This window comes from Thiomonas sp. SCN 64-16, from assembly GCF_001725585.1.
Classification (GTDB): Bacteria; Pseudomonadota; Gammaproteobacteria; order Burkholderiales; family Burkholderiaceae_C; genus Thiomonas; species Thiomonas arsenitoxydans.
In genome coordinates, this window is the sequence record NZ_MEGQ01000013.1 from 1 (window position 1) to 54250 (window position 54250).

Annotated in this window: 50 protein-coding genes, 1 tRNA gene, 1 pseudogene and 1 riboswitch; of the genes and pseudogenes, 34 read left to right on the forward strand and 18 right to left on the reverse strand. The window is 63.9% G+C overall.

All coding sequences use genetic code 11. From position 1 onward, the window contains the following. Positions 1-109 precede the first annotated feature (109 nt). Positions 110-1747, reverse strand: coding sequence for an APC family permease (locus ABT24_RS05260; protein WP_276705920.1), 1638 nt, complete (start codon positions 1745-1747; stop codon positions 110-112). A 156-nt stretch (positions 1748-1903) separates the two neighbouring features. Between ABT24_RS05260 and ABT24_RS05265 the strand changes: the two genes are divergently transcribed. From ABT24_RS05265 to recQ, 3 genes are read left to right on the forward strand one after another with little or no spacing between them, the layout of a single operon-like run. After that, positions 1904-2872, forward strand: a complete 969-nt coding sequence (locus tag ABT24_RS05265; protein ID WP_276727126.1) for an LOG family protein — start codon at positions 1904-1906, stop codon at positions 2870-2872. After that, positions 2869-3789: an arginase gene (rocF, locus tag ABT24_RS05270; protein ID WP_276727124.1), complete on the forward strand. Its 921-nt coding sequence runs from the start codon at positions 2869-2871 to the stop codon at positions 3787-3789. The genes ABT24_RS05265 and rocF overlap by 4 nt, the downstream gene beginning before the upstream one ends. 28 nt (positions 3790-3817) lie before the next feature. After that, entirely contained in the window at positions 3818-5671 is a 1854-nt protein-coding gene (gene recQ, locus ABT24_RS05275; protein ID WP_276727122.1) for a DNA helicase RecQ, read from the forward strand. Between the two features lie 63 nt (positions 5672-5734). On the opposite strand, the gene ABT24_RS05280 is transcribed toward recQ, so the two are convergent. The 3 genes from ABT24_RS05280 to ABT24_RS05290 form a co-directional block, all read right to left on the reverse strand. Beyond that, positions 5735-6718 (reverse strand): TerC family protein, encoded by a 984-nt coding sequence (locus tag ABT24_RS05280; protein WP_276727120.1) that lies wholly within the window; start codon positions 6716-6718, stop codon positions 5735-5737. Between the two features lie 84 nt (positions 6719-6802). Then, positions 6803-7117 (reverse strand): TFIIB-type zinc ribbon-containing protein, encoded by a 315-nt coding sequence (locus tag ABT24_RS05285; RefSeq protein WP_276727118.1) that lies wholly within the window; start codon positions 7115-7117, stop codon positions 6803-6805. Between the two features lie 11 nt (positions 7118-7128). Then, the gene (locus ABT24_RS05290) at positions 7129-7830 is read right to left on the reverse strand and encodes a Bax inhibitor-1/YccA family protein (RefSeq protein ID WP_276727116.1); all 702 of its coding nucleotides are present in this window, start codon (positions 7828-7830) and stop codon (positions 7129-7131) included. Between the two features lie 118 nt (positions 7831-7948). On the opposite strand from ABT24_RS05290, the gene nhaR reads away from it, so the two are divergent. Beyond that, positions 7949-8842 carry a transcriptional activator NhaR gene (nhaR, locus tag ABT24_RS05295; protein ID WP_276727114.1) on the forward strand — a complete coding sequence of 298 codons (894 nt, stop codon included), beginning with the start codon at positions 7949-7951 and terminating at the stop codon, positions 8840-8842. Positions 8843-8854: 12 nt separating this feature from the next. On the opposite strand, the gene ABT24_RS05300 is transcribed toward nhaR, so the two are convergent. Continuing rightward, the gene (locus ABT24_RS05300; protein ID WP_276727112.1) at positions 8855-9364 is read right to left on the reverse strand and encodes a DUF1269 domain-containing protein; all 510 of its coding nucleotides are present in this window, start codon (positions 9362-9364) and stop codon (positions 8855-8857) included. Between the two features lie 242 nt (positions 9365-9606). Between ABT24_RS05300 and icmF the strand changes: the two genes are divergently transcribed. From icmF to ABT24_RS05315, 3 genes are all read left to right on the forward strand, one after another. Then, positions 9607-12888, forward strand: a complete 3282-nt coding sequence (icmF, locus tag ABT24_RS05305) for a fused isobutyryl-CoA mutase/GTPase IcmF (RefSeq protein ID WP_276727110.1) — start codon at positions 9607-9609, stop codon at positions 12886-12888. A gap of 86 nt (positions 12889-12974) precedes the next feature. Further along, entirely contained in the window at positions 12975-13919 is a 945-nt protein-coding gene (locus ABT24_RS05310) for a DMT family transporter (protein WP_276727108.1), read from the forward strand. Next, positions 13916-14818: a pseudouridine synthase gene (locus tag ABT24_RS05315; protein WP_338123576.1), complete on the forward strand. Its 903-nt coding sequence runs from the start codon at positions 13916-13918 to the stop codon at positions 14816-14818. The genes ABT24_RS05310 and ABT24_RS05315 overlap by 4 nt, the downstream gene beginning before the upstream one ends. A 19-nt stretch (positions 14819-14837) precedes the next feature. Here the strand turns inward: ABT24_RS05315 and ABT24_RS05320 are convergent, their stop codons facing one another. Further along, positions 14838-15200 carry a carboxymuconolactone decarboxylase family protein gene (locus ABT24_RS05320; protein ID WP_276727106.1) on the reverse strand — a complete coding sequence of 121 codons (363 nt, stop codon included), beginning with the start codon at positions 15198-15200 and terminating at the stop codon, positions 14838-14840. Between the two features lie 110 nt (positions 15201-15310). On the opposite strand from ABT24_RS05320, the gene ABT24_RS05325 reads away from it, so the two are divergent. The 15 genes from ABT24_RS05325 (at position 15311) to ABT24_RS05395 (ending at position 29117) form a co-directional block, all read left to right on the forward strand. Next, positions 15311-17173: a pyruvate kinase gene (locus ABT24_RS05325; protein WP_276727104.1), complete on the forward strand. Its 1863-nt coding sequence runs from the start codon at positions 15311-15313 to the stop codon at positions 17171-17173. A gap of 197 nt (positions 17174-17370) precedes the next feature. Further along, positions 17371-17952, forward strand: a complete 582-nt coding sequence (petA, locus tag ABT24_RS05330) for a ubiquinol-cytochrome c reductase iron-sulfur subunit (RefSeq protein WP_276727103.1) — start codon at positions 17371-17373, stop codon at positions 17950-17952. Between the two features lie 68 nt (positions 17953-18020). Continuing rightward, on the forward strand, positions 18021-19424 hold the full coding sequence (locus ABT24_RS05335; protein WP_013106445.1) for a cytochrome b: 1404 nt from the start codon (positions 18021-18023) through the stop codon (positions 19422-19424). Continuing rightward, entirely contained in the window at positions 19424-20230 is an 807-nt protein-coding gene (locus ABT24_RS05340) for a cytochrome c1 (RefSeq protein WP_276727101.1), read from the forward strand. The genes ABT24_RS05335 and ABT24_RS05340 overlap by 1 nt, the downstream gene beginning before the upstream one ends. 93 nt (positions 20231-20323) lie before the next feature. Further along, entirely contained in the window at positions 20324-20935 is a 612-nt protein-coding gene (locus ABT24_RS05345; RefSeq protein ID WP_013106447.1) for a glutathione S-transferase N-terminal domain-containing protein, read from the forward strand. An 18-nt stretch (positions 20936-20953) separates the two neighbouring features. Next, on the forward strand, positions 20954-21475 hold the full coding sequence (locus ABT24_RS05350; RefSeq protein ID WP_013106448.1) for a ClpXP protease specificity-enhancing factor: 522 nt from the start codon (positions 20954-20956) through the stop codon (positions 21473-21475). A gap of 62 nt (positions 21476-21537) precedes the next feature. Beyond that, positions 21538-21613 (forward strand) — tRNA-Thr (locus ABT24_RS05355). Positions 21614-21941: 328 nt separating this feature from the next. Then, positions 21942-22361: a gamma-butyrobetaine hydroxylase family protein gene (locus ABT24_RS05360; protein ID WP_013106458.1), complete on the forward strand. Its 420-nt coding sequence runs from the start codon at positions 21942-21944 to the stop codon at positions 22359-22361. Positions 22362-22390: 29 nt separating this feature from the next. Next, positions 22391-23140 (forward strand): bifunctional demethylmenaquinone methyltransferase/2-methoxy-6-polyprenyl-1,4-benzoquinol methylase UbiE, encoded by a 750-nt coding sequence (ubiE, locus tag ABT24_RS05365; protein ID WP_276727099.1) that lies wholly within the window; start codon positions 22391-22393, stop codon positions 23138-23140. An 86-nt stretch (positions 23141-23226) separates the two neighbouring features. Continuing rightward, positions 23227-24141: a Tim44 domain-containing protein gene (locus ABT24_RS05370; protein ID WP_276727097.1), complete on the forward strand. Its 915-nt coding sequence runs from the start codon at positions 23227-23229 to the stop codon at positions 24139-24141. A gap of 139 nt (positions 24142-24280) precedes the next feature. Next, entirely contained in the window at positions 24281-24940 is a 660-nt protein-coding gene (locus ABT24_RS05375) for a ubiquinone biosynthesis accessory factor UbiJ (RefSeq protein WP_276727095.1), read from the forward strand. A gap of 7 nt (positions 24941-24947) precedes the next feature. Next, on the forward strand, positions 24948-26519 hold the full coding sequence (gene ubiB / locus ABT24_RS05380; RefSeq protein WP_013106462.1) for a ubiquinone biosynthesis regulatory protein kinase UbiB: 1572 nt from the start codon (positions 24948-24950) through the stop codon (positions 26517-26519). A gap of 12 nt (positions 26520-26531) precedes the next feature. Next, positions 26532-27392, forward strand: a complete 861-nt coding sequence (locus tag ABT24_RS05385; protein WP_276727093.1) for an aldo/keto reductase — start codon at positions 26532-26534, stop codon at positions 27390-27392. 79 nt (positions 27393-27471) lie between these two features. Continuing rightward, complete coding sequence (locus ABT24_RS05390) at positions 27472-27747, forward strand: DUF4404 family protein (protein ID WP_013123769.1); 276 nt, start codon at positions 27472-27474, stop codon at positions 27745-27747. 137 nt (positions 27748-27884) lie between these two features. Further along, positions 27885-29117, forward strand: coding sequence for an MFS transporter (locus tag ABT24_RS05395; RefSeq protein WP_276727091.1), 1233 nt, complete (start codon positions 27885-27887; stop codon positions 29115-29117). 11 nt (positions 29118-29128) lie between these two features. Here the strand turns inward: ABT24_RS05395 and metF are convergent, their stop codons facing one another. From metF to ppnP, 7 genes are all read right to left on the reverse strand, one after another. Continuing rightward, positions 29129-29980, reverse strand: a complete 852-nt coding sequence (gene metF / locus ABT24_RS05400) for a methylenetetrahydrofolate reductase [NAD(P)H] (protein ID WP_423837790.1) — start codon at positions 29978-29980, stop codon at positions 29129-29131. Positions 29981-29985: 5 nt separating this feature from the next. Further along, positions 29986-31404, reverse strand: a complete 1419-nt coding sequence (gene ahcY, locus ABT24_RS05405) for an adenosylhomocysteinase (RefSeq protein WP_276727087.1) — start codon at positions 31402-31404, stop codon at positions 29986-29988. 59 nt (positions 31405-31463) lie between these two features. Continuing rightward, positions 31464-31583: riboswitch (S-adenosyl-L-homocysteine riboswitch) on the reverse strand. Between the two features lie 125 nt (positions 31584-31708). Continuing rightward, complete coding sequence (locus ABT24_RS05410) at positions 31709-32338, reverse strand: LysE family translocator (protein WP_276727085.1); 630 nt, start codon at positions 32336-32338, stop codon at positions 31709-31711. 62 nt (positions 32339-32400) lie between these two features. After that, complete coding sequence (corA, locus tag ABT24_RS05415) at positions 32401-33402, reverse strand: magnesium/cobalt transporter CorA (protein ID WP_276727083.1); 1002 nt, start codon at positions 33400-33402, stop codon at positions 32401-32403. A 257-nt stretch (positions 33403-33659) separates the two neighbouring features. Continuing rightward, positions 33660-34208 (reverse strand): hypothetical protein, encoded by a 549-nt coding sequence (locus tag ABT24_RS05420; protein WP_276727081.1) that lies wholly within the window; start codon positions 34206-34208, stop codon positions 33660-33662. A 115-nt stretch (positions 34209-34323) separates the two neighbouring features. Beyond that, positions 34324-35664 carry an argininosuccinate synthase gene (gene argG / locus ABT24_RS05425; protein WP_276727079.1) on the reverse strand — a complete coding sequence of 447 codons (1341 nt, stop codon included), beginning with the start codon at positions 35662-35664 and terminating at the stop codon, positions 34324-34326. 16 nt (positions 35665-35680) lie between these two features. Then, positions 35681-36007 carry a pyrimidine/purine nucleoside phosphorylase gene (gene ppnP / locus ABT24_RS05430; RefSeq protein ID WP_156054718.1) on the reverse strand — a complete coding sequence of 109 codons (327 nt, stop codon included), beginning with the start codon at positions 36005-36007 and terminating at the stop codon, positions 35681-35683. A 48-nt stretch (positions 36008-36055) separates the two neighbouring features. Between ppnP and pip the strand changes: the two genes are divergently transcribed. Then, positions 36056-37006, forward strand: coding sequence for a prolyl aminopeptidase (gene pip / locus ABT24_RS05435; protein ID WP_276727077.1), 951 nt, complete (start codon positions 36056-36058; stop codon positions 37004-37006). A 34-nt stretch (positions 37007-37040) separates the two neighbouring features. Here the strand turns inward: pip and metK are convergent, their stop codons facing one another. Next, positions 37041-38234, reverse strand: coding sequence for a methionine adenosyltransferase (gene metK, locus ABT24_RS05440; RefSeq protein WP_013123779.1), 1194 nt, complete (start codon positions 38232-38234; stop codon positions 37041-37043). A 219-nt stretch (positions 38235-38453) separates the two neighbouring features. Between metK and ABT24_RS05445 the strand changes: the two genes are divergently transcribed. From ABT24_RS05445 to hslU, 11 genes are all read left to right on the forward strand, one after another. After that, positions 38454-39329, forward strand: a complete 876-nt coding sequence (locus tag ABT24_RS05445) for a lysophospholipid acyltransferase family protein (RefSeq protein WP_276727075.1) — start codon at positions 38454-38456, stop codon at positions 39327-39329. Continuing rightward, positions 39326-40231: an LpxL/LpxP family acyltransferase gene (locus ABT24_RS05450; protein ID WP_156054714.1), complete on the forward strand. Its 906-nt coding sequence runs from the start codon at positions 39326-39328 to the stop codon at positions 40229-40231. The genes ABT24_RS05445 and ABT24_RS05450 overlap by 4 nt, the downstream gene beginning before the upstream one ends. A 3-nt stretch (positions 40232-40234) precedes the next feature. Next, positions 40235-41098 (forward strand): diaminopimelate epimerase, encoded by an 864-nt coding sequence (gene dapF / locus ABT24_RS05455; RefSeq protein WP_276727073.1) that lies wholly within the window; start codon positions 40235-40237, stop codon positions 41096-41098. Between the two features lie 13 nt (positions 41099-41111). Beyond that, entirely contained in the window at positions 41112-41783 is a 672-nt protein-coding gene (locus ABT24_RS05460) for a DUF484 family protein (RefSeq protein ID WP_276705964.1), read from the forward strand. Positions 41784-41832: 49 nt separating this feature from the next. Next, entirely contained in the window at positions 41833-42843 is a 1011-nt protein-coding gene (locus tag ABT24_RS05465) for a tyrosine recombinase XerC (RefSeq protein ID WP_276727071.1), read from the forward strand. Positions 42844-42852: 9 nt separating this feature from the next. Beyond that, positions 42853-44034, forward strand: a complete 1182-nt coding sequence (locus ABT24_RS05470) for a class I SAM-dependent rRNA methyltransferase (protein WP_276727069.1) — start codon at positions 42853-42855, stop codon at positions 44032-44034. A gap of 68 nt (positions 44035-44102) precedes the next feature. Further along, the gene (locus tag ABT24_RS05475; RefSeq protein WP_156054709.1) at positions 44103-45164 is read left to right on the forward strand and encodes a CobW family GTP-binding protein; all 1062 of its coding nucleotides are present in this window, start codon (positions 44103-44105) and stop codon (positions 45162-45164) included. A 729-nt stretch (positions 45165-45893) separates the two neighbouring features. Then, positions 45894-46382 (forward strand): RNA polymerase-binding protein DksA, encoded by a 489-nt coding sequence (dksA, locus tag ABT24_RS05480; RefSeq protein WP_013106486.1) that lies wholly within the window; start codon positions 45894-45896, stop codon positions 46380-46382. 52 nt (positions 46383-46434) lie between these two features. After that, on the forward strand, positions 46435-48399 hold the full coding sequence (locus tag ABT24_RS05485) for an STAS domain-containing protein (RefSeq protein WP_276727066.1): 1965 nt from the start codon (positions 46435-46437) through the stop codon (positions 48397-48399). A gap of 103 nt (positions 48400-48502) precedes the next feature. Further along, entirely contained in the window at positions 48503-49042 is a 540-nt protein-coding gene (hslV, locus tag ABT24_RS05490) for an ATP-dependent protease subunit HslV (protein WP_013106488.1), read from the forward strand. A gap of 4 nt (positions 49043-49046) precedes the next feature. Next, positions 49047-50375, forward strand: a complete 1329-nt coding sequence (gene hslU / locus ABT24_RS05495) for an ATP-dependent protease ATPase subunit HslU (RefSeq protein ID WP_276727064.1) — start codon at positions 49047-49049, stop codon at positions 50373-50375. Here hslU and ABT24_RS05500 read toward each other — a convergent pair. The 4 genes and pseudogenes from ABT24_RS05500 to ABT24_RS05515 form a co-directional block, all read right to left on the reverse strand. Beyond that, positions 50363-51130 carry a type III pantothenate kinase gene (locus ABT24_RS05500; protein WP_276727062.1) on the reverse strand — a complete coding sequence of 256 codons (768 nt, stop codon included), beginning with the start codon at positions 51128-51130 and terminating at the stop codon, positions 50363-50365. The two genes, hslU and ABT24_RS05500, sit on opposite strands and share 13 nt — an antisense overlap. An 82-nt stretch (positions 51131-51212) precedes the next feature. Further along, positions 51213-52661, reverse strand: a complete 1449-nt coding sequence (locus tag ABT24_RS05505) for a nucleobase:cation symporter-2 family protein (protein ID WP_276705971.1) — start codon at positions 52659-52661, stop codon at positions 51213-51215. 51 nt (positions 52662-52712) lie between these two features. Further along, positions 52713-53918 (reverse strand): urate hydroxylase PuuD, encoded by a 1206-nt coding sequence (locus ABT24_RS05510; protein ID WP_423837789.1) that lies wholly within the window; start codon positions 53916-53918, stop codon positions 52713-52715. A 125-nt stretch (positions 53919-54043) separates the two neighbouring features. Further along, positions 54044-54250: pseudogene (locus tag ABT24_RS05515) on the reverse strand (hypothetical protein); the annotation flags it as partial.

Below are 54250 nucleotides of genomic sequence, written 5' to 3' on the forward strand. Positions count from 1 at the left end.
CCAAGCCGGGGGACGGCCGAATTAAAAACGGCTGCGATTGATCGCAGCCGTTTTTACGTCAACACCCGGCCGCGGGCCGAGAAGCAGAACTAGTGTTCACGCTATGCAATCAGCCGCGCGTCCTGCCAGTCATCGCGATCAGTTCGCGCGCCTCTTCCGGCTCGGGCAGGCCGCTGGCTACGGCGATGGCCATGATGGCGATGCTGATGATGACCACGACGACCATGCCCTGATAGAAGGTCAGCAATCCCGTGCCGCCGATGAGATCCTTCGGACCGAGATAGGTCACCAGCCACATGGCGAAGAAATACGGCGCCAGCCACCACGCGCCCTTCCATTGCAGATGGCTGAGTTTGCCGCCGTGGGTAATGGCCTGACCGATCACGAACAGCACGAAGATGATGGCCAGGCCGCCGAACAGGAAGTTGTCCGTGCTCGCGCCCGACCAGTAGATGATCAAGTTGGCCACGATGAAGGCCAGCGGCGCCCACAGGCTTGCGCCTTTCAAGGTGAAGGGGCGCGGATAAGTGCCCAGCGGCATGCTGCGGCGCAGGGTCATCAGCGCCACCGGGCCGATGCCATAACCCAGCACGGTGGCCGAGGAGATGAAGGTGACGATTTTCTGCCACGACGGAAACGGCAGGAAGAACAGAATGCCCACGATCCAGGTGATCCACAGCCCGGTGGACGGCGCGCCGTTTTTGTTCAGCTTGGCGAACCAGGGCGTGGACAGACCGTCGCGCCCGGTAGCGTAAACCACGCGCGCTGTAGTGCCGCCATACACCAGGCCGGTGCCCGCAGGCGAGACCACAGCGTCGATGTAGAGCAGGATGGCCAGCCAGCTCATGCCCAGAATCACGGCCAGACCGGCGAACGGGCCTGACACCCCGGTGAAGTGAAGCTTGGCCCAGCCCTGCGCGATGTCGGAAGGATTGACCGCGCCGATGAGGGCCACTTCCAGCATGACAAAAATCGCCCCGGCGATCAGCACCGAGCCGATGATGGCAATGGGCACGTCACGCTGCGGGTTGGTCGCCTCGCCCGACAGTTCGATGGCCTGGCGAAAGCCCAGATAGCTGAACACGATGCCCGAGGTGGCGATGGCCGCGATCGTGCCTTTGGCGCCAAACGGGGCGAAGCCCTGCGCGGTGAAATTACCCACATGAAACGAGGCGAGCATCAGCGCCACGATGGTCAGAATGGGAATGATGAGCTTCCAGATCATCAAGGTATTGCCCAGCCGCAGCAGGGCGCGCACGCCCCAGGCGTTGATGAGGATGAAAGCGCCGAGCAGCAAGATGCTGACGATCATGCCGGTGTCGGTCAGCAGCGAAGTTTTCGCATCGACCATGCCCGGCAGATAGTTGTTGGCGTAAGTCACCACCGCCAGCACCTCCGCCGGAGCGACGGTCACGTAACCGAGAAACACCACCCAGCTCACCACCGCCGCAGCCAGGTGGCCGTGGCTCAACTTGGGAAAGGTGATGACCGCGCCCATGCCCGGAAACGAGCTGGTGAGTTCGGCATTCACAAAAGCCAGCACCAGAATGGCCGCGCCGCCGATGGCCCACGAAAGAATGCTGGCCGGCCCGGCCTGCGTGGCCGCCGTAAGCGGCGCGAACAGCCAACCCGAGCCGATGATGGCCGTCAGGCTGGCGAACAACAGGCTCCAGATGCCAGCAGCCTTGCGGATGTTGCGCCCCGGCGTGCCAGCCGCCGCGGGGGTATCGAGGTGAATGCTTGCCATGATGTGCTCCTCATCGTTTTTTGATGTGAGGGTTTTAGGCGCATTTGCGACGCAATGCCGTTTGAAAACGTAACGGCTGCGGCGCTGCGAAACATCTCGCGAAACATGTCGCGAAACATCCCTTTCCCGTTCAAACTGATTCGCTATGCTTGCCGCATGAACAAACAACGCCTTTTGCGCCACAAGCGCAGCCACCTCAGCGACCGCAACTTTCCCAGCGCAGGCGAAGATGCGGCCATCGTCGCCGTCGAGCCCTCGCCCTACGACCAGCCGGGCAGCAGCTACAAACTGGCGTTCACCGACACCGAGTTCATCCTGCGTGAAGAAATGCGCGCGGTGCGCATGCAGCTCGAGCTGCTCAAGCCCGAACTGATCCAGACCGAGCACGGCATCGAGTCCACCCTGGTGATCTTCGGCAGTGCGCGCATCCTGCCGCGCGACGTGGCGCAACAGCGCCTAGCCGAAGCCATTGCCAAAGGCAACGCCCAGGCCGTCGCGCGGGCGCGCATGCAGCTCGAGATGTCGCGCTACTACGAGGAGGCGCGGCGCTTCGCCACCCTCGTCACCCGCGCCACCTGCGATGCCGACGAGCCGCTGGTAGTCGTCACCGGCGGCGGCCCCGGCATCATGGAGGCGGGCAACCGCGGCGCGTTCGAAGCCCAGGGCAAAAGCATCGGCCTGAACATCGTGCTGCAGCACGAACAGCGGCCCAACCCCTACATCACGCCGGAGCTGTGCTTTCAGTTCCACTACTTTGCGCTGCGCAAGATGCACTTTCTCATGCGCTCGGTCGCGCTGGTGTGCTTCCCCGGCGGCTTCGGCACGCTCGACGAGTTGTTCGAGGTGCTCACCCTCACGCAGGCGCGCAAGGTGCGGCAGCGCCCCATCGTGCTGTTCGGCGAGAGTTTCTGGCGCAAGCTGATCAACTTCGACTATCTGGTCGAAACCGGCATGATCGCCGCCGAAGACCTGGATCTGTTTCACTTCGTCGAAACCGCCGAGCAGGCGTGGGACGTGTTGGCGCGGGCCTTCGAGCTGAACGGTGCGCAGGGCGGTGCGGATGTCGGTGCAGATGTCGGCGCAGAGGGCGACACAGAGGCTGAATCCGAGCCTGTTGCCCCATGAGCGCCAGCCCCGTCATTCATCTCATCGGCGCGCCCACCGACATCGGCGCTGCAGACCGCGGCGCCTCGATGGGGCCGGAAGCGCTGCGCGTGGCCGGCATCGACCGCGCCCTGCGCGCTCAGGGCCTGACGGTGCTCGATACCGGCAATCTCATCGGCCCGCACAACCCTTGGCAACCACCGGCCTGCGGCTATCGCCATCTGCCCGAAGTCATCTCCTGGAACACCGCGGTACATCAGGCCGTGGGCGATGCCTTGCGGGCTCAAGCCCTGCCCATCCTGCTGGGGGGCGATCATTGCCTGGCCATCGGCTCGCTCAGCGCGGTGGCGCAGCATTGCCGCGCACAGGGTCGCAAGCTGCGCGTGCTGTGGCTCGACGCCCATGCCGACTTCAACACCCACACCGTCACGCCCACCGGCAACATCCACGGCATGCCGGTGGCCTGCCTGTGCGGCAACGGCCCGCAAGCGCTCACCACCCTGGGTGGCCCGGCGCCGCAACTGCAACCCTCTTGCATCCGGCAGATCGGCATCCGCAGCGTGGACGCAGAGGAAAAACGGCTGGTGCATCAGGCCGGGCTCGACGTGTTCGACATGCGTTACATCGACGAATACGGCATGCGCGACGCCATGCGCCGGGCGCTCGAAGGCGTGGACAACGACACTCATCTGCATGTGAGTTTCGACGTCGATTTCCTCGACCCCGACATCGCCCCCGGCGTGGGCACCACCGTGCCCGGCGGCCCCACCTACCGCGAGGCGCAGCTTTGCATGGAAATGATCGCCGACACCGGCCTGCTGGCCTCGCTCGACGTGGTGGAACTCAACCCCGCCTTCGACGAACGCAACCGTACCGCCGAGGTGGCGGTCGATCTCATCGAGAGCCTGTTCGGCAAGTCCACGCTGATGCGCAGGTGAGGCTGTCGACGCAGCGACAATAGCGTCCATGCCCAAGAAGTTTCCCTCTGCCCTGGACGCTCTGCAACACGTCTGGGGCTACCCCGCGTACCGCAGTTTGCAAGCCCAGGCCATCGACCATGTGGTCGCGGGCCGCGACGCCCTGGTGCTCATGCCAACGGGTGGCGGCAAGTCGCTGTGCTTCCAGATTCCGGCCCTGCTGCGCGAGGGCGTGGGCATCGTGGTGTCGCCGCTGATCGCGCTGATGCAGGACCAGGTGGCTGCGCTGCGCGAGCTGGGGCTACGCGCCGCCTTTCTCAACTCCACCCTTGACGCCACAGAGGCCAGAGCGGTGCAGCGCGCGGCGCGCCAGGGCGAGCTGGACCTGCTCTACATGGCGCCCGAACGCCTGCTGAGCGAATCCGGCCAGGCCCTGCTCGACGATTTGCGCATCGCCCTGTTCGCCATCGACGAGGCGCATTGCGTGTCGCAATGGGGGCACGACTTCCGCCCGGAATACGGCCAGCTCTCGATCCTGCGCGAGCGCTGGCCCGAGGCGCCGCGCGTGGCGCTGACCGCCACCGCCGACGAGCCCACGCGGCACGAAATCGTGCAGCGCCTGCTGCGCGACGGCGCCGAGTTCGTCTCCAGTTTCGACCGCCCCAACATCCGCTATCGCGTGGTGGAAAAACGCGACGGCCGCGCGCAACTGCTGCAATTCATCCGCAGCGAACATCCGCATGACTGCGGCGTGGTGTACGCCCTGTCGCGCAACACCGTGGAAGAAGTGGCCGAGATGCTCGCGGGCCACGGCCTGCGCGCCCTGCCCTACCACGCCGGCCTGCCGGCGGCCATACGCGCGGCGCACCTGCGGCGTTTTCTCGATGAAGACGGCATCGTCATGGTGGCGACCATCGCCTTCGGCATGGGCATCGACAAGCCCGATGTGCGCTTCGTCGCTCACCTCGACATGCCCAAGTCCATCGAGGGTTACTTTCAGGAGACCGGCCGCGCCGGGCGCGACGGCCTGCCCGCCACCGCGTGGATGGCCTACGGCCTGGCCGACGTGGTGCAGCAGCGTCGGCTCATCGACCTGTCCGACGCCGACGACGCCTACAAGCGCCTGTCCACCGCCAAGCTCGACGCCATGCTGGCCCTGGCCGAAGCCGCCGACTGCCGCCGCGTGCGCCTGCTGGGCTACTTCGGCGAAGCCAGCCAGCCCTGCGGCAACTGCGACAACTGCCTGAACCCGCCGCAACTCATCGACGCCACCGAGGCCGCGCAAAAGCTGCTGTCCACCATCTACCGCTGCCGCCAGGCCAGCGGCACCAGCTTCGCCGCCAGCCATCTCATCGACGTGCTGCGCGGCAAGCGCACCGAAAAAACCGAACGCCACGGCCACCACGCCCTGTCCACCTTCGGCATCGGCGCCGATCTGAGCGAGACCGACTGGCGCTTGCTGCTGCGCCAGCTCGTCGCGCAACGACTGGTCGAAGTGGACGCCGCGCATTTCAACGTGCTGCACCTCACCGACGCCAGTCGCGCGGTGCTCAAGGGCGCGCAGCGCATCCACCTCAAGCATCGCGAGCCTGGCGGGCAGCGCCGTCGCCGCAGCACCAACGGCAGCACCACGTCGACCGGCACGCGACTGACCATGCAGGCCATGTCGAGCGCCGATGCCGAGCTGTTCGCCCACTTGCGCATCTGGCGCGCAGCCACCGCCAAAGAGCACGGCGTGCCCGCCTTTGTGGTGTTTCCCGACGCCACGCTGCAGGCCATCGCCCTGGCCCGGCCGGATAGCCTGGATGCGCTACGCGGCATTTCCGGCGTGGGCGACAAAAAGCGCGACACCTACGGCGCCGCGCTGCTCGAAGTCATTGCACAGGCGAGCGAGATGGGCTGATTCAGCTGGCGCCGCAGACCCGGCCGCATCAGCCAACTTGGCTTGCGACACGTTTGCTGATCGTCAACCCCCAGCGGGCCTGCCTTCGCTTGCTGCTCCACGTGTTTTCCACAACGAGAACAGCACGCCCGCGGCCAGCAGGCCAAAAGTCACGCTCAGGCTGATGGCCGAGGGAATCTTGCCGACCAACTCGGCCGCGATGATCTTGCCGCCAATGAACACCAGCACCAGCGCCAGCGCGTATTTCAGGTAGGCGAAGCGGTGCAGAATGGCTGCCAGCGCGAAGTACAGCGCCCGCAGGCCCAGAATGGCGAAGATATTGCTCGTATAGACCACGAACGGATCGGCCGTGACCGCGAACACGGCGGGCACGCTGTCCACCGCAAACACCAGATCGGCCAGTTCCACCGTGACCAAGGCCATGAACAGCGGGGTGGCGATGCGCCGCACCCGCCCGCTGGCGTCAGGCTGCTTCACCCAGAAGGCCTTGCCGTGCAACTGCTCCGTCACCGGCACCACGCGGCGAATGAGGCGCAGTACCGGGTTGTGCATCGGGTCGGGCGCATGGTCGGCGGCCCACAGCATTTTGATGCCGGTGTAGATCAGGAAAGCGGCGAACAGGTAGAGCACCCAGTGGAATTCCTGCACCAGCGTGGCGCCCGCGCCGATGAGCAGGGCGCGCAGCGCGATCACCCCCAGAATGCCCCAGAACAGCACGCGGTGCTGCAAAGCGCGCGGCACGGCGAAGGCGGTGAACACCAGCGAGATCACGAACACGTTATCGAGCGACAGACTTTTTTCCACCGCATAGGCGGTGAAGTAATCCATGCCCTGCTGCGCTCCCACCTGCCACCACAGCCAGCCGCCAAAAGCCACCGCCACGGCGATATAGCCCGCCGACAGCCACAGGCTTTCCGTCACGCTGATTTCACCGCCCTCGCGGTGCAACACCCCGAGGTCAAGCGCCAGCAGGGTGACAACCACGCCGCCAAACACCAGCCAGAGCCACAGCGCATAACCCAGAAACGAAGCGTGCAGAAATTCCATGATCGAGTCAAAAAAGCGTAAAGGAAGGCACAAAAAAGGGGGGCCGCAGCCCCCCAAGAAATGACACGGTTGGAGCGCAGTGTGTCAATCGAAATCAAACAGATCGGACAGCAGCGACTTGCGCTTTTTGTAGGGCTGCTGGCCAAAGCGCGGATCGTGGGAACGCTGGCGAAAATTGCTGTCCTCGAAATTCGGCTGGCGGGCCGACTGGGGTACCACGGGCTGGGGCGAGGTCGCTCGCGGGGCCGCCGCCTGTTCCACCGCCGCGGCGCGCTCGATGATTTTGTCGAGCTCCCCGCGATCGAGCCACACGCCACGGCACTTCGGGCAGTAATCGATCTCGATGCCGTGGCGCTCGGCCATCACCAGCGTGGTTTCTGCGCAGTGCGGGCAGTTCATCGCGTGCTCCTTCAATCGTCGCTGTTCATGAAGCCGAGCAACTGCAGCAGGCTGGTGAACAGGTTGAAAATGCTGACGAACAGGCTCACCGTGGCCAGGATGTAGTTAGTCTCGCCACCGTTCACGATGCGGCTGGTCTCGAACAGAATCATGCCCGACATCAGCAGCACCACCGCGGCCGAAACCGCGAGCGACAAGGCGGGCATCTGGAAGAACACGGCCGCCAATCCGGCCAGCAGCGCCACGATCATGCCGGCAAACAGAAAGCCGCCCATGAAGCTGAAATCGCGCTTGCTGGTGAGCACCCAGGCCGACAGCCCGAAGAAAATCAGCGCCGTGCCGCCGAAGGCCATCGCCACGACCTCACCACCGCCGGCAATCGCCAGGTAATGATTGATGATGGGCCCCAGCGTATAGCCCATGAAGCCCGTCAGCGCGAACACCGCGCCCAGACCCCACACGCTGTTGCTCAGCTTGTAGGTGGCAAACAGCAGGCCAAAATAGCCCACCAAGGTGAGAAGGATGCCGGGATGCGGCAGCCTGAGCGCGGCACTCACCGCCGCCACCGCCGCGCTGAATGTCAGGGTCAGCGCCAGCAAGGCATAGGTATTGCGCAGCACGCGGTGCGCCGGTATAGAGGCGGAATCAGGAGCGGCAGCCGTGCCGGTGGAATACACCACGGCACTCTTGCCCCAGGCATTGCTCTCGTTCATGTTGAACTCCATAAAAGAACCAAGACAGCACGAACTCTAGAGATGTTTTAATTTCGAGTAAATTCGTATTTTAGACTTTTTCATTTCGACTTATTCGAAGTGATTGGGGATCACACAAATGAATTTCAAGCACTTGCACTACTTCTGGGTCACAGCCAAGACGGGCGGCATCGTGCGGGCGGGCAAGCAACTGCACCTCACGCCGCAAACGCTCAGCGGGCAGATCAAACTGCTGGAGGAATCCTTCAACAAACGGCTGTTGCGCAAAAGTGGCCGCAATCTGGAACTGACCGAGGCCGGCCAACTGGTGTTGCGTTATGCGGAGGAAATCTTCACCCTGGGCGCAGAACTGGAGGCCGCACTGCAACACGATCAGCCCGCGCGCCCCACCGCGCCGCTGCGCATCGGCGTGACCGATGCCGTGCCGAAAGCCATTGCCTACCGCCTCATCGAACCCGCCCTGCAAGGCGGCGAGTCACCCCGGCTGGTGTGCGAAGAAGGCGAAATGGACGATCTGCTGGCCGATCTGGCGGTGCACCGGCTCGATCTGGTGATCGCCGACGCCCCGCTGCCCGCGCACGTGAATGTGCGGGCGTTCAACCACCGGCTGGGCCGAACCACCTTGAGTTTCTATGCCAGCGCCTCGCTGCTGGAGCGCGTCACGCAGCCTTTTCCGCAGTGTCTGTTAGAGCTGCCGCTGCTGCTGCCCGCCACGTCGTCGGCGGTGCGCGCGCAGATCGATCAATGGCTGGGCCAGAACAAAATCGCCGCCCACATCGCCGGTGAATTCGAGGACGGCGCGCTGATGACCGCCTTCGGCCGCGAGGGCCGGGGCGCATTTGCCGCCCCCAGCGTGCTGCAAGCCGACATCGCGCGCGAACTTGGCGTGACGCTGCTCGGTCACTGCGCCGACATGCACCAGGAGTTCTACGCCATCTCGGTCGAGCGGCGCATCACTCACCCCGGCGTGGCGAGAATCACCCGCGTGGCCAAGGATCTGCTGGGCGACTGAAAACCCAGCGGCTTACGGAAAAGCGGGAATGTCGTTGTCCATCCCCTCCGAGGCCACGTTCGGGCAGCACTCTTTCGTGCGATCCATGATGTGCTGCACCTGCTCGTGCGCCACATCGGCCATCACCAGCACCTGACCCGACGCGATCGCCTCCTTGAAGCGTTCAAGCCGGGTGCTGCTCACGCTCACCCCCACCAGGCTGCTGGCCCAGCTGCCCACCAGCGCTCCTGCCGCGGCCAGCGCAATGACCAGCCCGCCACCGGGAATGATGGCCATGCCCGGGATCGCCACGGCCACCAACCCGGCCACCAGGCCGGTGGCGCCGCCCGCCGCCGCACCGCGCTCGATGGCGGGAATCAGGTCAGATCGCTGAGCCACGCCCGCCTCGGGCAAGTCGCCCATCGGCGTTCCCTCCCGCGCCAACACGTGAATATGCTTGTCTGGAATACGGGCCAGCAGCAGGCTGTCGACCAAAGCGTGCGCGCTGGGCACATCCGGCGCGAGAAAAAAGAGTCTGCGCATAAGTGTCTCCTAATCAATTGCCCGCCTGCACCAAAGACGCCCCTGTCTCTGTTTGGCTGAACTGACCACAAGCGTAAGGGGGAAATATGAAAACAGACTTAGGGTTTTGTCGTAGTTGGCGATAGTGCGCCGCAAACCAGATAGAGCCTCAGTGCGGTCGCAGATCGGCTACAGTTCTAATTGACGTAAACGTCAATCAATCATGCCGCTGCGCCATGCACGCTGCGTCGAAGGAGACCGCGATGACCGACTTGTCCGAGGCCACAGTGCTGGCCGCCTATTCGCCGCAGCAGCGGCTGCGTTTCGTGACAGCCGCCTCGCTGTTCGACGGCCACGATGCCGCTATCAACATCATGCGGCGCATCCTCATCAGCATGGGGGCCGAGGTCATTCACCTGGGCCACAACCGCTCGGTGGACGAGATCGTCACCGCGGCGATACAGGAGGACGCGCACGCCATCGCCATTTCCAGCTATCAGGGCGGGCATGTGGAATTTTTCCGCTACATGATCGACCGGCTGCGCGAACAGGGCGCGGGGCATATTCAGGTGTTTGGCGGCGGCGGCGGTGTGATTGTGGCCGACGAAATCGAGGCGCTGCAGCAGTATGGGGTGGCCCGGATCTACAGCCCGGAAGATGGTCAGCGGCTGGGTCTGCAAGGCATGACCGGCGACATGCTGCAGCGCGCCGACCGTCCCCTGCCCGCGCTGGACGCAAAACAGGCGATTGCCGCGCTGCCGACTTCGCCATCCTCGCTCGCACGCCTGATCACGCAGATTGAAAACGGCACTGCCGACGCGACGCTGATGCACAGCCTTCGCCAGCAGGCTGAAGGCGCGCACGGCGTGGTGCTCGGGGTGACAGGCACCGGCGGCGCGGGCAAGAGCAGTCTGGTGGACGAGCTGATCCGCCGCGCCCGGCTCGATCAGGACGACGCGCTGCGCATTGCCGTCATCAGCATCGACCCTTCCCGCCGCAAAAGCGGCGGTGCGCTGCTGGGCGACCGCATCCGCATGAACGCCATCGGGCCGTGGCGCAACGGTAATGAAGTCTTTATGCGCAGTCTCGCCACCCGGCAATCGGGCGGGGAGCTCAGCGCCGCCCTGCCCGAAGTCATCGCCGCGTGCAAGGCGGCGGGCTTCGATCTCATCATCGTCGAAACCTCGGGCATCGGCCAGGGCGATGCGGCCATCGTGCCGCACGCCGACGCCAGCCTGTACGTCATGACACCGGAATTCGGCGCGGCCAGCCAGTTGGAGAAAATCGACATGCTCGACTTCGCCGACTTCGTCGCCATCAACAAATTCGACCGCAAAGGCGCGATGGACGCGCTGCGCGACGTGGCCAAGCAACTGCAGCGCAACCGCGAAGCCTGGACGACCAAGCCCGAAGACCTGCCCGTGTTCGGCACCATGGCCGCGCGCTTCAACGACGACGGCGTGACGGCGCTGTACCAGGCCATCAAACCCCGGCTGGCAGAGCATGGGCTCAAGCTTTCCGAAGGACGACTGCCCCCGGTCACCACACGCCACAGCACCCACCAGACCCCGATCGTGCCGGCTGCGCGCAGCCGCTACCTGGCGGAAATCGCCGACGCGGTGCGTGGCTATCACCGCAATGTCGAGACGCAATCGACCCTGGCGCGCGAGGCGCAGCAGTTGCGCGAAAGCGGCCGCATGCTGCACGCGGCCAACCCGCACAAAATCTCCGCAGTGCAAGCCGTGACCGATCTGGCCGAACAGCGCGAAGCCCGCATGCAGCCCGCCGCGCGCAAACTGCTGGCGATGTGGCCCGACATGCAGCGCGCCTACGCCGGTGACGAATATGTGGTGAAAATTCGCGACCGCGAAATCCGCACTCGCCTCACCCACACCACGCTGTCGGGCACCACGCTGCGCAAGGTGGTGCTGCCGCGCTATGCCGACCACGGCGAGGTGCTGCGCTGGCTAATGCGCGACAACGTGCCGGGCAGCTTTCCGTACACCGCGGGCACTTTTGCCTTCAAGCGGGAGAATGAAGATCCCACCCGCATGTTCGCCGGCGAGGGCGATGCCTTTCGCACCAACCGGCGCTTCAAGATGCTGAGCGAGGGCATGCCGGCCAAGCGCCTGTCCACCGCGTTCGATTCGGTGACGCTTTACGGCGCCGACCCCGACCGCCGCCCGGACATCTACGGCAAGGTGGGCAACTCGGGCGTGAGCATCGCCACCCTCGACGACCTGAAGGTGCTGTACGGCGGCTTCGACCTTTGCGACCCCGCCACCAGTGTGAGCATGACCATCAACGGCCCGGCGCCCACGATTCTGGCGATGTTCCTCAACGCCGCCATCGACCAGCAGATGGACAAATTCGAGGCCGACAACCACCGCCAGCCCACCGATGACGAGGCTCAGAAAATCTGCGAATGGGTGCTGGAAAACGTGCGTGGCACGGTGCAGGCCGACATCTTGAAAGAAGACCAGGGACAGAACACCTGCATCTTTTCCACCGAGTTTTCGCTCAAGGTCATGGGCGACATTCAGCAGTATTTTGTGCAGCACCGAGTGCGCAATTTCTACTCGGTGAGCATCTCCGGCTATCACATCGCCGAGGCCGGGGCCAACCCCATCAGCCAGCTTGCCTTCACCCTGAGCAACGGCTTCACTTTTGTGGAGGCCTATCTGGCCCGCGGCATGCACATCGACGATTTCGCGCCCAACCTGAGCTTTTTTTTCAGCAACGGCATGGACCCGGAATACAGCGTGCTCGGCCGCGTGGCGCGGCGCATCTGGGCGGTGGCCATGCGCGACAAATACGGCGCCAACGAACGCAGCCAGAAGCTCAAGTACCACGTGCAGACCAGCGGCCGCAGCTTGCACGCGCAGGAAATTGCGTTCAACGACATCCGCACCACGCTGCAGGCGCTGATCGCCATTTACGACAACTGCAACAGCCTGCACACCAACGCTTATGACGAAGCCATCACCACGCCCACCGAGGAAAGCGTGCGCCGGGCGATGGCGATTCAGCTCATTATCAACCGCGAGTGGGGGCTGGCGAAGTGCGAAAACCCGAATCAGGGCGCATTCGTCATCGAAGAACTGACCGATCTGGTCGAAGAGGCGGTGCTCAAGGAATTCGAAGCCATTGCCGAGCGCGGCGGGGTGCTGGGCGCGATGGAAACCGGTTACCAGCGCAGCAAAATCCAGGAGGAAAGCCTGCACTATGAAATGCTCAAGCACACCGGCGAGTTGCCCATCATCGGGGTGAACACTTTCCGCAATCCGCACGGCGACGCCGCTCCAGCGCATCTCGAACTGGCGCGCTCCACCGAGGCGGAAAAAGAGTCGCAACTGCAGCGTCTGGCCGACTTTCACCACCGCCACGCGGCCGAGGCGCCCGCCCTGCTGCACCGGCTGCAGCAGGCCGTCATTCATAACGAAAATGTGTTTGCCGTGCTGATGGACGCGGTGCGGGTGTGCAGCCTGGGGCAGATCACCGCCGCGCTGTTCGAGGTGGGCGGCCAATACCGGCGCAGCATGTAAGACTTATCATTTCGCCACTCCGCTGCGCAGCGAGTCGTTGCCAATTTCGGTTTCCTGTTCTGCGCGGCGGTTTTTTATTTTCTGTCATGTCCACCTCCCCCGCCTCGCTCCGCGCCAGCGCCCTGATGCTGCTGGCTTCGCTCATCTGGGGCACGGCCTTCGTCGCCCAGACCGCGAGCATCGGCACGGTGGGGCCGTTCTTCTACACCGGTCTGCGTTTCATGCTGGGCGCTGCCGTGGTGCTGGCGGTGATGGCCTTGCGCCGTCGTCCCGATCCGGCCGCACATCCTGCCTCAAATCTGCGCAGCCTGCTGCGCGACGGCGGCCTGCTCGGCGGGGTGGTGGCCATCTCCATTTCCCTGCAGCAAATCGGGCTGGAATCGACCACGGTGGCCAACGCCGGTTTCATCAGCTCGCTCTACGTCGTGCTGGTGCCGCTGCTGGGCCTGCTGTGGGGGCGGCGCGTCGGCGCCGGAGTCTGGCTGGGCGCTTTACTGGCCGCAAGCGGCATGTACTTTCTCAGTGTGCGCCAGGGCTATAGCGTGCGGCATGGCGACTGGCTGGAGTTGGGCGGTGCGCTGTTCATCACCGTGCAGTTGCTGCTGCTGGGCCGCATGGCGCCGCGCCACGACCCGCTGCAACTCGCCGTGGTGCAATTCGTCGTCTGCGGTTTGCTATGCCTGGGCGCCGGGGTGCTGGTGGAATCAATCAGTCTGGAAGCGCTGCAGCGCGCGGCCTGGACCATTTTCTACGGCGGCGCGCTGTCGGTGGGCGTGGCCTACACCCTGCAAGTGGTCGCGCAGCGGCACGCCGTGCCCGCGCATGCCGCGGTGATTTTCAGCATGGAAGGCGTGTTCGCCGCGCTCGCGGCGTGGCTGGTGCTGCATCAGTCGCTCGACGCACGCGCCCTGTTCGGTTGCGCGCTGGTGTTCAGCGGCCTGCTGGTCTCGCAACTGCCGCTGCGCGCGCTGGCGAGCGGCTTGTTCACGCTGATGCGGCGCGTCCAGCCGGTTCAACCCATCGACCCATGACGACCAAACCGCGCCCCGCTTCCGTCTGGCCGGGACGGCCGCGCTCTCCCGAACCCGCGCCTCGGCGCAGCGCACCCGCCAAAACGATGGCCGCGCCCGCACCGCAGGGCGATCCCGCCGCCGAAGTGCGCCTGTCCAAGCGCATGTCCGAACTCGGCCTGGCCTCGCGGCGCGAAGCAGACGACTGGATCGAGCGCGGCTGGGTGCTGCTCGACGGCGCACCCGCGGTGCTCGGCACCAAGGTAGCGGGCAATCTGCCCGCCTCGCGCATTGTCATCCGCAAGGCGGCGCAGCACCGGCAGGCGGCGCAGGTCACCATCTTGCTGCACAAGCCGGTGGGCTATGTCAGCGCGCAGGCCGAGCACGGTTACACCCCGGCGGTCGCGCTCATCAAGGCCGAAAACCGCTGGGCCGAATGCGAAGCGCCGCAGCCGTTTTCACCCGCGCATTTGCGGCATCTAGCCGTGGCGGGTCGGCTCGACATCGACTCCACCGGCCTGCTGGTACTCACGCAGGACGGCCGCATCGCCCGTCAACTCATCGGCGAAGACAGCGCGGTGGAGAAGGAATATCTGGTGCGGGTCAGCCTGACCGATGCGCCAGCCCGCAACGGCGCCGAAGAAGACGTGCAGGCCACCTTTCCCGAGAGCCGCCTCGCCCTGCTGCGCCACGGTCTGAAGCTCGACGATCAGCCGCTGCGGCCGGCGCAGGTGGAATGGATCAACCCGCAGCAATTGCGCTTTGTGCTGCGCGAAGGCAAGAAGCGCCAGATTCGCCGCATGTGCGAGCTCGTCGGCCTGCGAGTTACCGGTCTCAAGCGCGTGCGCATCGGCGGCTTGCGCCTCGGTGCACTGCCGCTGGGGCAATGGCGTTATCTGCGCGAGGACGAAGGGTTTTAAGGCGCGAGCAGGGAAGCGCTCAAGCGCGATCCTGCTCGAACAAATCGAGCGCCTTCTTGACTTCGGCGATATAGGTCATCGCCGGGCCGCCGCCCATGACGATGGCCACCTTGCAGACCTCGACGATTTCGGCGTGGCTCACGCCCGCACGCAACGACTTCTCGACATGGATGCCGATGCAATAGACGCAGCGCGCGGTAATCGCCATGCCCAGGGCGATGAGTTCCTTGGTCTTGGCGTCGAGCACGCCATCGCCCAGCGCCTCGCCCATGAAGGCAGCAAACGCCTTCATCGTGCTGGCGGCCTCGCGGTTCATCATGCCCATGCCCATCTTGAAATCGCGCATGGACACGTCCATGCCGTTGTGCACTGAATCGTTCATCTCGTTTTTCTCCCGGATTGATGCCTTCACTGTGAATGGGCGATGTGACGCTCTGATGTCACCACTTGGATTGACACAGGGCCGACACTTGCGCGTGGTAACAAGCGCACATGTCTGCCGTACCCACGCCCTCTCCTCCCCGCCTGCTGTACGACGCGGTCTCCGAATTACGCCGCGCCGCGCTTGCGTATGAGCAAGCCCACCAAGACCGCATCGACGCGCTGCCGCCGCAACGCCGCGCCAGCGCCCGCAATCTGCTGCACTACATCGCCGTGCGCCAGGCCGATCTGCGGCCGTTGCAGACCCAGTTGGCTCAGATCGGCCTGTCTTCGCTGGGCATGCTGGAAACCCATGTGCTCGCCGCGCTCGACGCGGTGCTCGACCGGCTCGAAGACTTGCTCGGCCATGCCCGCAGCCAGCGCCCCGCGCCCCCCTGCACGTTCGTCGAGGGCCTGCAACTGCTGCAGCACAACACCACCGCCCTGCTCAACCCGCCGCGACCGCAGCGCGAGGTGCGCATCATGGTGACGCTGGCTACTGAAGCCGCGCAGGACGCTGCAGGGCTACGCGCCCTAGTTGAGGCCGGCATGGACATCGCCCGCATCAACTGCGCGCATGACGATGCCGCCGTCTGGCAGCGCATGGCCGAGCTTGTTCATGGCACCGACGCTTCGCCGCAGCGCCGTCCGCTGGTGCAGATCGATCTGGCGGGGCCCAAGTCGCGCACGGGCGAGTTGCTGCCGCAGGGCCGCATCCTGCATCTGCGGCCCCGGCACGATGTGCGCGGGCAGATCATCGCCCCCGCGCTGCTGGCGCTGTGGTGCGGTGAGGGCCCGCCACCGCAAGCTCCCGAGGGACAAATCCTGCTGCACGCCGGAGCGCTGCATCCGCCCCTGCCCGCGCAGTTGCCGCCGTCCGCCCGGCTGCAGGTCACCGATCTGCGCTCGCGCGCGCGGCAAGGCAGACTGATTTCCCGCGAGGGCGCGCTGCTGGTGTTTGCCTTCGAACGCACGGCCTATCTGGCCGAAGGCATGCCGTTCAAGCTGACGAACGACTCTGCCGAGATGGCCGCAGGCACGCTGCAAGGCATCGCCGAAGTTCCGGGCGAACTGCGGCTGTTCGTCGGCGACCCGCTGGTGCTGCTGCGCGAAGAACGCCCCGGCCATGCTGGGCAGCGCGGCGACGATGGCGCCTTCACCACGCCGCCGCAGGTGCACTGCACGCTCGATGCCGCCTTCACCTCGGCGCAGGTCGGGCAAAGCGTGTGGCTGGACGACGGGCGCATTGGCGCGGTCATCGAAACCCGTACGGACGACACCCTGCAACTGCGCATCACCCACGCCGAGCCGAGCGGCAGTCGGCTCAAGGCGGAAAAGGGCATCAATTTCCCCGACACCCACTTCGACCTTCCCGCGCTCACCGAAAAAGACCGCGACGATCTCGCCGCAATGGCTCGCCATCTCGATCTGGTCGCCCTGTCCTTTTTGCGCAGCCCGCAAGACGTGCGCCAGTTGCGCGCGGAACTCACCGCACTGCATCGCGACGACGCCGGTGTGGTGCTCAAGATCGAAAACCGTCAGGCCTTCGATCGCCTGCCCGCCATCCTGCTCGAAGCCCTGGCGCACCCGCGCCTGGGCGTCATGGTCGCGCGCGGCGATCTGGCGGTGGAACTGGGCTTCGAGCGATTATCCGAAGCGCAGGAAGAAATTCTCTGGATGTGCGAGGCCGCCCACCTGCCGGTGATCTGGGCCACCCAGATTCTCGACACCATGGCCCGCAGCGGCCTACCCTCCCGCCCCGAGGTCAGCGATGCCGCCCTGAGCATTCGCGCCGAGTGCGCCATGCTCAACAAAGGGCCGCACATCGTCGAGGCCGTGCGCTTTCTATCCGGCGTGCTCGAACGCATGGAAGGCCATTACGCCAAGCGCATGACCTTGCGCCGCCCATTGTCGATCGCCGAGCTGCCCAACTGAACCCCAGCCTCATTAACGCCTCCAAGCAACATCGCGCCGCCGGTCGAACGGGTTTCACTTTGTTGCACCGCAGCACTTGCATGATTGATTTTTGTCAACGACAAACGTGCAAATCAGTGAGCGCTTATAGAGGGTTGTCCTAATGTCCAAGCGGTGCCGCGCAGGGAACAATGCGCCATCTTTCGCGGAGTACGGACATGGATTCAAAGCGTCGCACATGGTTGATTGCAACGGGTTGCGCCGGTTGCGTGGCAGCAGGGGGAGCGGCCGTGCCTTTTGTCGATTCGCTCGCGCCTTCCGCGAAGGCCCGCGCCGAGGGCGGGCCGGTGGATGTGGACATCAGCTCGCTGCGTCCGAGTGAAAAAATGACCGTGCTGTGGCGCGGCCAACCCGTGTGGATTTTGCACCGCACCCCGGCCATGCTGGAGTCGCTCAACGAAACCCAGTCCCTCGTCGCCGATCCCGACTCCAAGCGCACCGCCTTCCCCACTCCGGCCTGGGCGCAAACGCAGTGGCGCTCGATCAAAAAAGAATATCTCGTGGTCGTGGGCATCTGCACCCATCTGGGCTGCTCACCGGTCGACCGCTTCACGCCGGGGCCGCAACCCTCCCTGCCCTCGGACTGGGATGGCGGCTTTCTCTGCCCCTGCCACGGCTCGATGTTCGATCTGGCGGGTCGCGTGTTCAAGAACATGCCCGCCCCCGACAACCTGGTCGTGCCGCCGTATATGTATGTGACCGACGCCAAGGTGCGCATCGGCGAACACGAGAAAGCCTGACCTCCCGCCCTTCCTCCCGATTTTCCTCCCGCTGCACCCTCCCCACAAAACAAACAGGAGACACCTCAATGGCCGATCAATCGCTGCACGGCGCGCACGCCGCCCCCGAACACGGCGGGCTGCGCGGCTGGGTGGACAAGCGCTTTCCCTTCTCCTCGCTGTGGAGCGCGCACCTGACCGAGTATTACGCGCCGAAAAACCTCAATTTCTGGTACTACTTCGGCTCACTGTCCATCGTGGTGCTGGCCATTCAGATCATCAGCGGCATTTTCCTGGTGATGAACTACAAGCCCGACGCCGCGCTGGCCTTCGGCTCGGTCGAATACATCATGCGCGATGTCAACTGGGGCTGGCTGATCCGCTACATCCACTCCACCGGGGCCTCGGCGTTTTTCATCGTGGTGTATCTGCACATGTTTCGCGGCCTGATTTACGGCTCCTACCGCACCCCGCGCGAACTCATCTGGATTTTCGGCTGCCTGATCTTTCTGAGCCTGATGGCCGAGGCCTTTTTCGGCTACCTGCTGCCGTGGGGACAGATGTCATTCTGGGGCGCGCAGGTCATCGTCAACCTGTTCTCCGCCATCCCCTACATCGGCCCCGATCTGGCGGTGTGGATTCGTGGCGATTACGTGGTGAGCGATGTCACGCTCAACCGCTTTTTCGCCTTCCACGTCATCGCCATTCCGCTGCTGCTCATCGGCCTGGTGGGGTCGCACATCATCGCCTTGCACCAGGTCGGCTCGAACAACCCGGACGGCGTCGAAATCAAGGACAACAAAGACGGCCGCGGCATTCCGCGTGATGGCGTGGCGTTCCACCCCTACTACACCGTGCACGATTTGTTCGGGCTGTCCGTGTTCCTGATGATTTTCTGCGCTGTGGTGTTCTTCGCGCCGCAGTTCGGCGGCTACTTCCTGGAGCACAACAACTTCATTCCGGCCAACCCGCTGAAAACCCCGCCGCACATCGCCCCGGTCTGGTACTTCACGCCGTTCTACTCCATCCTGCGCGCGACGACGAGCAACACCGTGCACATCTGGATGGGCGTGGTGGTCGTGGCCACGCTGTTTGCCCTGTGGCGCAACCGCGGCAAACCCGGCCGCGCCGTTTCGTTTGCCGTGGGCGGCGGCCTGCTGTTCTGGGCGCTTGCCTCGGTGGACGCCAAGTTCTGGGGGGTGGTCAGCATGGGCGGCGCCGTGATCATCTTTTTCTTCCTGCCCTGGCTCGACAAATCGCCCGTCAAGTCGATCCGTTACCGCCCCACCTGGCACCGCGCCGTTTACACCCTGTTCGCCATCAACTTCGTGGTGCTGGGCTACTTCGGCATCCAGCCGCCCTCGCCCGTGGCCTACGCCGTGGCGCTTACCTGCACCCTGCTTTACTTCGGCTTCTTTTTCCTCATGCCGTGGTGGAGCCGCCTGGGGGAATTCAAACCCGTGCCGCAACGCCTGACCTACAAAGCCCACTGATGTCCGCCACCATGACCTCCATCCTGCACCCGCTTCTGCGACGTCTGTGCCTGGGGTTGCTGCTCGGGCTGATGCTGCAAGGCGCCGCCAGCGCCGCCTCGGAAGAGCAAGAAATTCCGCTCGATCATGCCCCCTACCGGGTCAACAATGTGCTGGCGCTGCAAAACGGCGCCCGCTTGTTCGTCAATTACTGCATCGGCTGCCATTCCGCCAAGTACATGCGGTATGAAAGCCTGCGCGGCATCGGTCTGACAGACGACCAGATTCAGCACAACCTGATGTTCGGCGATGCGAAGATTGGCGACACCATGCGTGTGGCCATGACGCCCGTTCAGGCGGAGAAGTGGTTCGGCATCGATCCGCCCGATTTGTCCATCATCACCAAGGCGCTGGCCTCTCATCGCGGCAGCGGCACCGACTACCTCTACACCTATCTGCGCACTTTTTACCGCGACGATACGCGGCCGACCGGCTGGAACAATCTGGTCTTCCCCGGCGTGGGCATGCCCAACCCGCTGTGGATGTTGCAGGGCGAGCGCGCCGCCAACTTCCAGGTCGGCCCCGACCCCGCCGATCCGGCCATCAAGCTCAAGACTTTCGTCGGCTACACCCAGCTGACGAAGGGGTCGGAATCGACAACCGAGTATGATTCGACGGTTGCCGACCTCGTCGCCTACATGCAGTGGATGGCCGAACCCGATCAACTGTTCCGCAAGCGCCTTGGCGTCATCGTGCTCATTTTCCTGGGATTGTTCAGCTTCATTACCTGGAAGCTGAAATCCGAATACTGGAAAGATGTCACCTAACTCTGGCTAGCGCCCGCACCCCGGGTGCGCAGCCCAATCCGTATCGCCGGGGTGGCGCTGCCACCCCGTTTCGTCTTTCAGGAGTCTGCATTCATGATGGTGCTCTATTCCGGCACGACCTGCCCGTTTTCGCAGCGTTGCCGCTTCGTGCTGTTCGAAAAAGGCATGGATTTCGAAATCCGTGACGTTGACCTGTTCAACAAACCCGAAGACGTCAGCGTCATGAATCCCTACGGACAGGTGCCCATCCTGGTCGAGCGCGATCTCATCCTGTACGAATCCAACATCATCAACGAGTACATCGACGAACGCTTCCCGCACCCGCAGCTCATGCCCGGCGATCCGGTGGCCCGCGCCCGCGTGCGGCTATTCCTGTTCAATTTTGAGAAGGAACTGTTCGTGCACGTGACGACACTCGAATCGCGCGCCACCAAGTCCAACGAAAAAGCGCTCGAAAAGGCCCGCAGCGCCATTCGCGACCGCCTGACGCAGCTCGCGCCCGTATTCCTCAAAAACAAATACATGCTGGGCGAAGACTTTTCCATGCTCGACGTGGCCATCGCCCCGCTGCTGTGGCGCCTCGATCATTACGGCATCGATCTGCCCAAGTCGGCGCTGCCGCTGGCCAAGTATGCCGAGCGTATTTTCCAACGCCCCGCCTACATCGAGGCGCTCACGCCCTCCGAAAAGATCATGCGCAAGTAAGCAGTTCGGTGCACCGTGATGAACAGCGATTCGCAAAACATCGGCTCAACCAAGCCCTACCTCATCCGCGCCCTGTACGAATGGTGCACGGATAACGGCCTGACTCCCTACCTGGCCGTACAGGTTGGAGCTGGTGCGCGGGTACCGATGGAGTTCGTGAAAAACGGTGAAATCGTGCTTAACATCAGCTTTGACGCCACCAGCGCGCTGAACATCGGCAACGATGAAATTCGCTTCAAGGCGCGTTTCGGCGGCGTGGCCAGAGACATTCTTGTCCCCATCGGTCAAGTCTCAGCCATCTATGCGCGGGAAAACAGCCAAGGTATGGCCTTTCCGGTCGAAACCGCTGACGAATCAGCCGAGATCGGTGAAGCCAACAACGCACCCGCCGCAGAAGACCAGGACGAACCGGCTAAAGCCAGCAAGCCCACGCGGCTGCAGCCGGTAAAATCCAAAGCATCGGAATCGGAAGAACCTTCCTCCGAACCGCCCCCCGGCGCCCCCCGCCCCGGCGGAGCGCATCTGACCCGCGTGAAGTAGTCCGGCGGCCTCAAGGTCACCGGATAACCGGCCCACGCAACCCGGCGCTCAACAGCGCCTACGCCGACTTAGCTCAGCTGGTAGAGCAACCGCCTTGTAAGCGGTAGGTCATCCGTTCGATTCGGATAGTCGGCACCAATCTCAGTTTGGGATTCCAGTCCATGCTGCCTGATGCCAGGCAGTGCGCATGCACGCGTAATTCCAGCACGAACAAGTCGGATAAAAAATTATCTGGACAACTCGTCTCAATTTGTATCAAATGGTGACTGAGCCTTTACTGGCTCTTTCAGGGAGTGTGCAATTCACCCAGGTCGACATCGACCTGGGTTTTTTTTCGCCTCCGTTTTTCGTCTCTCTCTTTTTCTCTCATCTCTTCCTCACCAGAACCGCCCATGCCTGCCGCAGGGGGCAAATGCTGTTGGCGACTCTGAGAGACAATAGACCTATATCAGTTCGGTATCTGCTCATGCCCTCTCCCACCCCTCGCACCGATTGGCCTCAGGCCATCGTTCTGCACAAGTTATCTCGCGTGCTCGAACTCACCTATGCCGACGGAACCCAATACCTGCTGCCGTTTGAGCTGATGCGGGTCTTTTCGCCGTCTGCCGAGGTGCGCGGGCACGGGCCTGGGCAGGAAACCTTGCAGACTGGCAAGCGTCTCGTCGAGATCGATAGTGTGATGCAGGTCGGAAACTACGCCATCCAGCCGCATTTCTCGGACGGCCATGACAGCGGCATCTACAGTTGGGACTATTTGCACTTCCTGGGGCAAAACCAGGAGTCGCTCTGGGCCGACTATCTGAACCGCCTACAGGCTGCCGGTGCCGACCGCGACGCGCCCATGCCCGAGGCTACGTCCAACGCACACCACTGCTCGTCTCACTAATCCTTACTGACCCTCGCATTGAGCTTCCCATGTCCGATACCCAATCCACCTCTACCACCCATTTCGGCTACCAGCAGGTTGCCGAAGATGAAAAAGCTGCGCGCGTGCGGGGTGTGTTCGATTCGGTCGCGTCGCGCTATGACGTGATGAACGATTTGATGAGTGGCGGCCTGCACCGCGTCTGGAAGGCGTTCACCATTGCCCTCTCGGGTGTGCGCCCAGGTCAGCGCGTGCTGGATGTCGCTGCGGGAACCGGCGATCTGTCGCGCGCTTTCGCCCGCAATGTCGGGCCCACTGGCCTGGTGGTGATGAGCGACATCAATGGCTCCATGCTGCGGGCGGGCCGAGACCGGCTCATCGACTCTGGCGTGCTGGTGCCGACGCTCTTGTGCGATGCCGAAAAGCTGCCCTTCCCGGACGCGCAATTCGACCTAGTGAGTGTGGCATTCGGCCTGCGCAACATGACCCACAAAGATGCGGCGCTGCGCGAGATGCAACGTGTGATAAAGCCGGGCGGCAAATTGCTCGTGCTGGAGTTTTCCAAGCCCTGGGCGCCGTTGCGCGGGGCCTACGACCTCTACTCCTTCCAGGTTTTGCCGCGCCTGGGCAAGATGGTTGCGGGCGACCCGCAGAGCTACCAATACCTGGCCGAATCCATCCGCATGCACCCGGATCAGGAAACCCTCGCTGGCATGATGCGTGAAGCGGGTTTCGGTCATGTCGATTGGCACAACCTGACAGCTGGCGTCGTTGCGCTACATATCGGACAGAAATTTTGAGCTGACGCAATGCAAAACGCGCGCATTGAACTTTTCCACCGATCTGGTAACAAAATGTCACTTCTTCTCGACTTTCTGGAAATTGCATGAAAACGACTGGTTTGCTTCGCACCCTTATGACTTTCGGCCTGACGTTGACTCTCGCTCTAGGTCTCGCACTGAGCGCTGTCGATGCGCATGCCAAACGTATGGGCGGTGGCAAGAGCATGGGGCGGCAAAGCAATGCCGTTACGCAGCGCGAAGCGGCACCGCCGCAACAAGCCGCGCCCGCCGCCACACGTCAGCAGGCCGCGGCCACACCGCCCGCCAAGCAGCCCAGCCGCTGGGGCGGCATTCTGGGGGGGTTGGCTGCCGGTCTGGGTCTTGCCGCGCTGTTCCACGCACTCGGCTTCGGCGGCGCGCTGGGCTCCTTCCTCGGCTCGGCGCTGATGATCGGTCTGCTCGCGCTGGCCGCGTTCTGGATTTTCAATCTGCTGCGTCGCAAGTCCAGCACTGACAAGTCCGCCCAGCCCATGCAATATGCAGGCGCTTCGCAGGGCTATGCGCAGGCTCCGCTGGGCGTCGAAACGCATATGCCAGCGCAGTGGACGCCTGGTGCCGGTTCGCAAACCGCAAGTGGGGCGAGCATTCCGGCCGATTTTGATCGCGACGGGTTTCTGGCGAGCGCCAAGCAGCACTACATCCGCTTGCAGCAAGCCTGGGATGCGGCTGATCTGAACAGCCTGAAAACCTTCGCCACCGCCGAGATGTACGACGCCCTGGCTGCCGATCTGCAACAACGCGGCATGACGCCCAACAAGACGGAAATCGTGACCCTCGAAGCCTCGCTGCTCGCGTTGGAAGAAACCCCGACTGAATACGTTGCCAGTGTCGAGTTCTCCGGTCTGGTGCGCGAAGAAACCTGGGGTGGCGCGAGCCCGGTGCGCGAGGTGTGGAACCTGGTGAAACCTCGCGATGGCTCCAGCGGTTGGCAACTGGCCGGTATTCAGCAGTTGAATTGACGCACCGAATATACCCTGCTGCGCTTTCACTCTACGCCGCAGTCGCGCAAGCGCTGCGGCGTTTTTCATGCAGCGCTTGCGCGACCAAATTCCTCAACGGAGACAGGCTCCTAGAATGCGTCAATAAACGCCATTCCTCATGCGCATTCCCGACCTTCAGCCCTTGATTCCCGATCGCACTTCGCTGGTGCACAGACTGCAGTACCTGGTCTTGCCAGCGCTCAATCATCTGCTCGCATCCGACCCACGCGCTCAGGGCAAGCTTGGCGCCCATGCAGGCAAGACGGTGGTATTCACTGCTTTGGGGGTTGATTTGCCTTGGGAGATCGAACCGCAAGGCTTGCTGCGCACCGCAACGTCTACAGCGCTCGGTAATGATGAGGCCGACCTGCACATCACCCTCGATCTGGATGCCTTGCGTGAGGCCATCGCCAAGCGCGCGCCGCTGAATTTGACGGGCGCCCGCATCACCGGGGACGCCGAGCTGGCCCAGACGCTGTCATGGCTGATGACCCACGTGCGCTGGGATGCTGAAGACGATCTCGCGCAACTCGTCGGCGATATTCCTGCGCACCGCATTTCCCGGGCCGGGCAAAAGTTGGCGGCACAGGGACAGCAAGCCTGGACGCGTGCCCACGACGATGCGCGCGACTGGTTTGCCGCGAGCCCGCGTGCTTTGGTCAGCCGCGGCGAATTGGCGCAAATGCAAGAACAAGTGCGCGAATTGCGCGATCAAGCCGCACGGCTGGAAAAGCGTCTTGCCCTGTTGCGCAAGCAATCGAGCGCCCGCGAGAACTGAACGACCGATGCGCCGCCTGCTCCGCCTGCTGAAGATTGTTTCCGTCATCCTGCGCCACGGCCTGGATGAAATGGCGCTGTCGAGCTTTCGCCATCCCTGGCTGCGCCGGCTCTCCCGGGTGCTCAGCTTCGGGCGTCCGCTCAATCGTCCACGCGGCGAGCGTTTGCGTCTGGCGCTGGAGAGTCTGGGGCCGATTTTTGTCAAATTCGGCCAAGTGCTTTCAACCCGCCGCGACCTGTTGCCGCCCGACATCGCCGACGAACTCGCCAAGCTTCAGGACAACGTGCCCCCGTTCGACTCCGAGGTCGCCGTAGCGATCATCGAGCGTTCGTTCGGTAGACCCATCGAAACCTTGTTCGCTACCTTCGAGCGCAAGCCGGTGGCCAGCGCCTCGATCGCGCAAGTGCATTTCGCCACCTTACCCTTGCAACAGGGCGGCGCCGAGGTGGCGGTCAAGGTGCTGCGTCCGGGCATGCACAAAGTCATCGATGAAGACCTCGCGCTGATGCACACCATGGCTGCCTGGGTAGACCGGCTGTGGAGTGAGGGCAAGCGACTGAAACCGCGCGAAGTGGTGGCCGAATTCGACAAATACCTGCACGACGAGCTCGACCTGGTCCGCGAGGCGGCCAACGGCACGCAACTGCGGCGCAATATGGCCTCGCTCGACCTGCTGCTGATTCCCGAGATGCACTGGGAGCTGTGCCGCAGCGACGTGATCGTGATGCAGCGCATGTACGGCGTGCCGATCGGCCGTGTCGACGCGCTGCGTGCTGCCGGTGTCGATTTCAAGCAACTGGCCAAGGCCGGGGTGGATATCTTTTTCACCCAGGTGTTCCGCGACGGGTTCTTTCATGCCGACATGCACCCGGGCAACATCATGGTCAGCCTGCAGCCCGAGACGTTCGGCCGCTATATCGCGCTGGACTTCGGCATTGTCGGCACCCTGTCCGACTTCGATAAAGACTATCTGGCGCAGAACTTCATTGCCTTTTTCCGCCGCGATTACAAGCGCGTGGCCGAACTGCATGTGGAGTCGGGCTGGGTGCCGGCCGATGCCCGCATCGATGAACTCGAAGCGGCGGTGCGCAGCGTTTGCGAGCCCCAGTTCGCCCGCCCCCTAAAAGACATTTCTCTCGGCCAGGTGCTGCTGCGGCTGTTTCAGGTTTCGCGCCGCTTCAAGGTGGAAATTCAGCCCCAACTCGTGCTGCTGCAAAAAACCCTGTTGAACGTCGAAGGGCTGGGTCGCCAGCTCGACCCCGATCTCGATCTCTGGACAACAGCGCAGCCCTTTCTCGAAAAATGGATGAAAAGCCAGGTGGGCTGGCCTGCCTTCCGCGACAAGCTCAAGAATGAATCGACCCGCTACGCACAATACCTGCCGGAAATCCCTCGTCTGCTGCATCAGGCCCTGCTGGCGCAGGAAAAGCGCGACGACCCCGTGCTGCGCGAGCTGCTGCAGGAACAGCGGCGGACTAATGCCCTGCTGCAGACGTTGATGGCGTTTGTCGTCGGCTTCATCGTGGCGGTACTGCTGCTCGCCGCGGTGGACAGCCACTGGCTGCAGCTACTGTTTTAAAGCTCTTCTGCCATGCTCATGCCACAACGCACACTACCCGACGGTAGCGCCATCCCCGCATTGGGTCTGGGCACTTGGCGTATGGGCGAACGCGCCGAGGCGCGCGCCGACGAAATCCTTGCGGTGCGCGAAGCGCTGCGCATGGGATACCGCCTGATCGACACCGCCGAGATGTACGGCGAAGGCGGCGCCGAGAGCATGCTGGGCGAGGCGCTGCGGCAGGCGTTTGCCGCAGGCGAGGCGCAACGCGAAGACCTCACCATCGTCAGCAAGGTGTACCCGCACCATGCCAGCACCCGCGGGGTGATCGAGGCCTGCGAACGCAGCCTGCGGCGCTTGAAGCTCGACCGCATCGATCTGTACCTGCTGCATTGGCGCGGCGAGTACGCGCTGGCTGAAACGCTGGCCGGGTTTGCCCAGCTCCAGCGCCGCGGCTTGATCCTTCACTGGGGCGTGAGCAATTTCGATGTGGCTGATCTGGAAGAGCTGTTTGCGCTGCCTGGCGGATCTGCCTGTGCCACCAATCAGGTCTATTACAGCCTGGGCGCTCGGGGCGTGGAATTCGATCTGCTGCCTTGGCAGGCGCGCCACCGGCTACCGCTCATGGCCTACAGCCCTATTGATCAAGGCGCGCTCGGCGGCCATCCCGTGTTGCAGAGGATCGGTCAGCGGCTCGGCGTCAGCGCGGCTCAGGTGGCGCTGGCCTGGGTGCTGCGCCAGCCCGAGGTCATTGCCATCCCCAAGGCCGTGCGTACCGCGCACCTGCAAGACAATCTGGCCGCCGCCGAGTTGCAGCTCTCGGCAAGCAATCTGCAAGCGCTGGACGCCGCCTTTGCCCCGCCGGGTGCCAAACAACCTCTTGCGATGATTTGACCGCTGCGTTTGAGCTGTATGCTTGCCGCGCCTGCCGCGTCTGGGCACAATGCCTTAGTCTCCTGCAATCAACTACATCATGTCTGATACACAAATCCGCGACACCCTGCAGCGCCTGCACACCGTGCTGCAATCGCAGCCCGCCATCGACCCCGAGCTCAAGAGCCTGCTGCAGACCCTGGATCGCGACATTCAGGCCGCACTCGAACGCAAGCAGACTGAATCGGCTCCCGCGCCGAACGACGATCTCGCGGAACAGGCGCAAACCCTGGCCACCCGTTTCGCCGCCGAGCACCCGAATGTCGATCTGGTCCTGCGCGAACTGCGCAGCCTGCTGCTCGGCCTAGGGCTGTAAAGACTCGCACCCGCCGCCGGGCTGAGTCTTTGCACGGCGTTTTTGAGAAAACGCAGGGGCGAGCGGGCCGGAGTGAAGTCCCCCGACAAGCGGCCTTTTTGATGCGCCGCGACAATGGTGCATTCGCAAAATTCACCATGTCTGCAAACGTTTCCGTCGCTGCCCCCCAACTCGCCGCACATCCGCCCCTATCGCGCCACTTCATTGCTTATATGGCGGTGGCCTGTGGGGTGTCGGTCGCCAATATCTATTATGCCCAGCCCCTGCTGGAGCAGTTCGCGCGGCAGTTTCACACCACCGTGGCTGGTGTTGCGGCCGTGCCCTCGGCCACGCAGATCGGCTACGCCGCGGGGCTGATGTTCCTCGGCCCGCTGGGCGACCGGCATGCGCGGCACCAGGTGATTCTCATCATGGCCGCGCTGCTCGTGCCCGCGCTGATCGGCGCTGCGCTGGCGCCCAGCGTGCTGCTGCTCGCCACCGCCTCGTTCGCCATCGGCATGCTCTCCAGCATTGCGCAGCAGATCATTCCCATGGTGGCGCACCTCGCGCCGCCGCAGGCGCGCGGCAAGGCCATCGGCCTGGTGATGAGCGGTCTGCTCGTGGGCATTCTGGGCGGTCGGGTGCTGGCTGGCGGCATTGCGGCGCTGCTGAACTGGCAAGCGGTGTTCGCCTTCGCCACGCTGGTGAACATTGGGATGTGGATCATGCTTTGGCGCGTGCTGCCGCGTCTGCCGGTTGATGCCCACGCCACAGACCAGAGCTATGCCGCCCTGCTCGGCTCCACCCTGAAGCAGTTCGCCCTGCATCGCGATCTGCGCTTTGCCGGCATTACCGGCGGGCTGTTTTTCGCCAGCTTCAGCGTGTTCTGGGTGGGGCTCACGCCGCTGCTGCAAAGCCCCGCCTATGGCTTCGGCCCGGCGGTAGTGGGCGCCTTCGGCATTCTGGGCATCATGGGCGCGACGGTGGCGCCGATCTCCGGCCGCTACTGCGACAAGCCGGGCGGGCCGCGCCGTGTGCTGTTTGTCGCGCTGGCGCTCACCGTGCTGTCGTGGGCCTTGTTCGCGCCGGGCACGCACGGGCTGTGGTGGCTGATCGCCGGGGTGCTGGTGCTCGACGCCGGGGTGCAAGGCGCGCAGATCGCCAACCAGACCCGCATCTATGCCCTGGACGCCGCCGCGCGCAGCCGCATCAACGCCGTGTACATGACGCTGTATTTCATCGGTGGCTCGGTGGGGTCGTTCGTCGCCAGCCATGCGTGGACGGCGGGAGGCTGGCCCGCCGTGACGCTGGCGGGCGCAGGCTTTGCGCTGGCGGCGTTGCTGCTGCACGCCGCCAGTGGAAGCCGACGCAGCTTGAGCTCAGCCGCTTGAGCGTCGTCCGCTTAACGCCCGAGATCGTCGAGCACGGCCAGCGTGGCTTCGGCCTGGTTCAGGGTGTAGAAATGCAGCCCTGGCGCGCCGCTGGCGATGAGTTCTTCGCACAGGCTGCTGACCACCTCGCGGCCGAAGGCGCGGATACTCTCGCGGTCGTCGCCATAGCTCTGCAGACGCAATCGCACCCAGCGTGGAATCTCGGCGCCGCACACTTCAGAGAAGCGCAGCAGCTGGCTGGAATTGGTGATGGGCATGATGCCCGGCACCACGGGCACGTCGAGACCGAGCGCGCGCACGTCGTCGACAAAACGGCGATAGGCCGCAGCGCTGTAGAAGTACTGCGTGATGGCCGAGTTCGCCCCGGCGCGTACCTTGTCGGCGAAATGCTGCAGATCATCGAGCGGGCTTCTGGCCTGCGGATGCATCTCGGGATAGGCGGCCACTTCGATGTGAAACGCGCTGCCCATTTCGTCGCGGATGAACGCCACCAGATCGCGGGCATGGTGGAACTCGCCGCCGATGCCATAGCCCGAAGGCAGGTCGCCACGCAACGCCACGAGACGTTTGACGCCCGCGGCCTGAAAGTCGTGCAGATGCCCGCGCACCGAATCACGGCTGGCACCGATGCATGACAGATGGGGCGCGGCGTCCACGCCTTCGGCGAGGATGTCGCGCACCGTCTGCAGCGTGCCTTCCTGCGTAGAGCCGCCGGCGCCGAAGGTCACGGAACAGAACTCGGGCTGGCGCGCGTACAGACGCTGCCGCACCGCCCGGAGTTTGTCCGCACCCTCGGCCGTCTTGGGCGGGAAGAACTCGAAGCTCAGATTGACTCGAGGAGAAACTGATTGTGCGGAGGCCATGCGCATCAGTACCGGTAGTGGGCCGGCTTGTACGGACCGTCCTTGGGCACATTGATGTAGGCGGCCTGCTGGTCGCTCAGCGTGGTGAGCTGCACATTGAGGGTGCTGAGCTGCAGGCGCGCGACATGCTCGTCGAGGTGCTTGGGCAGGGTGTAGACGCCCACAGGGTATTCGCCGGTCTTGGTGAACAGCTCGATCTGCGCCAGGGTCTGATTGGCGAAGCTGGAGCTCATGACGTAGCTCGGATGGCCGGTGCCGCAGCCCAGATTCACCAGACGACCCTTGGCCAGCAGGATGATGCGTTTTCCGTCCGGGAAGATGATGTGATCGACCTGCGGCTTGATCTCTTCCCACTGGTACTTCTCGATGCCCGCGACGTCGATCTCGTTGTCGAAGTGACCGATATTGCAGACGATGGCCTGGTTCTTCATGCGGGCCATGTGATCGTGGGTGATGACGTGATAGTTGCCGGTGGCGGTGACGAAAATGTCGGCGTGCTCGCAGGCATAGTTCATGGTCACCACGCGATAGCCTTCCATCGCGGCCTGCAGGGCGCAGATCGGGTCGATCTCGGTCACCCACACCTGGGCCGACAACGCGCGCAGCGCCTGTGCGCTGCCCTTGCCCACGTCGCCATAACCGGCGACCACGGCGATCTTGCCGGCGACCATTACATCGGTGGCGCGCTTGATGCCGTCCACCAGACTTTCGCGGCAGCCATAGAGGTTGTCGAACTTGCTCTTGGTCACGCTGTCGTTGACGTTGATCGCGGGAAACTTCAGCTCGCCGCGCTGGTGCATCTGATAGAGGCGGTGCACGCCGGTCGTCGTTTCCTCGGTCACACCCTTGATCTGCGCCAGGCGGGTGGAATACCACTTGCCGTCCCTCGCCAGCTTGGCCTTGATGGCGGAAAACAGCACGCGCTCTTCTTCGCTGGTGGGGTGGTTGAGCACGGCAGCGTCGGTCTCGGCGCGTGCGCCCAGATGCAGCAGCAGGGTGGCATCGCCGCCGTCGTCCAGAATCATGTTGGAGTAGCCGCCATCGGTCCACTCGAAAATGCGATGGGTGTATTCCCAATAGTCTTCGAGCGACTCGCCCTTCACCGCGAACACCGGCGTGCCGTTGGCGGCAATGGCCGCGGCGGCATGGTCTTGGGTGGAAAAAATATTGCACGACGCCCAGCGCACCTGCGCCCCCAGCGCCTGCAGGGTTTCAATCAGCACGGCCGTCTGGATGGTCATGTGCAGACTGCCGGTGATGCGCGCGCCGCGCAGCGGCTGGCGGGCGGCATATTCCTCGCGGATGGCCATGAGCGCGGGCATCTCGCTCTCGGCAATGGCGATCTCGCGACGGCCCCAGTCGGCCAGGCCGATGTCGGCAATTACATAATCAGGGGAAGTTTTCATATCGACCACAGCGTTCATACAAACTCCGAACAAAGTGGCCGGGAACGGATGCGCACCGCATCCCGCGCCCGGCACGGGTTGGGTGAGCGCCGTTGAAGGAAAGCCACCAGCAAGGTGTAGCGGCCTGCGATCAAAGACCCGAGCCTGGCGACAGCGGCGAACAACTCGCCCCGTGCGTTGCAACGCTCCTCGGGAAGCCACGCATTCTATCGGTTTGCCGCAGGTTTGCCACGCGAACCGCAGGCCGTGAAATGACTGCTCCCACCGCGCACCGCCTGATTCTGGAGTGGATTACTGCGGCGCCGCGTTGGCTTGTCCCGCTCTACACCCGCGACGCCAACGCCAGACGCAGCCCCAGGCCGACGAACACCACGCCGGTCAGCCGCCGCACCCAAAGCGCCAGGCGCTGCATGCGCCCCAGATGGCGCGCCCGAGCCGCCACCCAGGCCACGCCCAGATTGAACAGCGTGCCATTGACGGTGAACACCACGCCGAGCAACAGAAACGCCCAGCCCTGTCCGCGCGTCGAAGTGCCAACGAACTGCGGCAAAAAGGCCAGAAAAAACAGCACGATCTTCGGGTTGAGCACATTGGTCAGCACGCCTTGCCAGAACACCGCCCGCAAGGGTGCGGCGGCCATGGGCGCTGAAACCGCTGGCGCCTGCCTCCTTGCACGCAGCAGACCCACCCCCAGCCACACCAGGTAGGCCGCTCCCATCCACTTGACCACGTTGAACGCCAGATCCGACGCGGCAATCAGCGCCGACAGCCCCACTGCGGCTGCGGTGACATGCACCAGACAACCCGCCCCAACCCCCAGCGCCGCCATCGCCCCGGCCCTCACCCCCTGCCCAGCACTGCGCGACACGATGAACAACATATCCGCGCCCGGGGTCATATTGAGCAACAGGCCCGAGAGCAGGAACAAGGCGAAGTGGTGGATGTCGGGCATGGGCGGCAAGCTCTAGTGGCAAAGGCGAAATAGTTTTGGGTTTGGGGTGGGGCGAACCCTGGCTACAACCAGCGGGAGCGCTTGAGCCAGTAGTACAGCCCGCCGCACAAGGCCAGGGTGAAGACGAGCAATGCCGGATAGGACCAGCGCCAGTCCAGTTCGGGCATGTGCCGGAAGTTCATGCCGAACCAGCCGGTGAGCAACGTGGGCACGGCCAGCAGCGCGGCCCAGCCGGCCAGCCGCTTGACCACCTCGTTCTGCTCCAGCGTCACAAGAGAGACCGAGACGTTCATCGCCGCCGAGAGCATTTCGCGCAGCGCGCCCACCGTGTCGTTGATGCGGTTGGCATGGTCGTTCACGTCGCGGAAGTAAGGCCGCATGGCCTCGGGCATCACGTCGTCGGGCAGGCGCTGAAGCTGCGCCAGCACATCCTGCAAAGGCGCCACCGCCAGCCGCAGGCGGGTGAGTTCGCGCTGCATCGCGTACAGCCGCTTGAGCGTGCCGCGCCGCCATTGGCGCGCGAAGATCTCGCCTTCCAGCTCCTCCAGCTCGGCCCGATAGGCCTCGACGATGGGCAGGTACCCGTCGACGATGGCATCGAGCACCGCGTACAGCGCATACCCCGGCCCCTGCGCGAGCAACGCGGGCGTCTGCTCGGCATTGCGACGCACCGTCGTGTAGCCGGTCGAATCACCATGCCGGATGGTGAGGATGTAGTTGCGACCCATGAAGATATGCGTCTCGCCGAACCGCACATGCGCACCGCTGCGCGAGGCCGTGCGTGCCACGACAAAAAGCGATTCGCCATAAGCCTCTAACTTGGGGCGCTGGTGCGCCTTGGCGGCGTCTTCCACCGCCAGCGGGTGCAGATCGAACTCGTGCTGCATCTGCGCCAGCAAGGCCGCATCCGGCTCATACAGCCCCACCCAGACAAACCGGTCGGACAAAGCGAGCATGTCGCTGATCGCCTCCAGCGCGATATCGCCCACCCGCCTCCCGCTGCGGTCATAGGCCACGCAGGCGCGAACGGGGTTTTCGGCGTTGGGGGTGTCAGAAGCGGGCATGGGTTTGTTTCACGCAATGGATCAAAAAAGTCTTCGCGTCAGCATGCGGGCAGCGGCCAGCTTGCGCGGAAAACCTATCGGTAAACCTCGCGTCAGTTGCCGATCTGCACCACAAGGACGCGCAGTGCACCGTCCTGAAGGTCGCACATGATGCGGAAGCAAACGGCTTGTCTCCTCACCCAAACACCGTTCGCGCAGATCAGGGTTGCGCTTCAGCATGGGGGGCTACGAAGCTAGACCTGACCACTTCTCGTCCCTCAAGCCACAAGGGCCGGAAAGTCAGGATTTTTCAGCGTCTTTCCGACAAGATCCTGAACCGCGCGAGAGAATGCATCTGCAGTGTTTCGACATGCCTCGCTAGCGCCGAAGCCGCTGTTGAACTCGTAGTGCTCGTTGACCACCAAAGACTTTCCATTTGATGAGGCGAGTGTCAGTTCGATGGACCAGAAGCCGCTTGTCAAACCCTTGCTGGATGAAAACTCCAATTTGTTCACCGTGCCGGTTAGGGTGACCCGCGGCTTGCCGCTTTCGTACGCTCCACCCACTTTCAACTCATCCTCAAAGGCTTTGCGGATGTATTGAGTGTGAGTGAGTCCGTCGGCAACCTGCAGAGGCCCAAGTGCGCGGCATGTGGCATTAAAGTCTGCCGGACCCGAGAATTTTCCTAAGCCAATGCCAGATGTATTTAGTGATTTGATCGCCTGATTGTTGTCAGCAGCGATGGCATAGCGCTGTGTCATAGGTGATTCGCAAGCAGATAACAGCAGAAGCGACGCCAAGGCCGAACAGAGGAATAGACGACTCATAGTCAACGTCCAGATTCAGTACATCATAAAAAGAGAACAAAGGGAGTGATGGCTCGCATCAATACGTGCGCGAAAACTGAACGGGGTCAGGTCTAGCATCGCTGCGCCCCCGCCTTCACTCCCCCTTCTCCCCCTCCAACCGCAACATGCTCGCCCCCTCGCCTAGCGTAATCAGCCCGGTCTTGGCGTAGATGCCGAGCTTGGCGCGGGTGTCGGTGATGTCGAGGTTGCGCAGGGTGAGCTGGCCGATGCGGTCGGCGGGGCTGAACGGGGCGTCTTCCACCTTTTCCATGCTCAGGCGCTCGGGGGCGTAGGTGAGGTTGGGGCTCTCAGTGTTGAGGATGGAGTAGTCGTTGCCACGGCGCAGTTCCAGCGTCACTTCGCCGGTGATGGCGCGCGCCACCCAGCGCTGGGCGGTTTCGCGCAGCATCATGGACTGCGGGTCGAACCAGCGGCCCTGGTAGAGCAGGCGGCCGAGCTTGAGGCCGTTGATGCGGTACTGCTCGATCGTGTCTTCGTTGTGGATGCCGGTGACCAGGCGCTCGTAGGCGATGTGCAGCAGCGCCATGCCGGGGGCTTCGTAGATGCCGCGGCTCTTCGCTTCGATGATGCGGTTCTCGATCTGGTCGCTCATGCCCAGGCCGTGGCGGCCGCCGATTTCATTGGCCTTCAGGAACAGGTCCACCGGCGAGTCGAAGGTCTGGCCGTTCAGGGCGACCGGCTGGCCTTCTTCGAAGCGGATGGTGATCTCTTCGGCCTTCACTTCCACTTCGGGCTTCCAGAACGCCACGCCCATGATGGGGTTGACGATGCGGATGCCGCTGTTGAGGTGCTCCAGGTCCTTGGCTTCGTGCGTGGCGCCGAGCATGTTGCTGTCGGTGCTGTAGGCCTTCTCGACCGACATCTTGTAGTCGAAGCCGTTGGCGATCAGGAACTCGCTCATTTCCTTGCGACCGCCGAGTTCGTCGATGAAGCGCTGATCCAGCCACGGTTTGTAGATTTTCAGCGCGGGGTTGGTGAGCAGGCCGTAGCGGTAGAAGCGCTCGATGTCGTTGCCTTTGAAGGTGGAGCCGTCGCCCCAGATGTTGACATCGTCTTCCTTCATGGCGGCCACCAGCATGGTGCCGGTGACGGCGCGGCCCAGCGGGGTGGTGTTGAAGTAGGTGACGCCGCCGGTGCTGATGTGGAAGGCGCCGCACTGGATGGCGGCAATGCCTTCGTGCGCCAGTTGCACGCGGCAGTCGATCAGGCGGGCCTTTTCAGCGCCGAAGCCCATGGCCTTGCGCGGAATGTCGTCGTAGTCGCTCTCGTCGGGCTGGCCGAGGTTGGCGGTGTAGGCGTAGGGCTGGGCGCCCTTTTTTTTCATCCACAGCAGGGCGGCGGAAGTGTCGAGGCCGCCGGAGAAGGCGATGCCGACTTTTTGCCCGGTAGGCAGGTTTTGCAGAATGGTAGCCATGGGTTTTGAGCGCGGGTTAGCCGAAATGGCAGATGTAGTGATAGGCGGTTTCGCCTTCCGGCACGCGAATCTCGAAGCGGGTATTGCCGGGTACGCTGAAACGCTCGCCCACGCCGGATTTCACCCAAACGTCGCTGCCCGGCAGTTTGTATTCGCAGGCCCCGGCCACGCATTCCATGATTTCGGGCGCGCCGGTGTTGAAGGTCAGCGTGGCGGGCAGGATGACACCGACTGATTTTTTCGTACCGTCAGCCAGGGTGATGCCGTGGCTGATGCATTTGCCGTCGAAGTACACATTGGCCTGCGTGTTGACGGTCACGCCGCCGATCTGGGTGGTGCTCATGGATAGGTTCGGGCAGGGGGAAAAGAGACCCGCTATTCTGCCATTCCCATGAACTTACGCACTTATTACCCACCCATCGAACCCTTCAAAACCGGCGTGCTCGACACCGGCGAAGGTCACCAGATCTACTGGGAACTCTGCGGCAATCCGCAAGGTCGGCCTGCCGTCTTTCTGCACGGCGGACCGGGCTCGGGCTGTTCGCCGGATCATCGCCGCCTGTTCGACCCGCAGCGCTACTGCGTGCTGCTGTTCGACCAGCGCGGCTGCGGACGATCGACCCCGCACGCCTCACTGGAGAACAACACCACCTGGCATCTGGTGGCCGACATCGAGCGGCTGCGCACCCTGCTGGGCGTGGATCGCTGGCTGGTGTTCGGCGGCTCGTGGGGCAGCACCCTGGCTCTGGCCTATGCCCAGACGCACACCGCGCGAGTGTCGGCGCTGATCCTGCGCGGCATCTTCACCCTACGGCGGGAGGAGCTGCTGTGGTTCTACCAGGAGGGTGCGTCGTGGCTGTTTCCTGATCTGTGGGAGGGCTTTCTGGCGCCCATTCCCGAAGCGGAGCGCGGCGATCTGATCGGCGCTTATCGCAAACGGCTGACGGGCGCCGACCCGGCAGCGCAATTGGCCTGCGCCCGCGCCTGGAGCGTGTGGGAAGGGCAAACCATCCGTCTGCTGCCCGATGCGGTCAACGCCGCACATCATGCGCAGGATGCGTTCTCGCTGGCCTTCGCACGCATCGAGAATCACTATTTCGTGCATGAAGGCTGGATGGAGCAAGGCCAGTTGATCCGCGACGCAGGCAAGCTGGCCGAGGTGCCTGGCGTCATCGTGCAAGGCCGGTACGACGTGTGCACCCCGGTTCGCAGCGCCTGGGACTTGCACCGCGCCTGGCCGCAAGCCGACTTTCAGCTCGTGCCCGACGCCGGGCACGCCTACAACGAGCCGGGCATCCTCTCGCGTCTGATCGAGGCGACGGACCGATTTTCCGGCTATTGAAGTCACCGAACCGCCGCCCCTGACACGCCCTCTTTTACGCCGTCGCGGCGGCCTGCAGCGCGCCCAGCCCGGCGTCGTCGCGCAGCTTGGCGGCCTTGTCGGTGGCCTCCCAGCTGAACTCGGGTTCGTCGCGGCCGAAGTGGCCGTAGGCGGCGGTCTTGGAATAGATGGGGCGACGCAGATCGAGCATTTCGATAATGCCGCGCGGACGCAAATCGAAGTGACGGCGCACCAGTTGTTCGAGCTTGGCGTCGTCGATCACGCCGGTGCCCTGCGTCGTCACCATGATGCTGGTGGGCTGGGCCACGCCGATGGCGTAGGAAATCTGCACCAGGCATTTCTTAGCCAACCCGGCAGCCACGATGTTCTTGGCCACATGGCGCGCAGCGTAGGCGGCCGAACGGTCGACCTTGGTCGGGTCTTTGCCGCTGAAGGCGCCGCCGCCATGCGGGGCCGCGCCACCGTAGGTATCGACGATGATCTTACGCCCCGTGAGACCGCAGTCGCCCTGCGGGCCGCCGACGACGAAGCGTCCGGTCGGGTTGATGAGGTACTTCACCTCGCCGCGCATGAACTCTGCGGGCAGCACAGGTTTGATAATGTGCTCGATGACCGCCTCGCGCAGATCGGCCAGCGCGATGTCAGGCGCGTGCTGGGTGGACAGCACCACCGTGTCGATGGCCACGGGATAGCCGTTTTCGTAGCGGAAGGTGATCTGGCTCTTGGCATCCGGGCGCAGCCAGGGCAGACGGCCGTCACGGCGCAACTGGCTTTGGCGCTCGACCAGGCGGTGCGCGTAGTAGATCGGCGCGGGCATGAGCTCGGGGGTTTCGTCGCAGGCGTAGCCGAACATCAGCCCCTGGTCGCCGGCGCCGATGTCGAGTTCGTCGTCGTGCGCCTTGTTCACGCCTTGGGCGATGTCGGGGCTTTGCTTGTCGTAGGCGACGAGCACCGCGCAGCTTTTGTGGTCGATGCCGAAATCGGCGTCGTCGTAACCGATGCGCTTGAGCGTATCGCGCGCGACCTGGATGTAATCGACCACGGCCGTGGTGGTGATCTCACCCGCCAGCACGATCAAGCCAGTGTTGGCCAGGGTTTCGGCGGCAACGCGGGAGGCCGGGTCTTGCGCCAGATTGGCGTCGAGAATGGCGTCGGAAATCTGATCGGCCACCTTGTCGGGATGACCTTCGGAAACGGACTCGGATGTAAACAGGAAGTGGTTTGCCATGACGGACCTTTCTATGAACGGTTGGATCGACGCCACCGTTTGGGTCTCGCACGGCGACGCTTTAGCGGACATCTACGCAGCCGCCCCGAAGGTCGCCTGCCCCTGCCACCCCGCAAGTTGTCATTAACTCGGTGGCAATGTCATGGATTCTATGCGCGCCCTTTGTTCAGCGGCGCTTCGTAACATGGCACCCTTTGCACCTCAGGGAAATCCTTCATCGTGCTGCTCCGCGTGTTCCGCTGGCTGTCTGTCTTGCCGCTGGGTTTGCTCCAGTCGCTCGGGGCGGCGCTCGGCCTGCTGGTTTATGCCGCCTCAAGCGTGTATCGCCAGCGTCTGCGCGCCAACATGCAACAGGCGGGCTACGCGCCAGAGCAGCTTGCGCGCAAGGCGGCCGCGCAAGCCGGACGCATGGTCGGCGAATTGCCCGTGGTCTGGTTTCGGCGCGGCGCTACGGCGCCCGTGCACCGGGTGCAGGTGATCGGCAAGGAGCATGTCGATGCCGTTCGCGCCCAGGGCATGGGCGTGCTGTATCTCACGCCGCACCTGGGATGCTTTGAAATCTCGGCGCAGGCGGCCGCGCTCTGGAGCCCGATCACGGTGATGTTCCGCCCGCCGCGCAAGGCCGTGCTGCTGCCGCTGGCCCTGGCCTCGCGCCAGCGCCACAATCTGGCCACCGCCCCGGCCAATCTCGCCGGGGTGCGGCAATTGCTGCGCGCCCTGCGCGCGGGGGAGTCCGTCGGCCTGTTGCCCGATCAGGCGCCCGGCAGCGGCGAAGGCGTCTGGGCCGACTTTTTCGGCCGCCCGGCCTACACCATGACCCTGCCCGCGCGCCTGGTGCAACTGGGCAACGCCCGCATCATTCTGGCCTCGGCCCTGCGTCTGCCCGGCGGGCGCGGCTACACCCTGACGCTGGAGCCGTTTCCCGAAGCCCTGGACGCCGACCCGCAACGCGCCGCCACGCAGATCAATCGGGCGCTGGAAGGTCTGATCCGGCGCTGTCCCGAGCAATATCTCTGGGCCTACAACCGCTACAAAACCCCCTCGGGCGCACCGCCGCCCCCCGCGCCGAATCTTGCCGAGGAAAGCGCGCCATGAAGTCGCTGTTCGCCCGTCTGAGCATCGGCCTCGTCTGGCTGCTGCATCTGCTGCCCTACCCCGTGCTCGCTGCGCTGGGCACGGCGGTGGGCTGGTTGCTGTGGCCGCTGGCCCGCTCGCGTCGGCGCATCACCCTGCGCAATCTGCAACTTTGTTTCCCCGACTGGACGGCTGCGCAGCAGCGCACCGTGGCGCGACAGCATTTTGTCTTCGTCGCCCGGGCGTTTCTCGAACGCGGCGTGCTCTGGTACGCCAGCCCGAAGCGCCTGCAGCGCCTGCTGCATCTCGAAGGCCCGGTGGAGGAAGCGCTGGACGGCAGCCGCAACACCCTGCTGCTGGGTTTTCACTTCGAGGGGCTGGACGCGGGATGGACGGCGCTCAGCCTGGTGGCGCCGCGTCCGGTCTCAGGCATGTACACCCCGCAGAAAAACAAGGTGCTCGACGATTGGGTGGTGGCGCGGCGCAGCCGCTTTCACACCGCCGCCATCGTCTCGCGGCATGACGGCGCCGCGGGCATGTTGCGGCAACTCAAAGCCGGGGTGCCGTTCTACACCCTGCCCGATATGGACTTTGGCCTGCGCAGCTCGCGCTTCATCGACTTTTTCGGCGTTCCCGCAGCCACCCTCGACGTCGCCCCGCGGCTGGCAGCTTCCGCCGACGCCCGGGTCTACGCCGTGGTCACCCGCATCCTGCCCGGCGCGCGCGGCTACGCCATCACCGTGCATCCCGCCTGGGCCGATTTTCCCGCGCTGGACGCCCGGGGCAAGCCCGCCGACATCGACGCCGATCTGCGACGCATGAACCGCTTCATCGAAGAGCAAGTGCGCACCATGCCTGCGCAATACCATTGGGTGCACAAGCGCTTCAAAAACCGCCCCGAAGGCGAGCCTTCTCTTTACTGACCCATGCAAGTCGCGTTCACCAAAATGCACGGCGCCGGAAACGACTTTGTCGTGCTCGACGCCACCCGCGCCCCGCTGACCCTCAACGCGGCGCAACTGCGCCTGCTCGCCGACCGGCACTTTGGCGTGGGTGCTGACCAGATTCTGCTGGTCGAAGCCGCGCCCTCGCCCGAAGTCGATTTCGGCTATCGCATTTTCAACGCCGACGGCGGTGAGGTGGAGCAATGCGGCAATGGCGCGCGTTGCTTCGTCGCCTATGTGCACGGCAAGGGGCTCACCGCCAAAAGACGCATCCGGGTGCAGACGCTCTCCGGCCTCATCGAACCCGAATTGCAGCCCGACGGCCGCGTCACCGTGGACATGGGCGCGCCGGTTTTCGATCTGCCGCGCGTGCCTTTCGAGGCCCACGGCCTGAGGCCGCGGCAGGTGGATGGCTGGGAGCAGTGGCCGCTGGACCTCGCAGGGGCCACCGCCTGGGTGAGCGTGCTGTCGATGGGCAACCCGCATGCGGTGCAGCGGGTGGACGATGTGGACACCGCGCCCGTCTTGCGCGACGGCCCGCTGATCGAGCATCACCCTCGTTTTCCGCGCCGGGTCAACGCCGGTTTCATGCAGATCGTCGACGCCCAGCACATCCGCCTGCGCGTCTGGGAGCGCGGCGCGGGCGAAACCCTGGCCTGCGGCACTGGCGCCTGCGCCGCCGTGGTGGCCGGGCTGCGCCACGGCTGGCTGCAAGGCGCGGTGGACGTGCAGACCCACGGCGGCGAGCTGACCATTTCATGGGCGGGCGCTGGCCAGCCCGTGCGTATGACCGGCCCCGCCGCTTTTGTTTTTGACGGCACGATCGACCTTCCCGATCTGCCCTGATGGAGAACACCCGATGGAACTGAGCGAACACGATCTGGCCGCCTACCTGGCCGCCAACCCCGAATTTTTCGAGCGCCACGCCGAACTGCTCACCACCGTGCAATTGCAGAGCCCGCACGGCAACCGCGCCGTGTCGCTGCAGGAGCGGCAGATGGAAATGCTGCGCGACAAAATGCGCACTCTGGAGCATCGCCTCGCCGCGATGATGCGCAACGCGGTGGACAACGAAACCCTGGCCGGCAAGCTGCTGCTTTGGGCCCGCGATGTCATGCTGGCGCAACAGGGCGCACCGGAGCAGTTGCCGCAAACGCTGCAAGACACCCTCAAGTCCGCCTTCGATCTGCCCATGACCGCGCTCAAGCTCTGGCCGGTGCGCGAAGCGTTCGCCGCGCTCGACTTCGCCACCGGGGTGAGCGAAGACGCCAAGACCTTCGCCGCCAGCCTGGCCGCGCCCTTCGTCGGCCCCAACCCCGGCTTCGAGGCCGCGCACTGGCTGCCGGACGCGCAGATGGCGCAATCGCTCGCACTCATTCCGCTGCAAAACCCGCATACCAGCATGTGCATGGGGCTGCTGGTGCTGGCCTCCCCCGACAGCCAGCGTTTCACCGCCGATATGGGCACTGACTTCCTCAACCACATCAGCCAGTTGGCCAGCGCCGCGCTCGTCGGCCTGCTCGCGCGCTGAGCCCGCCCAGGCCGTTCTCCGCCCCGCTGTTTGCCACGCAGTTCACCCTATGGCCGCGCCCGGCTCACTCCCGCTCAATAGCCCGACCTTGCGTCAGTTGGCGGCGGACTATCTCGCACACGCGCAAACCGAACGCCGTCTGGCTGAGGGCACGCTGGTCAACTATCGGCGCGACCTCGATGACCTGCTGCAGCGCGCCGAAGCGCTGGGCGCAGCGCCAATCGAGTCGCTGCACATCCGCCGCTGGGCCGCGCAGCTTCACGCCGGCGGCATGAGCCCGCGCGCCATCGCGGCGCGGCTATCGGCCTGGCGCAGCTTTTTCCGCTGGATGGGGCGGCTCGGCTTCGTCGCAGCCAACCCGGTGCAGGACGTGCGTGCGCCCAAGGCCGCCAAGCCGCTGCCCAAGGCGCTTTCGGTCGATCAGGCCGTGGCGCTGGCGGCTTACACCCCGCAAGAATCGACGCCCGCAGCGCGCCCGCACCGACGCCCGCACCAGGCTGAACCCTTCGCCACCCGCAGCGCGCGGGTGCATGCCATCGCCGAACTGCTTTATTCCTGCGGGCTGCGCGTCTCCGAGCTCACCGGGCTGGACGTACGCGCCAGCAAGACCGCGCGCGGCTGGATCGACTGGGACGCCGCCGAAGCCACCGTCACCGGCAAGGGCAACAAGCGGCGCAGCGTGCCCATCGGCCGTCCCGCCCTACTGGCGCTGCGGCAATGGCTGGAGCTGCGCCCCGCCCTGCTCCGCCCCGATGCCGACGCCGACGCGCAGGTCGCGCTGTTTCTCGGCGCACGCGGCGCACGCCTCACGCCGCAGCGCGTCTGGCTGGAGCTGCGCGAGCACGCCCGCGCTGCCGGGCTCGATGCCCGCGTGCATCCGCACATGCTGCGCCACTCCTTCGCCTCGCATGTGCTGCAGTCCAGCGGCGATTTGCGCGCGGTGCAAGAATTGCTGGGCCATTCCAGCATTGCCACCACACAGGTCTACACCCGCCTGGACTTCCAACATTTGGCCAAGGTCTACGACGCCGCCCATCCCCGGGCGCGCAAAAAACCCTAAGGCCCCTCCATGAAAACCATCCGCCTTCATCCGGGCAAGGAACGCTCCTTGCTGCGCCGCCACCCCTGGGTGTTCGCCAGCTCGATCGCCAAAGGCAGCGCCGACAGCGGCGAGACCGTCCGCGTGGAATCGCACGATGGCCAGTTTCTCGCCTGGGCCGCGTTCAGCCCCGCTTCGCAAATCCGCTTGCGGGTCTGGAGCTTCGAGGCCACGCAGCGCATCGACGCCGCCTTTTTCACCGAACAACTGCGCGCGGCCATCGCCCGCCGCCAAGCGCTCGGGCTGGATCTCACCGCCTGCCGCCTGGTACACGGCGAGAGCGATGGTCTGCCCGGCTGCATCGTCGATCGCTACGCCGACATCGTGGTGCTGCAAGCGGGCAGCGCGGGGATTGAGCGCTGGAAATCGGTGATCGTCAGCGCCCTGCACGCCCTCATGCCCGAAACCCGCGTTTACGAACGCTCGGACGCCACGCTGCGCGAACGCGAAGGCCTGCCCGCGGCCACCGGCTGGCTGCTGGGCGAAGGGCAAACGCAGGTCGAGATCCATGAAAACGGGCTGCGGCTGCGGGTCGATGTCGCCACCGGCCACAAGACCGGCTTCTACCTCGATCAGCGCGACGCCCGCGCCCGCTTTGCCGACACGGTGCGCGCGCACGGCCTGCAGCGCGTGCTCAACTGCTTCAGCTACACCGGCGGCTTCTCGCTGGCCGCCCTGGCCGGCGGGGCGCAGCAAGTCACCTCGGTCGATTCCTCCGCGCCCGCGCTGGCGCTGGCGGCCGAGCATGTCGCGCTCAACGGCTTCGATCCGGCGCGGGCGCAATTCGTCGACGCCGACGTCAACGCCACTCTGCGCCGCCTACGCGAAGAAGGCGCGCAGTTCGACGCCATCGTGCTCGATCCGCCCAAATTCGCCGCCAGCCCGCAGCAAGTCGAGCGCGCGGCTCGCGCCTACAAAGACATCAATCGCCTGGCCTTCCATCTGCTGCCGCCGGGAGGCTGGCTGTTCACCTTTTCGTGCTCGGGCGGCGTCAGTGCCGAGCTGTTCCAGAAAATCGTCGCTGGCGCCGCCCTCGACGCGGGCGCAGACGCCCAGATCGTCGCCCGTACCGGCGCCGGGCTCGACCACCCCTTGAGCCTGCATTTCCCCGAAGGCGAGTATCTCAAGGGGCTGCTGCTGCGCCGCAGTTGAACTTCCAGTTGATTTTTCGTTGATCGCCCCGATCTGAATAGGCGTTGTTTCTTTCAAGGAATCCCACCATGGCCTCCCTCATTCCCGCCACCATCGTCACCGGCTTTCTCGGCAGCGGCAAAACCACCTTGCTCAAGCGCGTGCTGCACGAAGCGCATGGCTCCAAGATTGCCGTGATCGAAAACGAGTTCGGCGAAGAGAACATCGACAGCGACATCCTGGTGCAGGAAGCGGGCGAGCAGATCGTGCAGATGTCGAATGGCTGCATCTGCTGCACCATTCGCGACGATCTGCGCGCCACGCTGGCCGATCTGGCCGCCAAGCGCCGCAAGGGCGAACTGGTGTTCGACCGCGTGGTCATCGAGACCACCGGCATCGCCGACCCTGGCCCGGTCGCGCAGACCTTTTTCATGGACGACGAGGTCGCCAGCCAGTACATGCTCGACGCCATCCTCACCCTGGTCGATGCCAAACACGCCAACCAGCAGCTCGACAGTCGGCAAGAAGCGCGCCGCCAGGTGGGTTTCGCCGACCAGATTTTCATCAGCAAGGCCGATCTGGTCAGCGCCGACGAACTCGCCGCCCTGCAACACCGACTCGCCCACATGAATCCGCGCGCCAAGCAAAGCGTGGTGCATTTCGGCGAGGTGCCGCTGTCGCAGGTGCTCGACCTCAAGGGTTTCAACCTCAACGCCAAGCTCGACATCGACCCCGACTTCCTCAAGGCCGATGATCACGATCATCACGACCACGACCATGATCACGACCACCATGACCATGATCACGAGCATGGCGAACACTGCAATCACCCGCACCATCACCACCACGACGATGATGTGAAATCCTTCGTCTACCGCGCCGACAAACCCTTCGATCCGGCCAAGCTCGAAGACTTTCTCGGCGCCATCGTGCAGGTCTACGGCCCGCGCATGCTGCGCTATAAGGGCGTGCTGAACATGCAGGGCATCGACCGCAAAGTGGTGTTCCAGGGCGTGCACCAGCTCATGGGCAGCGATCTCGCCGCGCCCTGGGGCGCACAGGAACAGCGGCAAAGCAAGATGGTGTTCATCGGCATCGATCTGCCGCGCGACATCCTCGAAAAAGGTCTGCAGCAATGCTTGATCGGATGATGCATTTGCCTTGCCACCCGAAATGAATAGAATCGGGCGGTTTTGGCAGTGGCCAGCCCGGGCAGTGGCTAACCTGAATGACAGCTCGCCCGACAAACCGCAGTCATGGTGGAATTGAGGGGCGGTTGGGTTGCGTTGGGTTGCAGTGAGGCTGACCTGCACCTCGGCACAGCAAAGGCATGATGCCAAGAGTACGGCAAAGAGCGCGGTCAAGAGGGGTGGAAAGTCGAGGGGTGGAAAGTCCGGGGGCGAGTCCAGCGATGGGCGGCTCCACACGTTCAAATCAGCGCGCGGTCAGCGCACGACGAATTCACTTCGTCCGTGCCCGGCCATGCAGCAAATCAGGCGGCAATGGGCCGTCGGATGGGAAAGTTCGGGAGGATTTTCGTGGTCAAGTCGTCTCAAAAAGCGGTCGCAGCCCCAGGCAAGAGCAAGCCTGCGGCTGCAGACAAAAAACCCGCAGTCAAACCAGTTGCAGCCAAGACCAAGGTCGAGCCAGCCGTTCAGGCGACGCCAGTAGTGCCCGACAAAGTTGTGCCCGCCAAGTCTGCCGCTAAAGCTACAGCGGCGCAAACCGCGCCAGCCGTCTCTGCCGCAGCTGCCAAAAAAGTCACAGCTTCCCCGGCGCTTCGGCGCTCATCTTCGTCTGGCGTGAGTAAACTCCACGCCTCAAAACCCTTGTCGGCGGCCATGGGGTCGCCTGAACCTATCCGACTCGACAGAAGTTCCATGAGCAGCACAACCATCGAACCCACCCCCAGAAAATCCGATCCCAAGCATGCCAATGCCTGGAAGCACAAGACTGCCTCCGAACTGACCGAGCAAGAATTGCTGGCCATGCCCGAGTCGGAATACATGAACGAAGTCCAGCTCGACTACTTCAAGCGTCTGCTCAGCACCATGCGCGACGATCTGATCAAGAGCGCGGGCGAAACTACCGAGCATCTGCGCGAAGACACGCTGCTAGTCCCCGACCCGGCCGATCGCGCCACCATTGAAGAAGAGCACGCGCTGGAGTTGCGCACCCGCGACCGTGAGCGCAAGCTGCTGAAAAAAATTGACCAGTCGCTGCAGCGCATCGAAAGCGGCGAATATGGCTGGTGCGAAGAAACAGGCGAGCCCATTGGCATCGGCCGTCTGCTGGCCCGGCCGACGGCCACCCTGTCGCTCGAAGCGCAGCAACGCCGCGAACTCAAGCAGAAAATGTTCAACGATTGATTGAAGACCTGTCGCCTCCCTGCGGCTGGCGCGATTTGCGGGCAACTCAGGCATGAGCAGTTCTGATTCAGGCGGTTTCTGGAAGCGAGTGGGTTCTTTTGTCAAGAACCCGACCCGCGACTGGTCGCTAACCGACGAACAGGCCCTTCAAGAGCATGAAAACCTCGCCCGGGTCAAGGCCCGCGAGGACCAGAAGCGTCAGGACGATTTCATCCGCAAGCGCGAACTCGACGGCCTGCGCAAGCTACGCAGGCGCGAGGCCACCGATCTGGGCATGGATGACAGCCTGCAGACCAATGTTCCGGATCTGACGTCCCAGCCCACCCCGGTACACGACCGGGACGAAACCCTGCGAAAAATCAACGAGATCGAAAAGTCGATGGCGGGCGATCACGCCTCTGCCGCAACCCGCAGTCGCGCGCCGGTCACGCGGCAGATGCCTGCGCCCACGACCCGATCTCTTCCCCAAAGTCTGCCAACCCAAAGCCACCAGCCATCGCAGGCCAAACCGCCACTCACCTTCGCGCCCCCATCCCTCTCGGCGGGGACGCTATCGCCCGAGTCGCAGACGACTGGAACGATGCACTTCAAGGTGGATACGGCCTATGCCGATACCACTCTGATCACCAAGCCGGGCGGTCTGACAACGCAACCCGCGACCGGTGTGCCGTCGCAGTCCGGCCCGACCACGGCGCCGGGTGAGCCGCCTACGCTGCCGCCTGTTGGCTACGCCCCCACCGTCCCCTTCGTGCCCAGCGCGCCGCCAGCGCAGGTGCGCAAGTCGCAACCTGCTGCCGTGTCGTTCGACGAGCAGCCTACGCTGGCGGCAGCCACCCGCCTGAGCGCCGACGCTCTGCCGCCGCACACCTCGGCGCCCTCGGGCGACAGTTGGCTGCGATCGAGCAATGACTTCATGCCCAGCGCCTTCTTCGCCGTGGAAGTGCACGAGGCTTTGAGCTCCAATCCCTTGTTCGATCAGGCGGTGATGGACTTCGCCAATGGCGATGATGTCGCCGCCGAGTCGGCCTTGCGCGACGCCATTTCCAACTCGCAGGATCTGGATTCGGAGAAAGAGCTCTGGCTGGCGCTGTTTGACCTGTTCCGCGCCTCGGGGCAGATCGACAAGTTCGAAGCCCTGGTGACCGATTTCGTCAGCCGATTCCAGACCTCGGCGCCGATGGCCGAAGACGGCCTGCCTGCGCCCGCTGCGGCGCCCGCGCCAGCGTCAAACCACTTCAAGCCCTCGCTGGTTTTTTCTGCATCGGTCGATGCCGTCCAAACCGAGCGTTTGCGCAAGCTGCTGCTCAATGCGCCTTCGGCGCTTGAATTGAGCTTCGAGGAGGTGCGCACCATCACGCCAACCGCCTTGTCCGCACTGGTTGAGTCGCTGAAAAAGATCAACAGCACCGCCTGCACCGTCGCCCTGAACGGCGCGAATACCCTGCTGTCCCTTTGCCAAGCGCAGGCGCCCGCCATGCAGCGCGAGGCCGATCCGCAATGGTGGGCCTTGCGTCTGGAGTTGCTGCGCTTGGTCAACCAGCAGGACGATTTCGACGCCATCGCGCTCGACTACTGCGTGACCTACGAAATCTCGCCTCCGACCTGGGAGGCGAGCCGCGCCAGAGTCGAACTCGTCGGCGTGGACGGCAACGCGGCGCCTGAGGCATCCACACAGCCAGTTGCGTTTCAGAACTCGGGGATCAGCCCGAATTCCGTTTTGGGCAATGGCGGCTCGCGCTCGGCACAGTTGCATCTCAGCGGCGAGATTCTCGGCAATTCAAGCGACTTTCTGAACCCGCTGGAGCAGGCGGCCAAAACGCATGAACAGATGAGCATTTCCCTGCGTCAGTTGCGCCGTATCGATTTTTCGAGCGCAGGCGCCCTGCTCAACTGGGCCATGATGCAACACGATCAGGGCAAGACCCTGCAGTTCACCGGCGTACACCGGCTGATCGCCGGTCTGTTCAGCATCCTCGGCCTGCACGAGCACGCCCTCATTCAGCTGCGTCGCGACTGAGGTTCTGCTCGGCGCCGACCGGCTGCGGCAAAGCGGCGCTTGCACTGCCGGGTTGCCACACTGCCGCCTCTTGAGTTTTCTACTCCCACCCTTACATCCCGGCATGGATCAATATCACGGCACCACCATCCTTAGCGTGCGCCGCGGCGCTACCGTGGCCCTGGGCGGCGACGGGCAAGTGACGCTTGGCAATATCGTCGTCAAATCCACTGCGCGCAAGGTGCGCAGGCTCTACAACAACCAGATTCTGGCTGGCTTCGCCGGCGGAACAGCCGATGCCTTTACGCTGTTCGAGCGCTTCGAAGCCAAGTTGGAGAAGCACCAGGGACAGTTGTTGCGCAGCGCGGTCGAACTGGCCAAGGACTGGCGCACCGACCGCATGCTGCGCCGCCTGGAAGCCATGCTCTCGGTAGCCGATGCCGAGCACTCGCTCATCATCACCGGCAATGGTGATGTGCTCGAACCCGAATACGGCATCGTCGCCATCGGCTCAGGAGGCGCGTATGCGCAGTCGGCCGCCCGTGCCCTGCTGGAACACACCGCGCTGAGCCCGCGCGAGATCGTCGCCCAATCGCTGAAGATTGCGGGCGACATCTGCATCTACACCAACCAGTCGCACACCATCGAAACCCTGGGTGAGTAAGACCATGAATATGACTCCCCGAGAAATCGTCTCCGAACTCGACCGCTTTGTCATCGGCCAAGCCAAGGCCAAGCAGGCGGTGGCCATCGCCCTGCGCAACCGCTGGCGCCGTCAGCAGGTCGCCGAGCCGCTGCGGCACGAAATCACCCCAAAAAACATTCTGATGATCGGCCCTACCGGCGTGGGCAAAACAGAGATTGCGCGCCGTCTGGCCAAGCTGGCCGACGCGCCGTTCATCAAGGTCGAGGCTACCAAGTTCACCGAAGTGGGCTACGTCGGGCGCGATGTGGACACCATCATCCGCGACCTGATGGAGGCTGCCGTGAAGCTGGCGCGCGAAACCGCCATGCGCCAGCAACGCACCCGCGCCGAAGACCGCGCGGAAGACCGCATTCTCGACGTGCTGCTGCCCGCGCCGGCAGACTCCAGCGGGCATACCCCATCGGTCACCGAGACCAATCCCACGCGCCAAATGCTGCGCAAGCGTCTGCGCGAGGGCCAGCTCGATGACAAGGAAATCGAGATCGACCTCGCCGTGCATCCGGCCAGCGTGGACATCATGGGCCCGCCCGGCATGGAGGACATGACCGAGCAGATCCGCTCAATGTTCGCCAATATGGGGCAAACGCGCAGCAAGACGCGCAAGGTGACGGTGCACGAAGCGCAGAAGCTGCTGATCGACGAAGAGGCCGCCAAACTGGTCAACGAGGAAGAGATCAAGGCGGGCGCGCTGCGCGCGGTGGAGCAGAACGGCATTGTGTTCCTCGACGAGATCGACAAGGTCGCCTCGCGCAGCGACACCCAGGGCGCCGATGTGTCGCGCCAGGGCGTGCAGCGCGATCTGCTGCCGCTGGTGGAAGGCACCACGGTCAGCACCAAATACGGCATGGTGCGCACCGATCACATTCTGTTCATCGCCAGCGGGGCGTTTCACGTCGCCAAGCCTTCCGACCTGATTCCCGAACTACAGGGGCGCTTTCCCATCCGGGTGGAACTGGAGTCGCTCTCGGTCGCGGATTTCGAGGCCATTCTCACCAGCACCGACGCCAGCCTCACCAAGCAGTACGCCGCGTTGCTCGCTACCGACGGCGTGCAAGTCGAGTTCACCGCAGACGGTATTCGCCGCATGGCAGAAGTGGCCTTTCAGGTCAACGAAAAGACCGAGAACATCGGCGCGCGGCGGCTGCACACGGTGATGGAGCGGCTGCTCGAAGAGGTGTCGTTTCATGCCGATGGCGCGCAGCACAGCACCGTGAAAGTCGATGCGGCGATGGTCAACGAACGTCTGGGCGACATCGCCCGCGACGAAGATCTGTCGCGCTACGTGCTTTGATCCGTCTGCGGCTGCGCGTTCCCCGCAATGCACAGCAAGCCTTCGAACACCAGATGTTCGACATGCTGATGCGGCAGCCCCAGGGCGTCGCGCAGCTTGGGCGCCGCGCCGCCGGTCAGCAGCACAACCACCTCGCCCGCTTCCCGCGCTTGCAGACGCGCATGCATCTGCCGCGCCGCGCCCGCAATGGCCAAGGCGCCACCAGTCATCAAGGCATCGCTGGTATTGGTGGGAAATTCCGCGATGTCGCCTTCGGGTACGCGCAGCCCTGCCGTGCCCATCTCCAGCGCCTTGAGCATCAAGCCAAAGCCGGGCAGGATGATGCCGCCGATGAACACCCCTTCGCGACTGAGGCAATCGACGGTGACGGCCGTCCCCACGCTGATGACCATCGCCGCCTGATTGGGCACGCGCTGGCGCGCGCCCAGTTGCGCCGCCCATCGATCCGCGCCCAGCAATGAGGGCACGGCATAGCTGTTGCGCAGCCCGCATTGTTCAGCCTGCGCGCTGATCCAGTTGCAGCGCAGCCCAAGCGCATCGAGCTCGGCACACACCCGCGCGGTGACCACTGCACCGGCAACGGCACAACCGATCACCCGCTCGGCGCGAGGCTGTGCCGCCAGCACGCTGCTGAGTTGATCGACCTCTTCCAGCAGCATGGCCCCGCCGGCGAGCAACTCCGCGTTGCGTTGCGGGCGCGCATAGAGGCCCCATTTCAGCCGGGTATTGCCAACGTCGAGAACGAGAAGATGCATCCGGGTAACGCGACAGGGATTGTGGTCTCCTGAACCATAGCAGAGCAAACCCGCGAATCTGCAGCCAGGGCTGCGCGGGCCATCAGCGCAATTTGGCCCCGTCTTCTGCCGCGTGTTCCCGATCCAGAAGGCCCTTGGCATCCAGGGTGCCGAACCCGTTGAAGTAGGCATTGAGCAAAAACGCCACCACGGCGGTGAGCAGAATGCCGCTGTGCAGCATGGGCGCGAGAACTTCGGGGAAGTGGATGAAAAATTGCGGCGCCACCAGAGGAATCATGCCAAAGCCGATGCCCAGTGCGACGATGAGCAGATTGTTGCGATTGTTCTTGTAATCAACCTCGCTGAGGATGCGGATGCCCGTGGCCGCCACCATGCCGAACATGGCGATACCGGTACCGCCCAGCACAGGCTGGGGGATCGCCGCCACCAGCGCACCCAGTTTGGGCATCAGCCCAAGCAGCAGCATGATGACACCGCCGGTCACCGTCACCCAGCGGCTGCGCACGCCGGTCATGCCCACCAAGCCGATGTTCTGCGAAAACGAGGTGGTGGGAAAGGTGTTGAACATGCCGGCCAAAATGGTGCCCAAAGCATCGACCCGCAGACCGCGCCCCAGCTCGGTGCGACCCACCTTGCGCCCGACAATGTCGCCCAGCGCGAAGAACATGCCGGCCGATTCGACGAACACCACCAGCTCCACCACGCACAGGGTCACGATCGGGCCGATGGCGAATTGCGGCACACCAAACTGAAACGGCATGACCAGATGGAAAGCATCGGCCTTGGCGACCTGATCGAAATGCATCAGCCCCAGCAAGGCGGCCGCCACGCTGCCAAGCACCAGACCGATCAGCACCGAAATGTTTTTGAGGAAGCTGCGGCCGAATTTGCTGATGAACAGAATGACCACCAGCACGAACAGAGCGATGCCCAGGTTTTCCATCGAGGCATAAGCTGGGTTGGGAACCAGGCTGCCTGCGGCCGCGTGCGGTGAGGTATCGGCAATCATGGGTTTGAGCCACGCCCCACCGACAGCCCACTGAATGCCAACCTGCATGAGCGAAATGCCGATGATGGTGATGACCGAGCCGGTGACCACAGGCGGGAACATGCCCATCAGGCGGCAGGCAAAGGGCACGATCAGTAGCCCGAATACGCCTGCGGCGATGATGGCGCCAAAGATGTCCTGCAGGCCCATACCGGGCGTGGTGGCGATGGCGATCATCGGCGTGACCGAGGCGAAGGTCATGCCCATCATCACCGGCATGCGAATGCCGAACCAGGGAGTGAGCCCGAGCGACTGAATGATGCTGGTCACCCCGCAGATGAACAGGTCGGCCGTGATGAGCAACGCGATCTGCTCCACCGGCAGCTTCAGCGCCGAGCCGATGATCAGCGGCACCGCCACGGCGCCCGCGTACATCACCAGCACATGCTGGATGCCCAGCGCGACCAGCTTGCCAGCAGGCAAAACTTCATCAACCGGATGCGGTGCGTTTTCAGATACCGCCGGTGCGATGGCTGGGTTCATGGTGGTCTCCTGTTGATTGTTTTGTGTCGTGGTGAACGTCGTCGCGATGTCTCAGGGCTTGGCGCCGTCTTTGATCCACTGACCGATTTCGGCACGCTCCAGATCGGTCATCTGCGTAGCGTTGTTCAGCGGCATGGCCTTGAGCACCACCACCTGCTGATAAATCGCCTGCGCGTGGCTGACGATGTCTGACGCCGAATCCAGCCGCACGCCTTTGCTGGCCGCAGCACCGGAGTGGCACAACAGGCAGCGCTCCTGCACGATGTGCTGCACCTGCGCGAACGTGATCGGTTTCGCGTTTGCCAACGAGGGCTGCGGCTTGGGCGCGAGCGCCACCGCCACGGCCATAATGAGGCCGCCACCCACGATCCAGTATTGCCACTTCCAGGCGCCTTTGTGTTTGAGCACGAAGAACTGGCGGATCAGCGCGCCGGCCAACATCATCAGCACCAGCACCATCCAGTTGTTCGGCGCGTCATACACGAAGCTGTAATGGTTGGACAGCATGGCGAACAGCACCGGCAGGGTGAAGTAGGTGTTGTGCACGCTGCGCTGCTTGCCGCGTTTGCCATCCATCGGATCGGGCGTCTGCCCGGCGCGCATGGCCGCCACTACCCGGCGCTGACCGGGGATGATCCAGAAAAACACATTGGCACTCATCGAGGAGCCGAGCATGGCGCCGATGATCAGAAACGCCGCCCGCCCGGCAAACAAATGGCAGGCCAGCCAGGCCGCAATGAGCACATACACCGCGACCAGAATGCCCACCGTGAGGTCGCCATTTTTGCCTTGACCGAACACGCGGCAGATGCCGTCGTAAACCAACCAGCCGACGACGAGAAAGCCCAGCATGGCCGCCACCGCGTACCCCGGCGAACTCCAGGCAAACACCCGCGGATCGACGATAAAAATACCGGCGTGATAGAAGTAAAGCACGCAGAGCAGCGCAAATCCCGACAGCCAGGTGGAATAGCTCTCCCAATAAAACCAGTGCAGATGCTGCGGCAGGTTCTTCGGCGCGACCCTGTATTTCTGCGGGTTGTAGAAGCCCCCGCCATGCACCGCCCACAGTTCCCCATCCACTCCCCTGGCCTTCAACTCCGGGTCGGTGGGCTTCTCCAGGCTGTTGTCGAGCCAGACGAAATAAAACGAAGAACCAATCCAGGCAATCGCCACAATGACGTGCAGCCAACGCAGCAGCAGATCGGCCCAGTTCATGGCGTAGGGCAGGATGGTGGTCATCAAGTCGCTCATCATGACGTCTCCTAAAGGGTCATATGAAGTCGACTTCCGCCACGGCAGGCTCTGCGAAAGTCATCAAGGTCGCGTGCCAAAAGGCGCGATGCCCTTGGCGTGTTGGCCGCTGCGACGAAGGGTTGATTTCAAAAATTCATGCTGAGGCCCAATGCGATGCCTGTGGAAGCAGCCCCCGAACCACTGGCGGCCGTAGGTGCGTTGTTGTTGCCGAAGGCATCGACTTCGTTCACAAAGTAGTAGTAGTTCGTCGCACGCGCATATATGGCATAGAGTGAAGTGCGTTTGGACAAGGCATAGCGCACGCCCAGATTGACATGCTTGATGAAGGAATC

What these genes read in the sequence shown, in the direction of transcription:
- ABT24_RS05260 (WP_276705920.1), bottom strand. Translation starts at nt 1,747, where the DNA reads ATGGCAAGCATTCACCTCGATACCCCCGCGGCGGCTGGCACGCCGGGG.
- ABT24_RS05265 (WP_276727126.1), top strand. Translation starts at nt 1,904, where the DNA reads ATGAACAAACAACGCCTTTTGCGCCACAAGCGCAGCCACCTCAGCGAC.
- rocF (WP_276727124.1), top strand. Translation starts at nt 2,869, where the DNA reads ATGAGCGCCAGCCCCGTCATTCATCTCATCGGCGCGCCCACCGACATC.
- recQ (WP_276727122.1), top strand. Translation starts at nt 3,818, where the DNA reads ATGCCCAAGAAGTTTCCCTCTGCCCTGGACGCTCTGCAACACGTCTGG.
- ABT24_RS05280 (WP_276727120.1), bottom strand. Translation starts at nt 6,718, where the DNA reads ATGGAATTTCTGCACGCTTCGTTTCTGGGTTATGCGCTGTGGCTCTGG.
- ABT24_RS05285 (WP_276727118.1), bottom strand. Translation starts at nt 7,117, where the DNA reads ATGAACTGCCCGCACTGCGCAGAAACCACGCTGGTGATGGCCGAGCGC.
- ABT24_RS05290 (WP_276727116.1), bottom strand. Translation starts at nt 7,830, where the DNA reads ATGAACGAGAGCAATGCCTGGGGCAAGAGTGCCGTGGTGTATTCCACC.
- nhaR (WP_276727114.1), top strand. Translation starts at nt 7,949, where the DNA reads ATGAATTTCAAGCACTTGCACTACTTCTGGGTCACAGCCAAGACGGGC.
- ABT24_RS05300 (WP_276727112.1), bottom strand. Translation starts at nt 9,364, where the DNA reads ATGCGCAGACTCTTTTTTCTCGCGCCGGATGTGCCCAGCGCGCACGCT.
- icmF (WP_276727110.1), top strand. Translation starts at nt 9,607, where the DNA reads ATGACCGACTTGTCCGAGGCCACAGTGCTGGCCGCCTATTCGCCGCAG.
- ABT24_RS05310 (WP_276727108.1), top strand. Translation starts at nt 12,975, where the DNA reads ATGTCCACCTCCCCCGCCTCGCTCCGCGCCAGCGCCCTGATGCTGCTG.
- ABT24_RS05315 (WP_338123576.1), top strand. Translation starts at nt 13,916, where the DNA reads ATGACGACCAAACCGCGCCCCGCTTCCGTCTGGCCGGGACGGCCGCGC.
- ABT24_RS05320 (WP_276727106.1), bottom strand. Translation starts at nt 15,200, where the DNA reads ATGAACGATTCAGTGCACAACGGCATGGACGTGTCCATGCGCGATTTC.
- ABT24_RS05325 (WP_276727104.1), top strand. Translation starts at nt 15,311, where the DNA reads ATGTCTGCCGTACCCACGCCCTCTCCTCCCCGCCTGCTGTACGACGCG.
- petA (WP_276727103.1), top strand. Translation starts at nt 17,371, where the DNA reads ATGGATTCAAAGCGTCGCACATGGTTGATTGCAACGGGTTGCGCCGGT.
- ABT24_RS05335 (WP_013106445.1), top strand. Translation starts at nt 18,021, where the DNA reads ATGGCCGATCAATCGCTGCACGGCGCGCACGCCGCCCCCGAACACGGC.
- ABT24_RS05340 (WP_276727101.1), top strand. Translation starts at nt 19,424, where the DNA reads ATGTCCGCCACCATGACCTCCATCCTGCACCCGCTTCTGCGACGTCTG.
- ABT24_RS05345 (WP_013106447.1), top strand. Translation starts at nt 20,324, where the DNA reads ATGATGGTGCTCTATTCCGGCACGACCTGCCCGTTTTCGCAGCGTTGC.
- ABT24_RS05350 (WP_013106448.1), top strand. Translation starts at nt 20,954, where the DNA reads ATGAACAGCGATTCGCAAAACATCGGCTCAACCAAGCCCTACCTCATC.
- ABT24_RS05360 (WP_013106458.1), top strand. Translation starts at nt 21,942, where the DNA reads ATGCCCTCTCCCACCCCTCGCACCGATTGGCCTCAGGCCATCGTTCTG.
- ubiE (WP_276727099.1), top strand. Translation starts at nt 22,391, where the DNA reads ATGTCCGATACCCAATCCACCTCTACCACCCATTTCGGCTACCAGCAG.
- ABT24_RS05370 (WP_276727097.1), top strand. Translation starts at nt 23,227, where the DNA reads ATGAAAACGACTGGTTTGCTTCGCACCCTTATGACTTTCGGCCTGACG.
- ABT24_RS05375 (WP_276727095.1), top strand. Translation starts at nt 24,281, where the DNA reads ATGCGCATTCCCGACCTTCAGCCCTTGATTCCCGATCGCACTTCGCTG.
- ubiB (WP_013106462.1), top strand. Translation starts at nt 24,948, where the DNA reads ATGCGCCGCCTGCTCCGCCTGCTGAAGATTGTTTCCGTCATCCTGCGC.
- ABT24_RS05385 (WP_276727093.1), top strand. Translation starts at nt 26,532, where the DNA reads ATGCTCATGCCACAACGCACACTACCCGACGGTAGCGCCATCCCCGCA.
- ABT24_RS05390 (WP_013123769.1), top strand. Translation starts at nt 27,472, where the DNA reads ATGTCTGATACACAAATCCGCGACACCCTGCAGCGCCTGCACACCGTG.
- ABT24_RS05395 (WP_276727091.1), top strand. Translation starts at nt 27,885, where the DNA reads ATGTCTGCAAACGTTTCCGTCGCTGCCCCCCAACTCGCCGCACATCCG.
- metF (WP_423837790.1), bottom strand. Translation starts at nt 29,980, where the DNA reads ATGGCCTCCGCACAATCAGTTTCTCCTCGAGTCAATCTGAGCTTCGAG.
- ahcY (WP_276727087.1), bottom strand. Translation starts at nt 31,404, where the DNA reads ATGAACGCTGTGGTCGATATGAAAACTTCCCCTGATTATGTAATTGCC.
- ABT24_RS05410 (WP_276727085.1), bottom strand. Translation starts at nt 32,338, where the DNA reads ATGCCCGACATCCACCACTTCGCCTTGTTCCTGCTCTCGGGCCTGTTG.
- corA (WP_276727083.1), bottom strand. Translation starts at nt 33,402, where the DNA reads ATGCCCGCTTCTGACACCCCCAACGCCGAAAACCCCGTTCGCGCCTGC.
- ABT24_RS05420 (WP_276727081.1), bottom strand. Translation starts at nt 34,208, where the DNA reads ATGAGTCGTCTATTCCTCTGTTCGGCCTTGGCGTCGCTTCTGCTGTTA.
- argG (WP_276727079.1), bottom strand. Translation starts at nt 35,664, where the DNA reads ATGGCTACCATTCTGCAAAACCTGCCTACCGGGCAAAAAGTCGGCATC.
- ppnP (WP_156054718.1), bottom strand. Translation starts at nt 36,007, where the DNA reads ATGAGCACCACCCAGATCGGCGGCGTGACCGTCAACACGCAGGCCAAT.
- pip (WP_276727077.1), top strand. Translation starts at nt 36,056, where the DNA reads ATGAACTTACGCACTTATTACCCACCCATCGAACCCTTCAAAACCGGC.
- metK (WP_013123779.1), bottom strand. Translation starts at nt 38,234, where the DNA reads ATGGCAAACCACTTCCTGTTTACATCCGAGTCCGTTTCCGAAGGTCAT.
- ABT24_RS05450 (WP_156054714.1), top strand. Translation starts at nt 39,326, where the DNA reads ATGAAGTCGCTGTTCGCCCGTCTGAGCATCGGCCTCGTCTGGCTGCTG.
- dapF (WP_276727073.1), top strand. Translation starts at nt 40,235, where the DNA reads ATGCAAGTCGCGTTCACCAAAATGCACGGCGCCGGAAACGACTTTGTC.
- ABT24_RS05460 (WP_276705964.1), top strand. Translation starts at nt 41,112, where the DNA reads ATGGAACTGAGCGAACACGATCTGGCCGCCTACCTGGCCGCCAACCCC.
- ABT24_RS05465 (WP_276727071.1), top strand. Translation starts at nt 41,833, where the DNA reads ATGGCCGCGCCCGGCTCACTCCCGCTCAATAGCCCGACCTTGCGTCAG.
- ABT24_RS05470 (WP_276727069.1), top strand. Translation starts at nt 42,853, where the DNA reads ATGAAAACCATCCGCCTTCATCCGGGCAAGGAACGCTCCTTGCTGCGC.
- ABT24_RS05475 (WP_156054709.1), top strand. Translation starts at nt 44,103, where the DNA reads ATGGCCTCCCTCATTCCCGCCACCATCGTCACCGGCTTTCTCGGCAGC.
- dksA (WP_013106486.1), top strand. Translation starts at nt 45,894, where the DNA reads ATGAGCAGCACAACCATCGAACCCACCCCCAGAAAATCCGATCCCAAG.
- ABT24_RS05485 (WP_276727066.1), top strand. Translation starts at nt 46,435, where the DNA reads ATGAGCAGTTCTGATTCAGGCGGTTTCTGGAAGCGAGTGGGTTCTTTT.
- hslV (WP_013106488.1), top strand. Translation starts at nt 48,503, where the DNA reads ATGGATCAATATCACGGCACCACCATCCTTAGCGTGCGCCGCGGCGCT.
- hslU (WP_276727064.1), top strand. Translation starts at nt 49,047, where the DNA reads ATGAATATGACTCCCCGAGAAATCGTCTCCGAACTCGACCGCTTTGTC.
- ABT24_RS05500 (WP_276727062.1), bottom strand. Translation starts at nt 51,130, where the DNA reads ATGCATCTTCTCGTTCTCGACGTTGGCAATACCCGGCTGAAATGGGGC.
- ABT24_RS05505 (WP_276705971.1), bottom strand. Translation starts at nt 52,661, where the DNA reads ATGAACCCAGCCATCGCACCGGCGGTATCTGAAAACGCACCGCATCCG.
- ABT24_RS05510 (WP_423837789.1), bottom strand. Translation starts at nt 53,918, where the DNA reads ATGATGAGCGACTTGATGACCACCATCCTGCCCTACGCCATGAACTGG.